This window comes from Cutibacterium avidum ATCC 25577 (genome assembly GCF_000227295.1).
GTDB classification, from domain to species: domain Bacteria; phylum Actinomycetota; class Actinomycetes; order Propionibacteriales; family Propionibacteriaceae; genus Cutibacterium; species Cutibacterium avidum.
The window spans coordinates 330,598-388,268 of record NZ_JH165054.1 but is presented as its reverse complement, the minus strand read 5'-3'; the positions used below and the strand labels follow the sequence as shown (position 1 = coordinate 388,268).

At 64.6% G+C, this 57,671-nt stretch carries 47 protein-coding genes and 1 pseudogene (1 of these 48 running past the window's edge); 28 read left to right on the top strand and 20 right to left on the bottom strand.

The window, feature by feature from the left end:
* Positions 1-929 carry the beginning of an alkaline phosphatase family protein gene (locus HMPREF9153_RS01705; protein WP_004808918.1) on the bottom strand. The gene continues 1,513 nt to the left of window position 1, outside the view, so 929 of the gene's 2,442 nt are visible here — the first part of the coding sequence; the start codon lies at positions 927-929; the stop codon falls past the left edge of the window.
* An 85-nt stretch (positions 930-1,014) separates the two neighbouring features.
* Here HMPREF9153_RS01705 and HMPREF9153_RS01700 point away from each other — a divergent pair.
* From HMPREF9153_RS01700 to HMPREF9153_RS01690, 3 genes and pseudogenes are all read left to right on the top strand, one after another.
* Positions 1,015-2,021, top strand: a pseudogene (locus tag HMPREF9153_RS01700) (hypothetical protein).
* A 14-nt stretch (positions 2,022-2,035) separates the two neighbouring features.
* Positions 2,036-2,899, top strand: a complete 864-nt coding sequence (locus HMPREF9153_RS01695; RefSeq protein ID WP_004808916.1) for a bifunctional methylenetetrahydrofolate dehydrogenase/methenyltetrahydrofolate cyclohydrolase — start codon at positions 2,036-2,038, stop codon at positions 2,897-2,899.
* Positions 2,896-3,228, top strand: coding sequence for a DUF3017 domain-containing protein (locus HMPREF9153_RS01690; RefSeq protein WP_004808915.1), 333 nt, complete (start codon positions 2,896-2,898; stop codon positions 3,226-3,228). The genes HMPREF9153_RS01695 and HMPREF9153_RS01690 overlap by 4 nt, the downstream gene beginning before the upstream one ends.
* A gap of 95 nt (positions 3,229-3,323) precedes the next feature.
* Here HMPREF9153_RS01690 and HMPREF9153_RS01685 read toward each other — a convergent pair whose 3' ends face one another.
* From HMPREF9153_RS01685 to HMPREF9153_RS01675, 3 genes are all read right to left on the bottom strand, one after another.
* Positions 3,324-4,679 carry an aldehyde dehydrogenase family protein gene (locus HMPREF9153_RS01685; RefSeq protein ID WP_004808914.1) on the bottom strand — a complete coding sequence of 452 codons (1,356 nt, stop codon included), beginning with the start codon at positions 4,677-4,679 and terminating at the stop codon, positions 3,324-3,326.
* Between the two features lie 429 nt (positions 4,680-5,108).
* Positions 5,109-6,092: a malate dehydrogenase gene (locus HMPREF9153_RS01680; RefSeq protein WP_004808913.1), complete on the bottom strand. Its 984-nt coding sequence runs from the start codon at positions 6,090-6,092 to the stop codon at positions 5,109-5,111.
* Between the two features lie 152 nt (positions 6,093-6,244).
* On the bottom strand, positions 6,245-7,096 hold the full coding sequence (locus HMPREF9153_RS01675; protein ID WP_004808912.1) for a formyltetrahydrofolate deformylase: 852 nt from the start codon (positions 7,094-7,096) through the stop codon (positions 6,245-6,247).
* Positions 7,097-7,303: 207 nt separating this feature from the next.
* On the opposite strand from HMPREF9153_RS01675, the gene HMPREF9153_RS01670 reads away from it, so the two are divergent.
* The 12 genes from HMPREF9153_RS01670 to metG all read left to right on the top strand — a co-directional run bounded on the left by HMPREF9153_RS01670 (position 7,304) and on the right by metG (position 23,594).
* Positions 7,304-9,514 (top strand): NADP-dependent isocitrate dehydrogenase, encoded by a 2,211-nt coding sequence (locus HMPREF9153_RS01670; protein WP_004808911.1) that lies wholly within the window; start codon positions 7,304-7,306, stop codon positions 9,512-9,514.
* Positions 9,511-10,659, top strand: coding sequence for a hypothetical protein (locus tag HMPREF9153_RS01665; protein ID WP_004808910.1), 1,149 nt, complete (start codon positions 9,511-9,513; stop codon positions 10,657-10,659). Before HMPREF9153_RS01670 ends, HMPREF9153_RS01665 begins: the two co-directional genes overlap by 4 nt.
* Positions 10,660-10,787: 128 nt before the next feature.
* Positions 10,788-12,194, top strand: coding sequence for a hemolysin family protein (locus HMPREF9153_RS01660; RefSeq protein ID WP_004808909.1), 1,407 nt, complete (start codon positions 10,788-10,790; stop codon positions 12,192-12,194).
* On the top strand, positions 12,191-13,429 hold the full coding sequence (locus HMPREF9153_RS01655; protein WP_004808908.1) for an aminoglycoside phosphotransferase family protein: 1,239 nt from the start codon (positions 12,191-12,193) through the stop codon (positions 13,427-13,429). The genes HMPREF9153_RS01660 and HMPREF9153_RS01655 overlap by 4 nt, the downstream gene beginning before the upstream one ends.
* 191 nt (positions 13,430-13,620) lie before the next feature.
* A complete protein-coding gene (locus tag HMPREF9153_RS01645; RefSeq protein ID WP_004808907.1) occupies positions 13,621-14,742 on the top strand; it encodes a BMP family lipoprotein in 1,122 nt (373 codons plus the stop codon).
* Positions 14,743-14,881: 139 nt separating this feature from the next.
* Positions 14,882-16,471, top strand: coding sequence for an ABC transporter ATP-binding protein (locus tag HMPREF9153_RS01640; RefSeq protein ID WP_004808906.1), 1,590 nt, complete (start codon positions 14,882-14,884; stop codon positions 16,469-16,471).
* Entirely contained in the window at positions 16,468-17,730 is a 1,263-nt protein-coding gene (locus tag HMPREF9153_RS01635) for an ABC transporter permease (protein ID WP_004808905.1), read from the top strand. The genes HMPREF9153_RS01640 and HMPREF9153_RS01635 overlap by 4 nt, the downstream gene beginning before the upstream one ends.
* Positions 17,727-19,085 (top strand): ABC transporter permease, encoded by a 1,359-nt coding sequence (locus tag HMPREF9153_RS01630; protein WP_004808904.1) that lies wholly within the window; start codon positions 17,727-17,729, stop codon positions 19,083-19,085. Before HMPREF9153_RS01635 ends, HMPREF9153_RS01630 begins: the two co-directional genes overlap by 4 nt.
* 1 nt (position 19,086) lies before the next feature.
* Positions 19,087-19,500, top strand: a complete 414-nt coding sequence (locus tag HMPREF9153_RS01625; protein ID WP_004808903.1) for a cytidine deaminase — start codon at positions 19,087-19,089, stop codon at positions 19,498-19,500.
* Complete coding sequence (locus HMPREF9153_RS01620; protein WP_004808902.1) at positions 19,497-20,417, top strand: RNase H family protein; 921 nt, start codon at positions 19,497-19,499, stop codon at positions 20,415-20,417. The genes HMPREF9153_RS01625 and HMPREF9153_RS01620 overlap by 4 nt, the downstream gene beginning before the upstream one ends.
* Positions 20,418-20,473: 56 nt before the next feature.
* Positions 20,474-21,724 (top strand): polysaccharide deacetylase family protein, encoded by a 1,251-nt coding sequence (locus HMPREF9153_RS01615; RefSeq protein WP_004808901.1) that lies wholly within the window; start codon positions 20,474-20,476, stop codon positions 21,722-21,724.
* An 85-nt stretch (positions 21,725-21,809) separates the two neighbouring features.
* Positions 21,810-23,594 carry a methionine--tRNA ligase gene (gene metG, locus HMPREF9153_RS01610; RefSeq protein WP_004808900.1) on the top strand — a complete coding sequence of 595 codons (1,785 nt, stop codon included), beginning with the start codon at positions 21,810-21,812 and terminating at the stop codon, positions 23,592-23,594.
* A gap of 108 nt (positions 23,595-23,702) precedes the next feature.
* Here the strand turns inward: metG and HMPREF9153_RS12545 are convergent, their stop codons facing one another.
* From HMPREF9153_RS12545 to HMPREF9153_RS01580, 6 genes are all read right to left on the bottom strand, one after another.
* A complete protein-coding gene (locus HMPREF9153_RS12545; protein WP_237726264.1) occupies positions 23,703-24,224 on the bottom strand; it encodes a 3'-5' exonuclease in 522 nt (173 codons plus the stop codon).
* 729 nt (positions 24,225-24,953) lie between these two features.
* Entirely contained in the window at positions 24,954-26,606 is a 1,653-nt protein-coding gene (locus tag HMPREF9153_RS01600; RefSeq protein ID WP_174266628.1) for an MFS transporter, read from the bottom strand.
* Between the two features lie 101 nt (positions 26,607-26,707).
* Positions 26,708-27,226, bottom strand: a complete 519-nt coding sequence (locus tag HMPREF9153_RS01595; RefSeq protein ID WP_015582253.1) for a uridine kinase — start codon at positions 27,224-27,226, stop codon at positions 26,708-26,710.
* Positions 27,227-27,491: 265 nt separating this feature from the next.
* On the bottom strand, positions 27,492-29,345 hold the full coding sequence (locus HMPREF9153_RS01590; RefSeq protein WP_004808895.1) for a DUF2207 domain-containing protein: 1,854 nt from the start codon (positions 29,343-29,345) through the stop codon (positions 27,492-27,494).
* A 795-nt stretch (positions 29,346-30,140) separates the two neighbouring features.
* Entirely contained in the window at positions 30,141-31,817 is a 1,677-nt protein-coding gene (locus tag HMPREF9153_RS01585; RefSeq protein WP_004808893.1) for a phospho-sugar mutase, read from the bottom strand.
* Positions 31,818-31,843: 26 nt separating this feature from the next.
* Entirely contained in the window at positions 31,844-32,656 is an 813-nt protein-coding gene (locus HMPREF9153_RS01580) for a purine-nucleoside phosphorylase (protein WP_004808892.1), read from the bottom strand.
* 177 nt (positions 32,657-32,833) lie between these two features.
* Between HMPREF9153_RS01580 and HMPREF9153_RS01575 the strand changes: the two genes are divergently transcribed.
* Positions 32,834-34,213, top strand: a complete 1,380-nt coding sequence (locus HMPREF9153_RS01575) for an NAD(P)H-quinone dehydrogenase (RefSeq protein WP_004808891.1) — start codon at positions 32,834-32,836, stop codon at positions 34,211-34,213.
* A gap of 88 nt (positions 34,214-34,301) precedes the next feature.
* Here the strand turns inward: HMPREF9153_RS01575 and HMPREF9153_RS01570 are convergent, their stop codons facing one another.
* Together HMPREF9153_RS01570 and HMPREF9153_RS01565 are read right to left on the bottom strand one after the other, a co-directional pair.
* Positions 34,302-35,024 (bottom strand): hypothetical protein, encoded by a 723-nt coding sequence (locus HMPREF9153_RS01570; protein WP_174266627.1) that lies wholly within the window; start codon positions 35,022-35,024, stop codon positions 34,302-34,304.
* 56 nt (positions 35,025-35,080) lie between these two features.
* Positions 35,081-36,850 (bottom strand): acetyl/propionyl/methylcrotonyl-CoA carboxylase subunit alpha, encoded by a 1,770-nt coding sequence (locus tag HMPREF9153_RS01565; RefSeq protein ID WP_004808889.1) that lies wholly within the window; start codon positions 36,848-36,850, stop codon positions 35,081-35,083.
* 258 nt (positions 36,851-37,108) lie between these two features.
* Here HMPREF9153_RS01565 and HMPREF9153_RS01560 point away from each other — a divergent pair, with 258 nt between their 5' ends.
* From HMPREF9153_RS01560 to HMPREF9153_RS01550, 3 genes are all read left to right on the top strand, one after another.
* Positions 37,109-37,627 carry an NUDIX hydrolase gene (locus HMPREF9153_RS01560; protein ID WP_036902000.1) on the top strand — a complete coding sequence of 173 codons (519 nt, stop codon included), beginning with the start codon at positions 37,109-37,111 and terminating at the stop codon, positions 37,625-37,627.
* Positions 37,624-38,622 (top strand): magnesium transporter CorA family protein, encoded by a 999-nt coding sequence (locus HMPREF9153_RS01555; RefSeq protein ID WP_004808887.1) that lies wholly within the window; start codon positions 37,624-37,626, stop codon positions 38,620-38,622. The genes HMPREF9153_RS01560 and HMPREF9153_RS01555 overlap by 4 nt, the downstream gene beginning before the upstream one ends.
* 330 nt (positions 38,623-38,952) lie before the next feature.
* Positions 38,953-39,756, top strand: coding sequence for a hydroxymethylpyrimidine/phosphomethylpyrimidine kinase (locus HMPREF9153_RS01550; RefSeq protein WP_036979534.1), 804 nt, complete (start codon positions 38,953-38,955; stop codon positions 39,754-39,756).
* A gap of 42 nt (positions 39,757-39,798) precedes the next feature.
* On the opposite strand, the gene HMPREF9153_RS01545 is transcribed toward HMPREF9153_RS01550, so the two are convergent.
* Entirely contained in the window at positions 39,799-40,533 is a 735-nt protein-coding gene (locus HMPREF9153_RS01545) for an SDR family oxidoreductase (RefSeq protein WP_004808885.1), read from the bottom strand.
* A gap of 57 nt (positions 40,534-40,590) precedes the next feature.
* On the opposite strand from HMPREF9153_RS01545, the gene HMPREF9153_RS01540 reads away from it, so the two are divergent.
* The gene (locus HMPREF9153_RS01540; protein WP_004808884.1) at positions 40,591-41,802 is read left to right on the top strand and encodes an arginine deiminase; all 1,212 of its coding nucleotides are present in this window, start codon (positions 40,591-40,593) and stop codon (positions 41,800-41,802) included.
* A gap of 26 nt (positions 41,803-41,828) precedes the next feature.
* On the top strand, positions 41,829-42,248 hold the full coding sequence (locus tag HMPREF9153_RS01535) for a hypothetical protein (RefSeq protein ID WP_004808883.1): 420 nt from the start codon (positions 41,829-41,831) through the stop codon (positions 42,246-42,248).
* A 40-nt stretch (positions 42,249-42,288) separates the two neighbouring features.
* On the opposite strand, the gene HMPREF9153_RS01530 is transcribed toward HMPREF9153_RS01535, so the two are convergent.
* Genes HMPREF9153_RS01530 through HMPREF9153_RS01520 form a run of 3 tightly spaced genes read right to left on the bottom strand, consistent with a single transcriptional unit; the run spans position 42,289 to position 44,736 of the window.
* Complete coding sequence (locus HMPREF9153_RS01530) at positions 42,289-42,930, bottom strand: Maf family protein (protein ID WP_015582264.1); 642 nt, start codon at positions 42,928-42,930, stop codon at positions 42,289-42,291.
* Between the two features lies 1 nt (position 42,931).
* Entirely contained in the window at positions 42,932-43,150 is a 219-nt protein-coding gene (locus HMPREF9153_RS01525) for an acyl-CoA carboxylase subunit epsilon (RefSeq protein ID WP_015582265.1), read from the bottom strand.
* Between the two features lie 11 nt (positions 43,151-43,161).
* Positions 43,162-44,736 (bottom strand): acyl-CoA carboxylase subunit beta, encoded by a 1,575-nt coding sequence (locus HMPREF9153_RS01520; protein WP_004808880.1) that lies wholly within the window; start codon positions 44,734-44,736, stop codon positions 43,162-43,164.
* Between the two features lie 192 nt (positions 44,737-44,928).
* Here HMPREF9153_RS01520 and HMPREF9153_RS01515 point away from each other — a divergent pair, with 192 nt between their 5' ends.
* Positions 44,929-45,768: a biotin--[acetyl-CoA-carboxylase] ligase gene (locus HMPREF9153_RS01515; protein ID WP_004808878.1), complete on the top strand. Its 840-nt coding sequence runs from the start codon at positions 44,929-44,931 to the stop codon at positions 45,766-45,768.
* A gap of 47 nt (positions 45,769-45,815) precedes the next feature.
* On the top strand, positions 45,816-46,532 hold the full coding sequence (locus HMPREF9153_RS01510) for a Type 1 glutamine amidotransferase-like domain-containing protein (protein WP_004808877.1): 717 nt from the start codon (positions 45,816-45,818) through the stop codon (positions 46,530-46,532).
* Here the strand turns inward: HMPREF9153_RS01510 and HMPREF9153_RS01505 are convergent.
* Positions 46,519-47,058, bottom strand: a complete 540-nt coding sequence (locus tag HMPREF9153_RS01505) for a PH domain-containing protein (RefSeq protein ID WP_004808876.1) — start codon at positions 47,056-47,058, stop codon at positions 46,519-46,521. The two genes, HMPREF9153_RS01510 and HMPREF9153_RS01505, sit on opposite strands and share 14 nt — an antisense overlap.
* A gap of 435 nt (positions 47,059-47,493) precedes the next feature.
* On the opposite strand from HMPREF9153_RS01505, the gene HMPREF9153_RS01500 reads away from it, so the two are divergent.
* Together HMPREF9153_RS01500 and purE are read left to right on the top strand one after the other, a co-directional pair.
* On the top strand, positions 47,494-48,666 hold the full coding sequence (locus HMPREF9153_RS01500; RefSeq protein WP_004808875.1) for a 5-(carboxyamino)imidazole ribonucleotide synthase: 1,173 nt from the start codon (positions 47,494-47,496) through the stop codon (positions 48,664-48,666).
* Positions 48,659-49,249: a 5-(carboxyamino)imidazole ribonucleotide mutase gene (gene purE / locus HMPREF9153_RS01495; RefSeq protein ID WP_004808874.1), complete on the top strand. Its 591-nt coding sequence runs from the start codon at positions 48,659-48,661 to the stop codon at positions 49,247-49,249. Before HMPREF9153_RS01500 ends, purE begins: the two co-directional genes overlap by 8 nt.
* 72 nt (positions 49,250-49,321) lie before the next feature.
* Here the strand turns inward: purE and HMPREF9153_RS01490 are convergent, their stop codons facing one another.
* Positions 49,322-52,282, bottom strand: coding sequence for a glycoside hydrolase family 2 TIM barrel-domain containing protein (locus HMPREF9153_RS01490; RefSeq protein WP_036901998.1), 2,961 nt, complete (start codon positions 52,280-52,282; stop codon positions 49,322-49,324).
* 284 nt (positions 52,283-52,566) lie between these two features.
* Complete coding sequence (locus HMPREF9153_RS01485) at positions 52,567-53,871, bottom strand: LCP family protein (RefSeq protein ID WP_442486006.1); 1,305 nt, start codon at positions 53,869-53,871, stop codon at positions 52,567-52,569.
* 105 nt (positions 53,872-53,976) lie between these two features.
* Between HMPREF9153_RS01485 and HMPREF9153_RS01475 the strand changes: the two genes are divergently transcribed.
* Entirely contained in the window at positions 53,977-55,002 is a 1,026-nt protein-coding gene (locus HMPREF9153_RS01475; protein ID WP_023031823.1) for a glycosyltransferase family 2 protein, read from the top strand.
* Positions 55,003-55,004: 2 nt separating this feature from the next.
* Here HMPREF9153_RS01475 and HMPREF9153_RS01470 read toward each other — a convergent pair whose 3' ends face one another.
* Positions 55,005-55,736 carry a TIGR03089 family protein gene (locus tag HMPREF9153_RS01470; protein ID WP_023031822.1) on the bottom strand — a complete coding sequence of 244 codons (732 nt, stop codon included), beginning with the start codon at positions 55,734-55,736 and terminating at the stop codon, positions 55,005-55,007.
* A gap of 67 nt (positions 55,737-55,803) precedes the next feature.
* Here HMPREF9153_RS01470 and HMPREF9153_RS01465 point away from each other — a divergent pair, with 67 nt between their 5' ends.
* Positions 55,804-56,880, top strand: coding sequence for a mannose-1-phosphate guanylyltransferase (locus HMPREF9153_RS01465; protein WP_036979926.1), 1,077 nt, complete (start codon positions 55,804-55,806; stop codon positions 56,878-56,880).
* Positions 56,877-57,611: a hypothetical protein gene (locus tag HMPREF9153_RS01460; protein ID WP_004808867.1), complete on the top strand. Its 735-nt coding sequence runs from the start codon at positions 56,877-56,879 to the stop codon at positions 57,609-57,611. The genes HMPREF9153_RS01465 and HMPREF9153_RS01460 overlap by 4 nt, the downstream gene beginning before the upstream one ends.
* Positions 57,612-57,671 lie beyond the last annotated feature (60 nt).

Here is a 57,671-nt window from a genome sequence, read left to right as displayed (position 1 = left end):
TTGGCCAGATCGGCGAGAAGTCCGTTGGACGGGTCGTCGGCGTTGGCAATGTGCTTGGAGTCCGACGGAATGCCACCGTCGGCCGGCCTGGTCAAGGAGTCCTTGCCAGTGCCGTCATTGCCAATGATGGAGTGGAACCACGGGAAGGGGAAGTGTTTGGCGACGTATTGGTCGTCAGGCTGAGCGCCGGTGAAGGAGGTGATGCCCTTGGCCTTGTCCTCCTCGGTCGGCTTCATGGCCTTGGGGTTCTTGTCCGGGGTGTTCTCCAGGGTGCCGGGGGAGCCAGCCAGGCCGTCCTCGCGTCCGGAGTGGTTGCGCAGGTCCTGGGCGTATCCCTTCCACGTGACGCCGGCGGCATCGAACTGGTTGAAGAGGGTGGGGACGTCCTTGGGGTAGGTGCAACCGTTCTTGCCGTCGGCTGCGTTCGGACCGGCCAACGAGAGAACCTGACCGTAGTTGTCGTCGCGCCCGAACTCCTTGCCGGTGTGACGGTCGATGATCGACGCGTTCGAGCCGAAACTGGTGTTGGCGACGTCGCAGTCGGACTGGAGGTCCATCTCGGCGGACTGTCCGGAGACCATCGAGGTGTAGTTGTCCTGCGAGTAGTGGCCGGTGCCGAAGTAGTGGGGGAGCAGAGCGCCCTGCTTCGGCAGCTCCTTCCACAGGTAGGAGTTCTGGTTGAGCCCGGAGAAGGTGGCGTCGTAGGACTTGTTCTCCAGGATGATGAGCCAGACGTGCTTGATCTTGCCGCTGGCAACGTTCGTCGAGGTGATGGTGGTGTGTTTCTTGGCGCTGCTGGATGCGCCAGGTGTGGGCTTGTTGTCGGGCTGGGCATGGCTTGCGATCGGCGCGACGAACCCGAAGGCAGCCATGCCGGCAGCAACTGAGGCGCTCACCAATCGGGTGAGGCGAGAATGCGATGTGTGCATGGCACCGGTCTACCTGCAGGAGTCGGAGGATGAGAGAGTAGCCGGTGAACAGCGAGGGAAGTGCTGGTGAATGTGTGGTGATGACATGCCGGTGACGACGTGGGTGGCACTGGGGCGTCAAGCCTCTGCCGTGGCCGCCAGATGGCTTCGTGACGGTTACTGTCTCGGTGGCGCACCGTTCCGCTGGATTCCTGCGGACACCCTCGTCGTGCCATGGTTCTGCTGTCAGACGATGGTCACTCCGTGGCAATTGGAGGGGTACCGGGTGCGACGGGTGGAGATCGGGGACGATTTCCTGGCCGACGCTGACTCCGTCGCCGCAACCATCGCGTCATGTCGACAACGACGTGAACACCCGGTGGTGCTGAGCTGCGAGACCTTTGGCATCCAGCCCGGTTCGGCCTTGACTGACGTCCTCGAAGAAACCCGACGGAACCGCATTCCCGTGGTCGTCGATCGCACCCACTCCTTCCTGGGGCCATCGTCGTCACCGGCTGACGTCGACGTCGTCAGCATCCGGAAGCTCCTGCCCCTGCCCGAGACGGCGTGGGTCACAGCCGATCACGACCTGTCGGGTCTGGTGGGAGCACGCGATGAGGGGGATGAGCTTCTCACGGCCGCACGACGACAGTTCCTGGCCCGACGGGGACTGGTCACCTTTGAGGCGGCGGAGGACCTGGCTGACGAGCGCTGGGCCCCAGTACCACCCAATGACGACGCACGTCGAGAGTTCGAGGCGTGTGATCTGACTGGGTACGCCCGGCTCGTCGAAAGAACCAGGGACGACGTGGTGGCCGGGCTGTCCAGGACGGGGGCGATCCGCGTGGTCAATCCGGGAGCTTCATGTTCAGTCGTCCTTCAGCATCCGGATGCCGGGGAAATCGCTGACAGATTGCGAGGTGTCGGTGTCGTCGGCCCGTTGCACTGGGATCGCCCGCGTCACCTGGACGTCGAGTGGCCGGACGATCTCGTCAGCCTGCCGCCGGTCATGGACGTGAACACCATTGATCGGGTCATTGACGTTGTCACCGCGGTCGTCGATCGGTGAGGGACCGTGTCTCGTGGAAAGATGGTGGCCTGTTGAGGCCGTGACACAAGGAGGATCCATGACCGCTCAGAAACTCGACGGCAAGGCCACCGCCGCCGCCATCAAGTCCGAGCTTGCCGAAACTGTGGCAGTCCTACGCGACAAGGGAGTTGTCCCGGGGCTGGGAACGGTGCTCGTCGGGGACGATCCGGCGTCGCACCAATACGTTGCCGGCAAGCATCGTGACTGTGCCCAGGTGGGCATTGAGTCGATTCGGGTCGACCTACCGGGAGATGTCACGGCGGAGGATCTTGCTCAGGAGATTCGTGGGCTCAACGCCAATCCGCGCTGCACCGGGTACATCGTCCAGCTGCCGCTGCCTCGCCACATTGACACCAACTGGGCCCTAAACCTCATTGATCCCGACAAGGACGCCGACGGTCTGACCCCCGCCTCCCTGGGGCGTCTGGTACTCAACGAGCCGGCTCCGTTGCCGTGCACCCCGCGTGGGATCGTCGAGCTGTTGACCCGGCACGGGATCGAGCTGCCGGGAGCCAACGTCTGCGTGGTGGGCCGCGGCACGACGGTTGGTCGGCCGCTGGGACTGCTGTTGACCCGGCGTACCGAGAACTGCACCGTCACCCTGTGCCACACCGGTACCCGCAACCTCGCTGACCACACCCGGCAGGCCGACATCATCGTCGGCGCGGCCGGGTCTCCGGGACTCATTGATGCGAGCATGATCCGCGAAGGAGCTGTGCTCGTCGACGTCGGTGTGTCGCGGTCGGCGGAGGGAAAGATCCAGGGAGACTTCGCCCCTGACGTGTGGGAAAAGGCCGCGTGGGTTTCCCCAAACCCGGGCGGAGTCGGTCCGATGACCCGCGCCATGCTGCTGTCCAACGTCATCGACAGGGCTGAGCGGCTCGCTACGGATCCTTCATGAGCCGACAGACGGCTGATGTGCCCACCGGAGGTGCCACCCGACGACCGCGACGCAGTGACCGTCGTGCCGCGTCGAAGGGGCACCTGGAGTCCTGGTGGGCGTTGACCGTGTGTCTGCTGGGGGTCGCCGCGTCCGCAATTGTCATGGGGACGGGGCACTGGAGGCGCGGGGCGGTGGTCTTCGCTGCCTCGGTGCTGCTGGGAGGTGTGCTGAGGGCTGTGTTGCCTGACAACCTCGCCGGACTGTTGGCAGTACGGGCACGGTGGGTGGATTCGGTGCTCCTGCTGGGGCTGGGAGCCCTCATGGTCGTCGTCATCCTGACGAGGTGACAGTTCCGGCAACGCACGTGCCACCAGAAACGCACCTGCGCTGGGAGTAGTGGCGCAGGTGACTGTTGGCTCGATGTGCGTCCAGGACACTCAGCTCAATGTGCGTCCAGGACGCAACGACGCCGACGGGCGAAACTGCGGGCCGACGTCAATCCCTCACCGGTCGGTCCGGCGATGGTGAAGGTGGCGAACCCCTCGCCGTTGATGCCGATTCCGGCGTAGGACGGCCCGTTCTTGACGAAGATCGTCGTCTGGATGCGGCGGGCCATGAGGTCGAGCCGCGACACGTCCTTGGAGTGCATGATCGCGGTGTGGCGGTTGCCGTGCTCCAGTTCCACGGCCAGGTCGATGGCGGCGAGATAATCGGTGGCGGGCACCACCGGGACGACCGGCATGAGCATCTCGACCTGGACGAAGGGGTCCAGCGGGTCGGTGATCATGGTGATGAGTCGGGTGTCCTGCTCGGGCTCGATGCCTGCTGCGCGCAGGATCTTCTGAGCATCCTGGCCCACCCACGTGGTGTTGGGCTTGGTGCCTGAGGGATCGAGCAGCAAGGACCGCAGCTTGACGAGATCCTCGCGATCGCTGATGATCTGGGCGCCATTGGCCTGCAGCGCGGCCATGAACTCTGGCAGCACCGAGGCGACGACGATCATCTCCTTCTCAGCAGTGCACGGCAGGTTGTTGTCGAAGCTGGCCCCCTGGACGATGTCAGCGGCGGCCTTGGCAATATTGGCGGTCTCGTCGACGACGACGGGCGGGTTGCCCGACCCGGCACCGATGGCCTTCTTGCCGCTCGAGAGCACCATATTGACGATCTGCGGCCCACCGGTCGCCACCAACATCGTGATGTCCGGGTGGCTGATGAGCTTCTTGGTGGTCTCCGGGGTCGGGTTCGCGATGAGGGTGATGAGGTTGGCGGGGGCGCCGGCTGCCATCATCGCGCGGTTGAGGACGTCGACCAGCCAGGCACTGAGATGACGGGCCCTCGGGTGGGGGCTGAAGACGACGGTGTTACCTGCCGAGAGCATGCCGATGGTGTTGCAGATGATGGTTTCGGTGGGGTTGGTCGTCGGAGTGATGGCGCCGATGACCCCGTAGGGGCTGTACTCGAGGGTGGTGAGTCCGTCATCACCCTGATGGGCCTCCATGACGAGGTCCTCCACACCAGGAGTGCGAGTCGCAGCGTAGCGGTTCTTGAGCACCTTGTGATGGGCGTTGCCCATCCTGGTCTCCTGGACGGCTGCGCTGGCCATGTACTCCAGGCGGTCCTGCTGGGTCGCGGCCTCACGGACGGCGTCGACGAAGGCGCGGCGCTGGGCCAGGGAGCACTCCGAGAAGGCGACGAAGGCCCTGCGGGCGGCGCCCACTGCAGAATTGACATCGTTGAAGACTCCGGCGAGGTCCTCGACGCTGGGTTCAGTGACGGGACGTTCGGCTGTGATGGTCATGGCTGCTGGCTCCTTCGGGTGTGGAGTCCTGGGGAGATCCGCCTCCTTGCGGTGGACACCAGGACATCTGATGCCTCGACCATAAGAATGGCCAATCTCGTTCGTCCAGAGCTAAACCAAGAACGGGTCCGAGGTGCAGCGGAGGCAAACCTGTGTGTGCACTGATGTGCATTTCAAAGGAAGAATCAGTTGTGGCCTTTGCCACTGTTCTCCGAAGGCGGTAGAACCTCGTCAAATCCTGTTGTAACAGGATGACAAGCATCATTGCGAGCAGTCTCGGTGGTTTGAATCACTGCACGTTCGTGCAGGGGTGTGGTGCATCTCCCCAGACGGACGACAACCTGCTCATAATGCCGAAAAATGGCGTCACAACGCGCAGAACGGGCCCGGAACCGAAGTTCCCGGGCCCGTTCGTCAGTGATCAGTCGATCAGATGAGGCCGAGCTCCTTGACGGCGTCGCGCTCGTCGGAGAGCTCCTTGACGGAGGCGTCGATCTTGGCGCGCGAGAAGTCGTCGATCTCGAGGCCCTGGACGATCTCGACCTTGCCGTCCTTGACGGTCACGGGGAAGGAGGAGATGAGGCCCTCGGGCACTCCGTAGGAGCCGTCGGACGGAATGGCCATGGAGACCCAGTCACCCTCGGGGGTGGAGCCCATCCAGTCGCGCATGCACTCGACGGTGGCGTTGGCAGCTGAAGCAGCCGAGGAGGCGCCACGTGCGTCGATGATGGCAGCGCCGCGCTTGGCGACGGTCGGGATGAACTCGTTCTCGATCCAGGCCTCGTCCACCAGCTCGGTGGCCTTCTGGCCGGCGACCTCGGCGTGGAAGACGTCGGGGTACTGGGTGGAGGAGTGGTTGCCCCAAATGGTCATGTGACGCACGTCGTTGACGGTCTTGCCGGTCTTACGGGCCAGCTGCGTCTTGGCGCGGTTGTGATCCAGACGGGTCAGGGCGGCGAAGTGATCGTTCGGGATGTCGGCCGCGTTGGTGGCGGCGATGAGGGCGTTGGTGTTGGCGGGGTTGCCGGTGACGAGAACGCGAACGTCATCGGCGGCGACCTCGTTCAGGGCCTTGCCCTGGGCTGTGAAGATGGCACCGTTCTTGGTGAGCAGATCGGAACGCTCCATACCGGCCTTACGGGGCATGGCGCCGACGAGGAAGGCGGCGTTGACTCCGTCGAAGATCTTCTTCGGGTCGTCGCCGATCTCGATGTTCACGAGGTTGCCGAAGGCGCAGTCGTCAAGCTCCATGACGACACCCTCGAGGGCCTTGAGGGCCGGGGTGATCTCGAGAAGACGAAGTTCGATGGGAGTGTCCCCGAGCAGTGAACCGGAGGCGATGCGGAACAGCAGGCTGTAGCAAATCTGGCCGGCAGCACCGGTGACGGCAATCTTGACTGGGGTCTGGGTCATGGATCTCTCCTTGAAAGTCCTCGATGACACTTGGCTGTTTCAAAGCCTACTCGTGGCGGCAACGCGAGGTTGGTCGGGGGAGCCATTCGCATCAGGGACAGGTCGCTGTGGTGAGAATTCTCCCGTCGTGCGCCCAGCGGTTGCGCGGGACCTCAGCTGAGGATGACGGTACGCATGCCGTCCAGGAAGGTGCGATGTTCGGCGAAGAGGCGCACGGCCTCGTTGAGGGTCGCCGACTCGGTGTCCTGTCCGACGGCCGTCAGTTGGACGACGGTCTGGGAATGATCGACTCGCTGGACCCGCTGCTCGATGATGGGCCCCTCGTCGAGGTCGACGGTGACGAAATGGGCTGTGGCACCGATGAGTTTGACCCCGCGGGAATGGGCCTGGCGGTAGGGGCTGGCCCCCTTGAAGCCGGGCAGGAACGAGTGGTGGATGTTGATGCATCGGCCCGACAGTTGCTCGCAGAGCTCGGGCGAGAGGATTTGCATGTAGCGGGCCAGGACCACCAACTCGACGTCGAGATCGTCGACGGTGCGCAGTACCTCCTCCTCGAAGGCTGTTTTGGACTCCTTGTCGATCTTCTGCCACCGGAACGGCACCTTGTGGAACTCCGCCAGGTTCGTGAGATCAGGATGGTTGGCCATCACCTGCACGACGTCGATGGGCAGCCGGCCGGTATCTCGGTTGAACAACAGGTGCGACAGACAGTGGGGTGCCTTGGACGCGAGGATGAGGGTGCGGACCGGACGTCCCAGTTCGTCGATGTGGAATGTCGCGTGGTAGCGCTGAGCCAGTTCTGCCACAGCGGATTCCAGGTCAGCTCGGCTGCTCACCGACTCGACCTGCAACCGGATGAAGAAGTTTCCGGTGTCGGCGCTGGTGAATTGCTGACATTCGGTGAGGTTTCCGCCAACCTGAGCGCATGCCCCGGTGACGGCATGGACGAGTCCTGGCTGATCGGGGCTGGTCCAGGTGACGACGAGCTCGTGGGGTTCCGACATGACCGGTACGGTAGTCGGCCCAACCTCAAGGCGAGGGTAGTTTCGAGGAGCGGATTGAGGGGACGACTGCGGCTTTCGGGGTGTTCCGCAATGTTCCATCGCTGCTCGGGCTGTTTTGCCCATTTCCTCCACTATTGTGAAGAACAGTGTCGCACCAGGCCTTCGACGGCCGCATCGCGGCGTTCCCTCGACCACAGGAGTTCGTGCATGCCCACCATCGTCTGGACCAAGATCGACGAGGCCCCCGCCCTCGCGTCGTATTCCTTGCTGCCCATCGTGGAGGGATTCCTCGACGAATCGGGTATCGACATCACGACCTCGGACATCTCCCTGGCCGGGCGAATCCTGGCTCAGTTCCCGGATCGTCTGGCCGAGGGCCAGAAGGTGGCCGACCATCTGGCCGAGCTCGGCGAGCTCACTGGCTCCCCGGACGCCAACATCATCAAGTTGCCGAACATCTCCGCCTCCGTCCCACAGCTCAAGGCCGCGATCGCTGAGCTGCAGTCCCAGGGATACGACCTGCCGAATTTCCCGGACAAGCCCTCCACCGACGAGGAGAAGGAGACAGCAGCCCGCTACGCCGCCGTGCTCGGCTCGGCCGTCAACCCGGTGCTGCGTCAGGGCAACTCTGACCGTCGCGCCCCCGCCGCCGTCAAGGCATATGCCAAGGCCCATCCGCACCGCATGGGCAAGTGGTCCGATCAGGTCAAGGCTCGCGTCGCCCACATGGATCATGGGGACTTCTTCGACCATGAGGAGTCCTTCGTCTCCAAGGGCCAGGACCTCGACATCGTTCTCGTCGGGGCCGACGGCTCCGAGACCACCCTCGCCAGTGGCATCAAGACCCTCGAGGGAGAGGTCGTCGACGCCACCTACATGTCGGTCGATGCCCTCGATGAGTTCTATGCCTCCTCCTTGGCCCTGGCCAAGGAGGAGGACCTGCTGTGGTCGGTCCACCTCAAGGCGACGATGATGAAGGTCTCCGACCCGGTCCTCTTCGGACACGCGGTGCGTACCTTCCTGGTCAACGTCTTCGACAGGTACGGCGATGACCTCGACTCCGTCGGGGTCGACCCGGATCTCGGCCTGGGCGATCTCTACGCCCGTCTGGAGAAGCTCCCGGCCGACCGCGCTACCGAGGTCAGGGCTGCCATTGATTCCGCCTTCCAGGCCCGTCCGGCACTGGCCATGGTCGATTCCGACCACGGCATCACCAACCTGCACGCCGGCAACCTCGTCATCATCGACGCCTCGATGCCGGTCGTCGTCCGCGACTCCGGCTGCATGTGGAATGCCGAGGGTGAGCGTCAGGAGACCCTCGCCTGCATCCCCGACCGCAGCTACGCGACGATGTACGCCGCGATCATGGACGACTGCCGTCAGAACGGCGCCCTCGACCCCGCCACCATGGGCGATGTCCCGAACGTCGGCCTGATGGCCCAGAAGGCCGAGGAGTACGGCTCCCACCCGACCACCTTCACGGTCGTCCACGACGGCCGCGTCGAGGTGCGGTCCGGAGACGAGGTGCTGACGAGCCAGCAGGTCGAGACGGGCGACATCTGGCGCATGAGCCGGGTGCGCGACATCCCGGTGCGCGACTGGGTGCGTCTGGCCGTCGAGCGAGCCCGCATCACCAACACCCCAGCCGTCTTCTGGCTCGACGAGAATCGTGCCCACGATGCCCGGGTCATCGAGAAGGTCAAGGCATACCTGCCCGAGCACGATACCGAGGGTCTGGACATTCGAATCCTTGCCCCGGCCGAGGCGATGAAGTTCACCCTGGAACGCATCCGTCGCGGAGAGGACACCATCTCGGTCACCGGCAACGTGCTGCGTGACTACCTCACGGACCTCTTCCCGATCCTTGAGATCGGCACCAGCGCCAAGATGCTCTCGGTCGTCCCGCTGCTGGCCGGTGGCGGCCTGTTCGAGACCGGTGCTGGCGGTTCGGCTCCCAAGCACGTCGCCCAGTTCGTCGCTGAGGACTACCTGCGCTGGGATTCCCTGGGCGAGTTCTGTGCCCTGGGCGCCTGCCTCGAACATATCGACCAGACCACCGATGGCACCAAGGCCGGAGTTCTCGCCGCCACCCTGGACAAGGCCATCGGTGCCTTTCTCGAGAACGACCGTTCTCCCGCACGCAAACTCGGTCAGATCGACAACCGTGGCTCGCACTACTGGCTGGCCCGATACTGGGCTGGAGAGTTGGCTACTCAGAAGGATGACCCCGAGCTCGCCGACCGGTTCTCCGACGTGGCCACCGAGCTGGCCGCCCGCGAGGCCCAGATCCTTGAAGAGCTCAACGGTGTCCAGGGCAATCCGGTGGACATGGGCGGTTACTATCACCCCGACGAGGAACTCGTGGAGGATGCCATGCGCCCCAGCACCACCCTCAACGCCATCATTGACTCCCTGTGAGCACTGGCCGGACTCCGGCCGTGCCTGACGACGTCGACCGATGTCGGTGGTTCACCACCATCGGCGTCGGTCTTCTCGTGTGGGTGGCCCAACGCCTCGTCCTCGTTGCGGCCCTGGTGCCGGACGGTGAGGTCATTTCGCACCTGACCCGATGGGACGGGAAATGGTACTCGATCATTGCTGCGGGCGGATACCACTGGCCACACACCGTCTTCGGTCACACTGACCTGTGGTCGTCCGATCTCGCCTTCCTGCCAGGCCTGCCAGCACTGGGCCGAGTCGTCATGCTGACGACGGGTCTGTCCGCTCGACCGGCCGTCTTCGTCGCCGGACAGATGGGGTTCTTGCTGGCCGCCGGGGTCATCACCGCCATCGGTCTACGGATCGCAGGGCCGACGGCGGCCGTCATGCTGGTGGTGTGTTGGGGAGCCGCCCCTCGCGCTGTTGTTGAGTCGATGGGGTACACCGAGGGGTGGTTCATCGCTCTCGTCGGGCTGGGATTGCTGGTCATCCTGTCGGAACGGTGGATCCTTGCCGGGGCCTGCGTCGGAGCCGCAGGGCTTTTTCGGGCATCCGTGGCCCCGGTGTGCATCGTCTTCGGACTGGCATGGTTGACGAGCGTGTTCTCCACGGTGCAGCGCGACCAGCGGTGGCGTCGCTTCGTGGGAATGACGCTCAGCCCACTCGGATTGCTGACGTGGTTCCTCATCGTCGCCTGTCGAACTGGCAAGTGGAATGGCTACCTACTGGTCCAGAAGGCCTGGGGGAGCGAGATGGGTACCCCAGCCGATACCTGGACATTCATTCAGGGGAAGCTGTCACAACCGCCATGTGACTGGCGGTATTTTGGTCTCATCGCACTGTCATGGTGTCTGTACCTCCTCCTTGGCCTCGTCACGGCGGTTCGCCAGGAGAATGTCTGGCTGACGGTTTACGTTCTCGTCACCGTGGTCTTCGTGGGGCTCATGCAAGGATTCTTCAATGCGAAGGCTCGGTTTCTCCTGCCCGCGTTTCCGGCATTTCTGCCGGTGGCGAGACTGTTGGCCAGCTGTCCGCGATGGGTCCAGGTGGTTTTCGTCTTTGCTGTGACGGGGATCTCGACGTGGTGGAGCTTGGACGTTCTGAGCGGCAATATTTCGCCCTGACCGCTTCTTCCTTGGAGTTTTGCCACACAGAACCTTTATTCTTGGTCCTATGCACAACGATGACCGGGAGGGCGATAGTCCCGACACCTTCATTCTTGCCTCCATGACGAGAGGAATGGTGAAGGTCCGTGGCTGACGTCCTTGAGAACGCCGCCATCATTCTTCTGTTCATCCTCCTGGGAGGAGTGTTCTCGGCTGCTGAGATGGCGCTGGTGAGCCTCCGCGATTCCCAGGTCAAGCAGTTGGCGGCCACCCGTGGATCACGCGGTCGCTCGATCCAGCAGCTGCAATCAGATCCCAACCGCTTCCTGTCTGCTGTCCAGATTGGCGTCACCCTGTCGGGCTTCCTGGCCTCGGCATTCGGTGGTGCCACACTGGCGAATCAGCTCGCGCCGGTTTTTGAGTCCTGGGGAATGTCGGCCTCCGTTGCCGGCACCGTCGCCCTCGTCATCATCACGATCATCATTTCCTATTTCTCGATCGTGCTGGGGGAGCTGGTAGCCAAGCGGCTGGCCATGCAACGAGCCGAGGGTTTCTCCCTGGTGCTGGGCCCGATGGTCAACGGCATTGCGACCCTGTTCCGCCCGATCATCTGGTTCCTGGGTGTCTCGACCGATTTCGTCGTCAAGATCCTTGGTGGTGACCCCGCAGCTGCCCGCGAGGAGGTCACCGACGAGGAGATCCGCTCGATGGTCGTCTCGTCGGCCACCTTGGGTGACGAGGAGCGTACCATCCTCGACGAGGTCTTTGCCGTGGGGGAGAAGTCCCTGCGTGAGGTCATGGTGCCCCGAACCGAGGTGGACTTCCTGCAGGGGTCGATGAAGGCCGTTCAGGGGGCCCAGGTGGTCCGGGACGGATCCCACTCCCGCTACCCGGTCATCGACGGCTCGGCGGACCGAGTGCTCGGATTCGTCCACGTACGTGACCTGCTCGAGCTCGATCCCCAGCTCCGTAACAGCCGGGTGTCCCAGCTCGTGCGCACCGTCGTCTCCCTGCCCGACACCGTAAAGGTGCTCAAGGCCCTCACGGAGATGCGTCGCACCCATGCCCACCTGGCGATCGTCCTGGACGAGTACGGGGGCACTGCCGGCATCGTCACCCTGGAGGACCTCGTCGAGGAGATCGTCGGCGACATCACTGACGAGTACGACACTGTCGAGCCCTCCGATCTGGCCCACGTCCGACAGCGTGACATCGACGGCCTGACGACCATCGAGGAGTTCGCGGAGAAGGTTGGTCTGGTGCTGCCCGAGGGTCCCTACGACACCGTCGCCGGGTACTTCATGGCTCAGACCGGCCAGGTCCCTGTCAAAGGAGCCCAGGTGGACGTCCACCTCTACCCGGTCGGTTTCGTTGCTGAGGAGGACGATGAGGACGAGGAGCCCGCTCCCAACATCGAGTTGACGGTGACCGAGGTCGATGGGTTGCGTGCCGCATGGCTGAGGATCCGTAGGCTCGACGCGCCGGCGGTGCCGATCGTGACGGCCGGGGCGTCTGCTGCCCCGCGTCCCGAGCGGGAGGCGGCAAGCGCGTGAGACGACCCGCGTGGCTCGGCGGCGCCGGGAAGGACGCCGACGGGGCGGTCCTGCTCACCGGCCCGGAAGCCGGAGAACTGCTGACGGCCGCCGTCGAGCACGCCGGTGGGGTCCTGCTGGAGTGGCGTCTGGACCACGTCGACGCCAATCCCGGGCAATCCACCACCGCGACGTATCAGGCGCGGGTGCAATGGCAGACGGGGAAGCGGCAGGAGCTGTTCGGCATGAGCGCTCGTGCCAACGGCCCAGCGATGACCGATTCGCGCGCCGACATCTACGTCGACGGCTCTCGCGAGGTCGCCGTGTGGCGATACCCCGACGACCCTGACCTGCCCGGGCTGTCGCGAGCCGCCTACCCCGAACAGATGGCGACCATCATGTCGGATCTGGGTTTGGTTGACGGTGGCGTCAGTGCCGATCAGATCAACCTGCGGATGATCGGGTATCGGCCCAGACGTCGCGCGGTGTTGTGTGTCGAAGTCCCCAATCGGCGCTTCTACGTCAAGGTGCTGCGCGACGGCATCTTCCAGGCGACCCTTGCTCGTCACGATCTGCTCACCCGCGCGTCCGTACCGAGCCCGCGCGTGGCAGGGGTCACTGACGACAACTTGTTGTTCCTGACCGAACTGCCAGGGCGTCCTCTCAGCAAGGCCCTTTTCGAGCCTGGGAACCCCTGCACCGCAGAGAGCCTCGTCGGGCTGCTCGATCAACTGCCTCCGCAGGTTTGTGAGTTGCCCCGACGCTCGCCGTGGAGTGAGTCGGTGGATCATTACTGTCGCATGGTTGCTGCCGCCATGCCTGATCAGCAGGACCGCCTCGACCGGATGGCGCGCATCATTTCCCAGGGGCTCTCGGGTCTGCCCCAGGGCAACGAGCCCACCCATGGTGACTTCCACGAAGGCCAGATCCACGTCTGGAATGGTCAGGTGTGCGGCATCCTCGACGTCGACACCATTGGCCCGGGCCGTCGTGCCGACGATCTCGCCTGCTTGGTTGCCCATCTGTCAACGGTGCAGCACATGAATTCCTCGCAGGCTGATCGGATGCGACAGATCCTGGCGGGATGGGTGCCGGTCTTTGACACCCGAGTCGATCCGGTGGAGCTGAGATTGCGCTCTGCGGCGGTCGCGATATCCCTTGCGACTGGGCCGTATCGCAGCCAGGAAGCCAACTGGGGTGCTGAGACGCTGTCGCTCATCGACGCGGCGGAAGCCTTGATCAATCAGGTGGCATGAACCCTCATTCGTCTCATGAATTGGGCGTAGTCACAAGAACCGCCACGGCATCCTGCCACTTCCTGGGCTCAGTTTGACCATAGTGGTGTCGATTCCGCCACGAAAGGGTTACAGTTTGATGGCCCGGCCGGTGAAACTTGCCACACGGGCTTCCCATTCATTGGATCATCGTCTGCTCCAGGAGGCAGTCCGTGAAGAAGTCACACCTCGCCATTCCCGCTGTTTTTGCAGCCGCAGCCCTGTCGCTGTCGGCATGTGCACAGGCTCCGGATGCGTCCTCGGGCTCCTCGTCGAGCTCCACCGGCACCTCGTCCGCCGCCAAGGACAACTCGAACTCCGGTGAGTTCAAGGCCTGCATGGTCTCGGACTCCGCTGGCTTCAACGACAAGTCTTTCAACGAGACCTCTCTGCAGGGCCTCAACAAGGCCGCCAGCGACCTCGGCGTCAAGACTGCCAAGGTCGAGTCGAAGGACGACAAGGACTACGCGACCAACTTGCAGTCCATGGTCGACGCCAAGTGCTCGATCGTCGTCTCCGTCGGCTTCCTGCTCGAGAAGCCCACCATGGCCGCTGCCAAGGCGAACCCGAACGTCAAGTTCGCCATCGTCGACGACAACCCGGAGGGTGCCCCGTCGAACCTCAAGCCGCTGATCTTCAACACCGCGCAGTCCTCCTTCGAGGCCGGCTACCTGGCTGCCTCGCTGACCAAGACCGGTAAGGTCGCCACCTTCGGCGGCATGAAGATCCCGACCGTGACCATCTTCATGGACGGCTTCGCCCAGGGCGTTGACTACTACAACAAGCAGAAGAACAAGTCGGTGCAGGTCATCGGCTGGAACGCCGAGAAGCAGGACGGCCAGTTCGTCCCGCAGCCCAACCCGTTCCAGAACGTCTCCGGTGGTAAGACGACTGCCCAGGCCCTCCTCAATCAGGGCGCGGACATCATCCTCCCGGTCGCCGGTAATGCCGGCAACGGCGCTCTCCAGGCCGTGAAGTCCTCCGGCGGCAAGGCCAATGCCATCTGGGTTGACGGCGACGGTTGCAAGACCCAGCCTTCGTACTGCCCGAACATCATCACCTCGGTCTACAAGGGCATGGATGTCGCCGTCTTCGACGCCATCAAGGCTGCCAAGGACGGAAACTTCGACAACAAGCCGTACATCGGCTCCCTCGAGGATGACGGCACCGGCCTGTCTCCGTTCCACATGTTCGACTCCAAGGTCCCCGCTGACGTCAAGGACGAGCTGAAGACGATCAAGGCCGACATCACCTCCGGCAAGATCAAGATCACCTCGAAGGCTCAGCCCAAGTGAGCGTGAAGCGTGAACTCGGTTTGCGCAGCTGCTGAGCTGCCAGCCACGTGAGCCGACGACGCGCCGATCTCCCCGGGAGGTCGGCGCGTCGTCGTCGGTTCACACGACATCAGGGAACAGACGTGGAAGGATCTGCCCCGTGACAACGAACACCACCGCTGCCCCACCCGGCGACCGCGCTCCAGTCAAGGAAGGACTGAGTCTGCGCGGAGTCACGAAGAGATTCGGGACGCTTACGGCCAACGACCACATCGACCTCGACATCGTCCCCGGGCGCATCCATTGCCTGCTCGGTGAGAACGGTGCCGGCAAGTCGACCCTCATGAACATCCTGTACGGGCTGCTGCCCTCGGACGAGGGATCGGTCTACATCGATGGTGTGGAGCAGCACTTCGACAATCCCAAGCAGGCCATGGCGGCCGGTATCGGGATGGTCCACCAGCACTTCATGCTCGTCAACGTGTTCACGGTGGCCGAGAACATCGTGCTCGGACGAGAGGAATCGACTGCCGGTGTGCTGTCGATGGGACGAGCTCGCGCGAAGGTGCGCGAGCTGTCTGATCGCTATCACTTCGACGTCAACCCGGACTCGGTGATCGAGAACTTGCCGGTCGGCGTCCAGCAGCGCGTCGAGATCCTCAAGTCCCTGGCCAATGACGCCAAGTACCTCATCTTGGACGAGCCCACCGCCGTGCTCACTCCGCAGGAGATCGACGAGCTCATGGCCGTCATGAAGACCCTGCGCGACGAGGGTCGAGCCATCGTCTTCATCACCCACAAGCTGCGCGAGGTCCGTGCCATTGCTGACGACATCACGGTGGTTCGTCGCGGCAAGATCGTCGGCGAGGCCTCTGCCGATCAGTCCGAGGCCGAGCTCGCTGAGATGATGGTGGGTCGAGCCGTCAAGCTGGTCGTCGACAAGGACGAGGCCAAGCCGACCGGGCCGCGTCTCGAGGTCGAGAACCTCACGGTGGCCGATGACCTCGGATCTGTCGTCGTCGACAATGTCTCTCTCACCGTCGAGGGCGGGGAGATCCTTGGCGTCGCCGGTGTGCAGGGCAACGGCCAGACCGAACTTGCGTCGTCCCTGCTCGGTCTCATCAAGCCGACCTCAGGGTCCATCCGCATCGACGGCAAGGACACCACCGGCGCGGCCCCGATCAAGACCATCGGAGCTGGCCTGGGATTCGTGCCCGAGGACCGTCAGCGTGACGGTTTCGTCGGGGAGTTCTCCATCGCGGAGAACCTCATCCTGAACCAGGTGGGTGCCTACTCCAAGCACGGCAACCTTCAGCTCAGGCGTATCGCTGACAACGCCCGCGACCGCGTCGAGGAGTTCGACATCCGTACTCCCTCGGCATCGCTTCCGGTGTCTTCCCTGTCCGGTGGTAACCAGCAGAAGGTCGTCCTGGCTCGCGAGCTGTCGCGTCCGCTGAGTGTGCTCGTGGCATCACAGCCGACCCGTGGTGTGGACGTCGGCGCCATCGAGTTCCTGCACCAGCGGATCGTCGAGGAACGGGACAACGGCACCGCCGTGCTCATCGTTTCCACCGAGCTCGACGAGATCGAGGCGTTGTCGGACCGCATCGCGGTGATGTACCGCGGTCGTATCGTCGGCATCGCCCCGACGGGAACTCCCCGCGACGTCCTCGGTCTCATGATGGCCGGATTCAGTTATGACGAGGCGTGTGACAGCGTCGCCAAGGGGCACAAGGAGGTCTCGGAATGAGTACCGAATCCCCGAAGCCCACCCCGTCGAAGGAGACGACGGCGCCTGCCGCGACCAAGGTGGAGCCTAAGCCGCCTCGCTCCTTCCGGTGGAATGACCTGTGGGTGACGATTGCCGCGTTCGTGCTGGCCTTCATCGTCTCGGCCATCGTCATGGTCGCTGCGGATCCGAAGATCAACAAGGAGTGGAGCTATCTCTTCTCCCGTCCTGACGCCCTGACCGATTCCTGGGCTCAGGTCTCCTCGGCCTATGCCGCCCTGTTCCAGGGAGCCTTCGGGTCCTGGCAGGCCCTCACCGCGACGACGGCCCAGTCCGCGCCGCTCATCTGTGGTGGTCTTGCCATCGGTCTGGGCTTTAAGGCTGGCCTATTTAACATCGGTGGTCAGGGCCAGGCCATTGCCGGAGCGACGCTGGCTGCCTGGGTGGGATTCAACTTCCACTCCCTGCCGCTGCCCATCCACCTGCTGTTCGCCGTGATCGCCGGTTTCGTGGGCGGAGCCATCTGGGGTGCCATCGCCGGCGTCCTCAAGGCCCACGCTGGCGCCAACGAGGTCATCGTGACGATCATGCTCAACTACATCGCCAGTGGTCTGTTGGCGTGGTTGTTGACGACGAAGGCCTTCCAGATGCCTGGTCGTACCGACCCGATCGCCCCGATCGTCGACTGGAACGCCACCTTCCCACGGCTGGCCGGGTCCCAGTTGCACCTGGGATTCTTCCTGGCCCTGCTGCTGGCCGTGGGCACATGGTGGCTGTTGGATCGCACCCATCTGGGCTTCCAGATCCGCGCGGTCGGGGCCAACCCGAATGCCTCGGCCACTGCCGGTATGAACACCAACTCGATCATCGCCTGGACCATGGTCGTCTCCGGTGGTCTGGCAGGTATGGCCGGTGTCGAGGTCGCCCTGGGGCCGATCTCGGGAGCCACCCCGACCCAGCTGTCCATCGGCCTGGTCGGAACCATCGGCTTCGACGCCATCACGGTGGCCCTGCTGGGCCGCTCCAAGCCGTTCGGTATCGTGCTGGCCGGTCTGTTCTGGGGGGCCATGAATCAGGGTGGTCTGCGCATGCAGGCCATGACCCAGACCTCTCTGGACCTCGTCCGAGTGATCCAGGCCGTCATCGTCATGTTCGTGGCAGCGCCGATGCTGGTCAAGACGATCCTGCCCTTCCTCAAGACGCGCAAGGAAAAGCGAGGCAGGAAGCGTGACCGCGGTCCGGTCTCGGCCGACACCACCACGAAGGGGGCCCTGGCATGAGCCCGGCATCGCGTTTTCCTCGTCCCACCACATCCGACATCACCAAGACAGGTGTGGAGCTGCCCCCCGAGGCTAGCGAGAGCCTCGACAAGGAGCTGGAGTTCGAGCGGGTGGAGTCCCGCGAGGGCCGTACCCACCGTCTGTCGACGGGCGTGCTCATCGCCATCATGGCGGTGATCCTGTTCTTCCTGCTGAGCAAGACCTCCGGCAAGGCCCACTTCGCCTTCACGGATGCCCTGGCCGGCAAGGAACTGGGAACCCTGACCGTCTCCGGTTTCCCGATCGTCCTCGTGAGTGCCATCGCGTGTCTGTTGGCATCCGCTGCCTTCTTCATGGGCCGTAGCCGTCACACCCTCACCGTCACCGCCGGTGTGGTGGCCGGTGTCGCGATCATCATCGGATTCCTGAGTTGGGCGGCCGCCGGCCGTGAACTGCCCTTCCAGGTGGCAGGTCAGTTGCAGGGCACCTTGTCGGTGGCCACCCCGCTGGTCCTCGGCGCCCTCTGCGGTGTCATGTGCGAGCGTGCCGGTGTCGTCAATGTTGCCATCGAGGGTCAGATGCTCACTGCAGCCTTCGCTGCAGCCCTGGTCGGATCGATGACCCACTCGGTCTTCGCAGCCATCGTCGCGGCGATCATCGCTTCGGTGCTGACTGCCGCCCTGCTCGCCGTCTTCACCATCAAGTACGTCGTCGACCAGGTCGTCATGGGCGTGGTGGTGAACCTCTTCGCATCCGGCCTAACAGGTTTCCTCTACACTCAGCTGCTCTCGCCCGAGGCCGAGAAGTACAACACCGCGCCGATCATGGAGGCGGTGCCGATTCCGGTGCTGTCCAAGATCCCGTTCTTCGGCCCCATCTTCTTCGACCAGACGATCTTGGTGTACATCGGCTTCCTCTGCATCCCGCTGGTGTGGTTCCTGCTGTGGCGCACCAAATGGGGTCTGCGGGTGCGTTCCGTGGGTGAGCATCCCGAGGCTGCCGACACCGTCGGTATCTCCGTCGCCGGTGTTCGTTGGTCGGCCGTGCTCGTCGGTGGCATCTTCGCCGGTTTGGGCGGTGCCTACTTCACCATCGGTACCGTCGGATCCTTCTCGAAGGACATCACGGTGGGTAATGGCTTCATCGCCCTGGCGGCCCTCATCATGGGCCGCTGGCGTCCGGGCCTGGCTGCCGTCATGGCACTGTTCTTCAGCTTCGTGACACAGCTGTCCACTGAGCTGTCGACGATCAGCGCCCCGATGCCCTCGCAGTTCCTGCTCATCCTGCCGTACATCGCGACGATCGTCGCCGTCGCCGGGCTGGTGGGCAAGGTGAGGTCGCCAGCAGCCGACGGCACCCCGTACATCAAGGAGTGACGTGGACGTCAACTGGGAGGCGCTGCGCCGTCGCGCCCGTGAACTGACCAAGCGTGCCTATGCGCCGTACTCCCACTTCCCGGTGGGCGCGGCCGGACTTGCCGAGGATGGTCGCGTCGTCGTCGGGTGCAATGTCGAGAACGCTGGCTACGGTGTCACCCTGTGTGCCGAGTGCGGGTTGATCAGCGACCTGGTGGCCGGGGGAGGGGGACATCTCCTCGCCTTCTGTTGCGTCGATGCGATGGGGACGACGATCATGCCGTGCGGACGGTGTCGTCAGCTGCTGTGGGAACATGGCGGTCCGACGATGCTCATCGACACCCCGGCAGGGGTGCAGACGATGGCCGAGGTGCTCCCGCAGGCATTCGGCATCGACGACCTGGACCGAGTAACCAACCAACAGGAGAAGTCATGATCGTGGCCGCCGCCGACGGGTCTTCCCTCGACAACCCGGGACCAGCCGGCTGGGCCTGGTACATCGACGACGACACCTGGGCTGCGGGCGGTTGGCCGCGCGGCACGAACAACATGGGCGAGCTCATGGCCGTCCTCGACCTGCTGCGTTCCACCGGCGGCCTCAGTGAGCCGTTGACAATCCTGTGTGACTCCCAGTACGCCATCAATTGCTGCACCAAGTGGATGCCAGGATGGAAGCGCAAGGGGTGGCGCAAGGCCGACGGAAAACCCGTCCTCAACCGTGACCTGCTCGAGCAGATCGACGTCCAGCTGCGTGGGCGTGACGTCACCTTCGAGTGGGTCAAGGGGCATGCGGGCCATGCCCTCAACGAGGCCGCGGACGTGCGAGCTCGGGCCGCTGCCACCGCTTTCCGGGACGGCACCCCGGTCGACCACGGACCGGGGATGACAGTTGCCGACGATTCCCTCTCGGCCGGATCGGACCGGTCTCAGGAGGCCGTCGAGGCCCAGTCGGAGCTGTTCGACCTTCCGCCTGCCCCCGCCAATCCCGACCAGGTGCTCACTGCCGAACTCGTCGCCTTGGAGCGCCGACTCGTCGACCCCGACCCCTACCGGCGTCAGAAGGCGTTGACCGAGCTGCTCGACGAGGACTTCGTCGAACACGGGGTGAGCGGGAGGATCTGGACGAGGGGCCGTGTGCTGGCCGAGGCCCGAAGCCAGACACTCGGAAGCCGTGTCGGCATCGAGGCGCTGGGCGTGGTGAGGCTGTCCGAGCAGACCGTCCTGCTGCGCTGGCGCCACAGGTCCGGGGCGCGGGAGTCGTTACGCGCGTCGCTGTGGCGGCGCGGTCCCCATGGGTGGAAGCTGATTTTCCATCAGGGTACGGTCGTACGCGATGGTGGGGGATATCGGTAATACACATATCTGACACCATGAGGTGACCGTCCTATCTTTGATCGGGGAGCGTGGGCATGGTGCACAAGCGGTTCTCGAGGCGTGACTGGTTCATGGGGGCCACCCTCATGGCTCTCACCGGATGCGCGGAGAAATCCGGCGAGAGGGTCTCGAGCGGCTCGTCCGGCGAGGAGTCCGGGGCGTCGACCGCCCCGAGTGGGACGCCGACCCGCCGAGGGGCGGCTCCCGGGTCACCGACTCCCACGACCTCGCCGACCTCCGTGACCTCTCCCACCCGTGTCGACGACTGGCAACCGGTGCGCGAGCACTGGGCCGAGCCCGATCTGGAACCCTTCCACGGCACCGTCCAGCATCTGTTCATCCACCAGATCATCCCCTTCCCCCGCATGGCGTTCGCCAGCGAGGAGGGGCAGGACTTCGACGACTGGTACATCACCCGGTCGGAGGCCATCGCCCTGATCGACGAGCTGCGCGCCCGTCACTACGTCCTCGTCTCGCTGGCCGACTGCTTCGTGCGTCGCGGTCACGCCGTGGTGCCCAACCCCGAGCTGCGCGTGCCTCGCGGTCACAAGCCCCTCGTCCTGTCGATCGACGACCTCAGCTTCAACCGTTTCCTCCTGGGCAAGGGGTTCATGGACCGGATCATCATCGACTCGACCGGGCACCTGTCGAGTATCGGCAAGGACCCGTCGACCGGCAGGCAGTTCGAGGAGCCCACGAACTGCATCGTCGGACTGCTCGACGGGTACCTGCGTGCCCATCCTGAATTCAGCCTCAACGGGGCGGCCGCGACCCTGGGGCTCACTGGGTACGAAGGCATCCTGGGTTACCGGACTGACCGTCACGAGCGCAACCGGGCCGCCCAACAGGAGGCCGTCAAGCCCATCATCGCCCTCATGAGGAAACGGGGGTGGACCTTCGCCAGTCACTCCTACGGACACATTGACCTGGGTTCGAAACGGATGACCCGGGAGTGGGTTGCCGATGACACCGCCAAATGGAAGCGGGAGGTCGGCGAACTCCTGGGCCCCACGTCCCTGTACATCACCCCGTTCGGTTCTCTGGCCGCCTTGGACGGCCCCCTCATGAAGGTCATCCGCGAGGCTGGTTTCGACGTCATCTGCGACGTGTCCGACGGCACGACGGTGAACCAGCGGCCCGACCTCGGCCTCGTCGTGCAGAGCAGACTGCACGTCGACGGATACGGGATGCGTCACACCCCCCACATCTACCGGGACTTCTTCGACGTCGACAAGGTCTTCGACCACCATCACCGGCTGGCCAAGTGGGGCCACCACCACTTGTGACGGCCTACCGACGCCTGTGACGTCGCGGTGACGCTGGCCGCGGGACGATGCGGCCGCGAGGGTGCGTTCCGATAGACTTCGCACCATGTGTGCCAACATTCTTGCCGCCGTCGCGTGGCCCTACGCCAATGGGCCTCGACATATCGGCCATGTGTCCGGATTCGGTGTCCCCTCTGACGTCTTTGCCCGGTACATGCGAATGTCGGGCCACCGAGTTCTCATGGTCTCCGGCTCGGACTGCCACGGCACCGCCATCTCGGTCAAGGCTGATCAGGAGGGTCTCACGGCCCAGGAGTGCGCCGAGAAGTATCACCGCATCATCGCCTCTGACCTGCAGGGCCTTGGCCTGTCCTACGACCTGTACACCTCGACGATGACGGACAACCACGCTCACGTCACCCAGGAGATCTTCACCCGCCTCCACGAGAACGGCTACGTCGTCAAGAAGGCCGAGATGGGTGCTTTCGAGCCGTCCACCGGTCGCACCCTGCCGGACCGTTACATCGAGGGCACCTGCCCGATCTGCGGGTACGACGACGCCCGCGGTGACCAGTGTGACGACTGTGGTCGTCAGCTCGACCCGGCCGATCTGCTGAATCCGCGTTCCAAGACCACCGGGGCCACTCCCGAGTTCCGCGAGACCGAGCACTTCTTCCTCGATCTCCCCGCCCTCGCCGAGTCCTTGACGGCTTGGATCGACACCCGCACCGATTGGCGTCCCAACGTTCTCAAGTTCTCCCACAACCTCCTCGAGGAGCTGCGTCCACGCGCCATCACCCGTGATCTCGACTGGGGCGTCAAGGTGCCGGTCGAGGGCTGGGAGAACGAGCCCATGAAGCGCATTTACGTGTGGTTTGACGCCGTCATCGGCTACCTGTCGTCCTCCATCGAGTGGGCCCGGCGCATCGGCAAGCCAGATGCCTGGCGCGAGTTCTGGAACGACGATGACGCCCGCTCTTACTACTTCATGGGCAAAGACAACATCGTCTTTCACTCCGTCATCTGGCCCGGCATCCTGCTGGGCACCAACGGACGTGGTGACAAGGGAGGCGAGCCCTCCGCGGAGCTCGGCATCCTCGACCTGCCGACCGAGATCGTCTCCAGTGAGTTCCTCACCATGAGTGGTTCGAAGGTCTCGAACTCGCGTGGTGCCACCATCTTCGTCGGGGACTTCCTGCGTGAGTTCGGACCAGACGCCCTGCGTTACTTCATCGCGGTGGCCGGCCCGGAGAATCAGGACACCGACTTCACCTGGGAGGAGTTCGTCCGACGGGTGAACTTCGAGCTGGCCAATGAGTGGGGCAACCTCGTCAACCGGTCCATCTCGATGGCCTTCAAGAACTGTGGCGAGATCCCGGCTGCCGGCGAGCTGACCGACGCCGATCGCGAACTGCTGGACGCCTCGGCTGGCGGATTCGACACCGTCGGGGACCTGCTGGCCCACGCCAAGTTCAAGGCCGCCATCACCGAGGCTATGAGGATTGTCGGACTGGCCAACGCCTACATCTCCGCCCAAGAGCCCTGGAAGCTCAAGGACAACCCGGAGCGCCGCGACACCGTGCTGCACGTGGCTCTTCAGGTCGTCAGTGACGTCAACACCATGCTCACCCCGTTCATGCCGCACTCGGCCCAGAAGATATACGAGGCGCTGGGGGGCGAAGGCGTGTGGGCGGCCCAGCCCGAGCTCGTCGAGACCGACGGTGCTGCCCCCATCCTCATGGGTGACTACGCTTCGGAGAAGGCTTCGTGGGGGCGTCGCGAGATCGCGGTCGGAACCCTGCTGGCCAAGCCCAGCCCGATCTTCCGCAAGCTGGACGCCAAGCTTGCCGAGACTGGTCCGGAATGGGCCCCGGTCAACCCGCAGTCCTGATACACGGATCTGCCAAAAACCGACAATGGCAACGTCACCATCGTCGGTTCCGGGCAGTTTCTGGCAGCTCCGTGTAGTACCCGGCGGGTACCGGCTGGGGGCGAGAGGTCAGAGTTGGCTGGCCAGTCGCTGCAATTGGCAGACGATGAGGGCGCACGCCTCGGCGTCGGAGTCCGCCCGGTGGTGATTCAGGTGGTAATTCGGTTCACAGGCCTGAAGCACCGTCGGAAGCTTGTAATTGGGCAGACCACGGATGAGGCGTTGGGCCGTCCGGTAGGAGCAGAAGAACGGGGACGGCAGGGTGACAGTGCCGAAGTACTCGTCGAGCTGGCGCCACACCCGGGAGTCGAACAGGGCATTGTGGGCGTAGACGGGGGAGCCGGCGACAAATTCCGAGATCTCGTCGGCTACCTCAGGCCACATCGGGGAGTGCTGGACATCTGCCGCGGAGATGCCGTGCAGGTAGGTGAACTGGAAAGCGTCCCATCCGGGAGGAGGACGCAGCAGGGAGTTGAATCGGTCGACGATTCGGCCTTCACTCACCCTGACCATGGCGAGCTGACATGCGGACACCCCGCCCTGCCGGTTGGCCGTCTCGAAGTCCACGGCGACGAAGGTGTCGCAGGCCATCTGTTCCGGTGAGGGAATCAGTTTGGAATGTCGGGGCGTCCGTGTCGCGCGGCCCTTCCGGATGGGGGCCACGGCGTGCGGCGCCGGGGGTTGACTGACGACGGTCCAGTCCAAGGACATGGTGTCCTTCGTCCGTCTGCCGGCTTCCACCAGACGTCTCCATTCCTCGTGATATTCCGTGGCGTCGCGGCCCTCCACCTTGGCCCACAGTTCCTGGGCCCTGGCCCGACGTTTCCACAGGTCTAGGTGTTCGTCGATCCGGGAGGACTCGATACCCAGGTTGAGCCAGAACTCGATCGTCCGCGCCTCCTCGGGGTAGTACCTCATCCGGCGGAGGATCTTCGCCACCTCGATGACCCAGGACTCGTCGGCGGTGTCAGGGGCCTCCTGCGCCATCGAGAACATCGAGAACATGCATCCGGATGCCAGGACCAACGCCTGCTCGTAGTCACCCTCACGCTTGAGGGCCGCGATCTCCTGACGCCACCGGCCATTGTCTCGGCCTCGGTACATCGGGACAATTCGGTCGGAGTCGTCCACCATCGCGGAGAGATCGCGAAGGTCTTTCGGTGTCGCACGCTCGGGATGACGCAACAGCCTGCGCAGCCACTGCGGCACTGTCATGCTCGATGCCATGCTGAACGCCCTTCCAGAAACCATCACCGGTCAGGTGCGACCAAGGATTCCGCTCAGGGTATTCCTCGGGGCCGACAGCGTCCCCGTGAGTTGTCACGCCTCCTGCTTGTGAGCCTGACGCATGACCATGAAGGAACCGAGCAGCCCGAGCACCAGGAAGAGGGCCGAGAACCCGATCGACCATGCCGCTGCGTGAGCAAACCCGGTCTCCAGGCCGTGAATGACGGCGTCCCGGGAGTCGCCCAGTGGACGGACGGACGGGCTGCCGGGAGGGGCATTGCGCAGCCCGGTGATGGCGGATCCAGCCGAGTCCTGGGTGGCCCGGACCAGCTTGTCGAGCACCTTGGTCGGCACACCGCTGATCGAGGACACCTCGTCAGGGATGGTGTGGCTCATCGCAGAGCCAAGGGCGGACCCGGCGATCGCGGCACCGAAGGCCGAGCCGAGCTGACGCACCGTCGATTGGGTGGCCGAGCCCGCTCCCGAGTGCTCCTGGGGAATGTCATGCAACACCGTCGAGGTGAGCTGAGCCGATGCCAGGCCGAGGCCAATGCCGTAGACCACCAGGGTCAGCATGACGAACCACGTCGATGCCTGGGCGCCGACCGTCCAGGCCAGCAGTCCGACGCCGACGACCTCCAGGGTCAGTCCGAGGACGACGACGCCAGGAGCTCCCACACGGGCTGCCAGGTGACGGGCCGAGGCCCCGGAGAAGAAGGCACCCAGGGCCATCGCGGCCAGCACGACACCAGTGCGCACCGTCGACAGACCGACCGAGTTCACCAGGAACAGGGGCAGTACGAACATCAGCGAGAACTCACCAATGGCCACCGTCGCGGCGGTCAGGTTGCCCCAGGAGAAGGTGCCGACACGGAACAGGGTGAGGTCGATCAGGGCGTCGCGGCCGACCTTGGCGCGGTGGTTCTCCCACCCGATAAACAGTGCGATGAAGACCAGACCGATGGCGATCGCCCACGGCACCGGGGACATCGACCAGCTCTCCGGCCACGACCAGCCGAAGACCTTGAGGGTCTCCTTCTTGGTCCACCAGCCGAGCGAGGTGGCCTCGATGAGGCCGAAGACGAGCAGGCCGAAGCCGAGGGCCGAGGTGAGCAGACCGTCGACGTCAACGCCCTTCCCGGCCTGCTTGCCACGAGTCTGTGGCACCCATGCGGCGATTCCCGCCAGCACGAGCAGACCCAAGGGCAGGTTGACCCAGAAGATCCAGCGCCAGGAGGCGTACTCGGTCAGGACTCCACCGAGCAGCGGGCCGAGAGCGGCCATACCGCTCATGACGGCGCCCCAGATGCCGAAAGCCGCGGCGCGGTCCTTGCCCTGGAACAGCGAGTTCACCGAGGACAGGGTGGACGGCAGCACCAGCGCACCACCAACACCCTGGACGGCGCGCGAGGCGATGAGTGAACCAGAACCGGACGCCATCGCGGCGAGCAAGGAGCCTCCGATGAAGAGCACGACACCGGCGGCGAAGGTGGTACGACGGCCAACCCGGTCACCGAGACGCCCGGCGCCAAGCAGCAGAGCGGCGAAGATGACGTTGTAGATGGCGCTGACCCACTGTGCATCAGTGAGGTTCAGGTTGAGGGCCGAGATCATCGTCGGCAGGGCGACACCGACAATCGTCCCGTCCAGGATGATGAGTGAGAGCCCGGCGGCGAGGACGGCGAGGGCCTTCCAGCGTCCGGGGACGGGTTGGGCCGCGGTGGCGGCGGAGGTGCTGTCTGTCACGGCATTCCTTTCGACCCCACCGACACTACGGAGCACAAGGCTCCTCGGCATCGATCAAAAGGTTGAAAAACCCTCCGGCACTCAGTCCATGGTGACTGTGACTAGTCCATGAGGGCCGCGACGGTGGCACTCGCCCGTCTCATACTCATCGGCTGGAACCCCATGACAATGGCCCGTGATCGCAGCGCAGGCTCTGCCTGGCACAGGGCCAGACCGCGACGAATTAGCACGGGTGGGGACTTGCGGTGCTGTCGCAGATCGCGGATGAGACGACGGGCGAAGTTGAACCAGCGGGGACGATCCAACCAGATGGGCAGGACCTCCATGCCGGCTCGCAGGCACGGATCGAGCAGGTCGAGGGCGAAGATCCCCTCGGCGACGACGGCTGTCGCATCTCCCACATCGACGACGTGGGTGCCATCGGCCCGAGACCTCGAGATGTCGTAGCGGGGAACGACGGTCTGCCCGTCGGCCGCGAGCTCACCGAGGGCTTCCACAGCCGCTGGAAGGTTCCAGGAGGCGACGTCGTCCCAGTCGACCATGCCGCGTACCCGGGGGAGGCCGGGCTCGTCATGATCGTGGTAGAAGTCGTCAAGGCGCAGTTCAGGCAGCTCAGCCATATGGGTCAGACGGGATTTCCCGGCCCCTGAGGGTCCTGCCAACAGGATGATTGTGCGCGCCACGGCTGATCAGTCTATCGGCAGGCCCATCATGACCATGGAGCGCCCACGAATTTGCCGACGATGGAAGGGGCAGCACCGCCTCAGGGATTGGTCTCGCAGGGCTCTTGCCGCCAACCGCATGGCGTGGCTCAGTTTCCTGGTGAATTCGCTGATCCCGGTGGCACGGTGTCGTCGCCCTCGACCACCATGGGAGTCCAGGGTGTCACCAGCTTCCACCGCCCCCACCGCCGAAGCCGCCGGAGGATCCCGAGGAGAATCCGGAGCTGGAGCTCGAGGTGCTGGACGACGCTGCTGCCGTCATGGACGACGACATCGCTTCGGTCATGTCGTTGAAGGCCGAGGCGAAGGACTGGTTGTGGTGATATCCGTAGCCGTACAGCGGGTACCACATCGGGTCGGGGGACCAGCGTCCCTCAGCCTCGAGCTGTTCGAACAGGGTGACCCAGCGGTCGACGATGCCGAAGGCCGCGGCCCAAGAAAGGTAGGCCGAGAAGATGTCGAGGTCCTCCTCGATCTGGATCTGCTCCGCCTCGATGGTGGCCAAGTAGTCGCGGAATCCCCGCACCTGATCGGTCATCGCGGTGCCCAGAGCGCTGCGAGGTGGTCGGACTTTCCGGGACAGGCCGAGGAAGAGGATGCCGGCCACGAACGTGACGAAGGTCAGGACGAAGTAGACAATGGCGCTTCCGCCTCCGAGCAGGAAGGGGAATCCGGAGACGAACCCGAGTATGCCGAGGATGATCAGGGCGACCCCGATGGCGACGATCCCGAGCCGTGCCTGGCGATGGGACTTCGTGAAGTAGCCGGCCTGGTCGTTGAGCTCGTCGAGGTCCTTCTTGGCATTCGGCAGCGCAATGTTGCCATTCTGGCGACGCAGTTCTCTGGTGGTGATGCTGTTGCCGCTGCCGATGAGGGAACCGAGGAGACGAGCTTCCCAAGGCGCCAACGAGTCCTCCCCGCGCAGCCAGTTGAACCGCCACTCGGGCTTCTTGAACACCAGGCCGGAAGGCTCTTCCTGGTTAATTGACAGATGGTGCCGAGCGACAAGGTCGAGCATGCCGGCGGTGACGGTATTGGTGTCGGCATTGCCGTCGAGGAGGGCTCCTGCTTGTGCCGGGGTGATGCCAGCCGGCGGATGGACGAGGATGGGCCCCTCGACCTTTCCGCGTCGACGCCGGACCTGCTGCAAATCAGGTGCCGGAATGAACCCAGGGGCTTCGTCGGCAAACTCCATGTCGCGCTTGCGGAACAGGGACGCCCCGAGGCCGATGAGGCCTAGTGCAACGACGGCGACAATGTAGGGGATGACGGTGAGGTACTGCGGGAGGTCGGCCCGAGAGCCCGATGTGACCTCGCTCTCCTCGGTCACCGTGGCGTCAGCAGCGGAGGTGAAGGTACCGGCAGGGACACCGGCCACCACCCGCCAGGTCGTGTTGGCATCAATCTTGCGGGCCGAGAAGGTAACGGTTTTCGTGCCCGTTGAGGAGGTGTCGCACTCGCCGTCCTCGACCTCACAATAGACCCTCGTCACATTGGCGGGTGCCGTGATGGTCACCTTGGAGTTGTCGACGGGAACGTCCACATTGGTGAAGATGCGCCAGTTGATCTCGTCGAGGTGAGATTCCTTGTTGTCCCGACCGATGAGACCGTGAACCATGTAGGTGATCCGGTATTTCTGCGTACCGGTGACGGTCCGGTCCTTAGACCCAATGCGCAGCTGTAGTGCGCCGCCATTCTCCTCGTGGAGGTTGGCCGGAGCTCCCGACGGGCTCGAGGCATGAATGTCACTGTAGGTGACATGGCGGACGTGGCCGGGATTATCGGTGAGTGACTGTCTCGTGACGAAGGTCAGGTAAGGCCCGTGTCTGTCCGCGTCGGCGAAGTCGTAGGTGAGGTCAAGGGTGACTCGAGCGTCGCCGTCTCGATCAAGGGTGGCGTTGACGTTGTAAGCCGTGATGCGTTCGTCGCCCTGGGCCTGGGCCGGAACGGCCGGTACCACGGCGACAAAAAGCGTCAGCAGGAATGCTGTTAATACGGCGAATGGGGTACGTCGCATGGAATCAGTGTAAGGCACCCCAATTCGACCGACACCCTTTCTGAAGAGGAGTGGTGGTCAGTGAGTGGACTTGGGGATCGCTATCCGAGATGTTTTTCGTCTCCCAGGTGACGGTGGTGCCGCTGACCTGATGACCATTTCCCGTGGTCCCCCGGAAGCATCCTCGTCGAGATTGACCTGGGCATCCCCACCAGCGTCGAGAACGGTACCGGCGTCATATTCGGTGATGCGTGACAGCTCGACGGAATGGGTCATCGGGGGCAGACGGTCGGTAGGAAGGAGAGCTATCACGGCACACCGGGGATGTCGCATGATCGACGATGTAGGAGCAAAGGGTTCATTCGCCGCGTACAAGTGACCTCACACGGTGAGAAAGGGGAATCTACCGGTGGCTATTACGGCTTACGTGGAAGGATCCTTTTCATGGGTTCTGATCCGGAGCCACTGCGCTCATACGTCGAGCATCCCCAATGGTTACGGTACCGCTGAATACCTTCTGGGATACCGGCCTGTGCCCCTTCGACCGCCCGGCGATGGCTGATTCGGACGGGGAGGCCGCCCCAGGACGGCACCCGGATCGGCGAGGCCGCCATGGCTAGCCGGACACAAGGACGAGATGATCATCAGCGTCGGCGAGAACCTCGTTCCCCGGCCCAGGTGGAATCCCCCTCTCATGTTGCCGAGTCCATCGTCGTCGACCAGCTGCCCATGACCCCGACCGGTGAGAAGGAACACGCCGACCCGGATCGAGTCCGGGGCGGCGACATTGTGTCGGAATTCCTTGTCAGAATCGCGTCAGATCCCGAGCGCCTTGGCCATCTCCTCGCGCAGAGTGATCATCTCGGCGTCCAGCGTGGACTTGGCAGCCGGCAGGTCGGCCGACGACTCCTCAGGAGTTGCCCGCACCTCGAGGTAACACTTGAGCTTGGGCTCGGTGCCGGAGGGACGAGCAACGACGTGGACGCGAGGTCCAGCCAGCTCGATGGCGTTCTGCTGGGGCAGCCCGGACCCATTGCTGGGGTCGTCGAGGTCGCAGACGTCGACGGGGTCGCCCAGCAGGGTGGCCGGAGGCTGGCTGCGCAGACGGTCCATGGCGTCGGAGATGATCGACATGTCGGTGACGCGCACGGCCAGCTGGCTGGTGCGGTGCAGACCATGGGTGGCCCAGATCTCGTCGAGTCGCTCCGAGATCGTGGTGCCGGAGGCCTTGAGCTCACCCACCAGACGCATGATCGTCGCCAGGGCCGTGATGCCGTCCTTGTCCGGCACATGGGAGGGGTCGCAACAGTAGCCGATGGCCTCCTCATAACCGAAGACGAGGCCGGGAACGCGGCCAATCCACTTGAAACCGGTCAGGGTCATCCGGTGCTCGCGTCCTGCTGCCTTGGCCATGCGTCCCAGACAGGTCGACGAGACCACCGAATTGGCGTAGACCCCGTCCAGACCACGACGCAGGGCGTCGTCACCCAGCAGGGTTCCGAGCTCGTCACCGGTGAGCATCCGCCAGTCACCGTCGATGACGGCGGCAACGGCACAACGGTCGGCGTCAGGGTCAGAGGCGATGACGACGTCAGCGTCATGCCTGCGAGCCTGGGCGATGGCCAGGTCGATGGCGCCCGGCTCCTCGGGGTTCGGGAAGGCCACGGTGGGGAAGTCCGGGTCCGGGTCGAGCTGCTCAGCGACACCGACGAACTCCGGCAGACCGGCCGTCTCGACGAGGTGACGCACGACGCGGGTTCCGACACCGTGCATGGCGGTGTAGACCCAGGTGACGTCCGGGTTGGCCGTGGTCAGTTCGGCAGCACGGGCGACGTAGGCGTCGATGAGTTCGTCGCCGATGAGCTCGATGTCGTCACCACGCGGGATCGCCCCGACAGGATCGGCCGACACGACCTCGATCTCGTGGGCGATCTCGGTGTCGGTCGGAGGCACGATCTGGGAGCCGTCACCCAGGTACACCTTGTAGCCGTTGTCGGCCGGCGGGTTGTGGGAGGCGGTCACCATGACGCCGGCAACTGCGCCGTAATGCTTGATGGCGAAAGCGGTCACCGGGGTCGGGATGGGGGAGTCGGCCAGCAAGGCGTGGAACCCGGCCCCCGCCATGATCTCGGCGGTGTCCCGGGCGAAGACGTCAGAGTTGTGCCGGGCATCGAAACCGATGACCACCGACCCCTCCTTCTCGCCGTGGGCACGCAGCCAGGCCGCGAATCCGGCAGCCGCACGCTGGACGACGACTCTGTTCATCCGGGACGGTCCGGGTCCGAGAGCGGCACGCAGGCCAGCGGTACCGAAGGTCAACGGGCCGGAGAAGGCCGACTCAACGGCCGCGACGGCCTCGGAGTCACCGCGCTGGGCACGGGTGAGCAGGTCGGACAGTTCGGTGCGGGTGGCCTCATCAGGGTCCTGGTCGAGCCAGGACTGAACCTGGGTGACGAGTTCGGGGGACAGCCTCTCGGGTTGTGTGGTGGTCATGGTTCCTCGATGGGTGTGGGAGTGGATCAGATGGCAGCCGTGATGTCAGCGAGCAGACCCGCCAGCCGGGGAGCGGCCTCCTTGCCAGCGGCAATGACCTCGGCGTGGTCCAGCGGGGCGTCGGTGACACCAGCGGCGTGATTGGTGACCAGGGACAGGCCGAGCAGGTCGAGTCCGGCTTCCCGGGCGGCGATGGCCTCAAGCGCGGTCGACATGCCGACGAGGTCGGCGCCGATGGTGCGAGCCATGCGGACCTCGGCAGGGGTCTCATACTGGGGGCCGCGGAACTGGGCGTAGACGCCGGTCGGGGTGCCCGGGGAGACCTTCTCGACGACCTCGAGCAGTGCCGGGGTCCATGCCCTCGACATGTCGATGAAGGTGGCGCCACGCAGCGGGGTGGCACCTGTGAGGTTGATGTGGTCGCGAATGGCGACGACGGTTCCCGGACCCCAGGACGGGTCGAGGCCTCCGCAGCCATTGGTGAGGATCATCGTGCTGGCGCCAAGAGCCGCGGCGGTGCGCACTCCATGGACAACCGGTTCGACTCCACGTCCCTCGTAGAAGTGGGTGCGTCCGGTCAGAACGACGGCGGTCCTGCCGGTGGGCAGCTTGACAGCAACCAGGTCGCCGCCGTGCCCGGCAACGACCGGTGTCGAGAATCCAGGCAGTTCGCCGAGCGGGATCCGTCCAATCGTCTCGCCAAGGTGATCAACCCCGGCGGACCAGCCCGAGCCGAGCACGAGGCCCACATCGACGCTGGTGAGCGAGAGGCGGGAACGGATGGCATCGGCAGCATCGCGGGCGATGGCCTGGGGATCGGTGAAATCCGGTGTCGTCATGGGGTCAACCCTAGAGGTTTTCGCCGATCCGGGCGCGCGAACCCCCGGCCCATTCGCAGCCGTCTTCCGAGTCCGGAGGAGCAGCGTCGATACGTGTGTTGGAGCAACCTCATTGTCGGGGTAAGCAATTTCTCTCGATGTCAACAGAAATCTCGCCATGGCTGAAAGAATGCGGTCATGACGTCCATGGTGATCATTGGAGCTGGGCCCGGGGGCTATGAGGCCGCCAACGTCGCGGCGGCAGGTGGCGTTGACGTCACCGTCGTGGAAGAAACCGGCATCGGAGGAGCTGCCGTCCTCACCGACTGTGTTCCCTCGAAAACCCTCATTGCCACTGCCGAGGTCACCGCGACCCTGCGGCGCGCACCCGAGCTCGGCCTTCGCCAGACCCACAAGTTCGAGGTCGATCTCGACGCCGTCAATTCCCGTGTACGCCGTCTGGCCCAGGCCCAGTCCGACGACATTGGCCGCGGCCTGGAGCGCAAGGGGGTGCGCCTCGTCAGTGGTCGTGCCCGTCTGGCCGCGGGCGCTCCGGGCCACCTGCACCGGGTCATCATCAATGATGACGAGATCATCGACGCCGACATCGTTCTGCTCGCCACCGGCACGACCCCGCGTGAGCTCCCGGAGGCTCGCTGCGACGGGGACCGCATCCTCACCTGGAAGCAGGTGTACTCGATGACGGAGATCCCCGAACACCTCGTCGTGGTGGGATCGGGTGTGACAGGTGCTGAGTTCGCGTCGGCCTACGACTCACTGGGATGTCGGGTGACCCTGGTGTCCTCGCGTGAGCAAGTGCTCCCCGGCGAGGACCCCGATGCAGCTCGTGTGCTGCAGCAGGTCTTCGAATCTCGCGGCATGCAGATCCTGTCCCGCTCTCGCGCGGTCTCTGCGGTGCGTGACGGTGATGGCGTCGTCGTCGGTCTCGAGGACGGCCGGACCGTGCGCGGATCCCACGTCCTGATGGCCGTCGGATCAACGCCGAACAGCTCGGACCTCGGCTTGGAGGAGGTCGGTGTTGCCGTCGGTCCGCGTGGCCACATCACCGTTGACAAGGTCTCGCGCACCAGCGTGCCGGGCATCTATGCTGCCGGAGACTGCACCGGCGTCTTCGCCCTGGCATCCGTGGCAGCCATGCAGGGGCGCATCGCCGTGTGGCACGCCCTGGGCCAGGCCCTCCAACCCCTCGACCTGTCCTTGGTGTGCTCGAATGTCTTCACCTCTCCCGAGATCGCCACGGTGGGTGTGACGCAGACCGACGTCGACTCCGGAAAGGTCCAGGCCCGATCCACCCGACTCGACCTATCGACCAACCCGAGGGCCAAGATGCAGGGAATCCAAGACGGTTTCGTCAAACTCTTCTGCCGTCCTGCCACCGGCAACATCATTGGTGGCGTCGTCGTCTCCCCGCGGGCCAGCGAACTCATCCATCCGATCTCGGTCGCGGTGGCCGAGCGGATCCCCGTCGACGCCTTCCAGCACGACTTCACCGTCTACCCATCCCTGTCGGGATCGGTGTCAGAGGCTGCCCGACGGTTGCAGAACTTTGTGGAGTGACGTCGTGGTGTGAACCTGCCACGAGACACACCGTGAGAAGGACCCTTCGACGAATCGCCGAGGGGTCCTTCTGAGGATCGACAAAGGATCAGAAGTCGTCAAATAGGGCTGAGAAGAGCCCCAGACCAACAAGGCCGAGACCACCGACGGCCAGTCCGCTGATGACTGGGTCGGACTCATACCGGCGGTAGTAGCCCTGCACCCACGGCGCGTAGTCCGGGCCAGCCTGCCAGTAGGGCAGCTGGGCGCCATTGACGTCGACGGTGCGGATCCACGGGGAGCGCCCCTGTTGGATGCGCTGGGCGTCGGCGGCGCAGGCCGGAACCTTGCGCGCGACTCCGCCGTCGGGGGAGTACATGACGTCAGTGGTCGACGGGCCATGAGCCGGGTCGAAGAAGCACGGCGGACGCACCTTAGGAATCGGCTCGCCATTGGCGCGGGCCTGCACGCAGGCGATGGAGTGACGGCCCTCCTCGAGGGTCTCGGTGACGAGCGGGATCGAGCGGGTGCCCTTGTCCTGGGCCATGAGTGTCTTGGCGCGGTCGTAGCAGTCCAAGGCCATGTTCCAGTCCTTGCGGCCCTCGGCCGACACCTCCTTGCCGATCATCTCCATGTCGAGATCGCGCAGGGCCTCGCCAAAGGTGGTGACGTCCTCCTCGGTCTCCTGGCGCATCTGCGAGACCTTGGCCTCGATGGCTTTGGCGCGTCGGGCCTCCACCTCGCGGGACTGACGCTGGGCACGCATCAGTGATGCCGTCGTTGCCACAAGTCCCACGAAGAACAGCAGGAAGAGCAGGAGGTCACCGGACATGATCACCAGAATGCTCTCTGAAATGGACACTCACAAGAAAAATCACGCTGCAAACCTCACTCATCGACGATCTCACAGATGGCCTCGCCCGAGGCGACCGTCGAGCCGACCGTGGCATTGAGGTCACGGATGACGCCCGAGCGGTGGGCGGCCAGAGGCTGCTCCATCTTCATGGCCTCCATGACGACGATCTGGTCGCCCTCGTTGACCTGCTCGCCCTCGACGACATTGACCTTGACGATGGTTCCCTGCATCGGGGATGCCACCGATGTGCCGGTCGCCGCGGTGTGACGTCCCGCGCGGTTGCGACGGGTGGGGCGACGAGACTTCGTGCTGGGGGCCTGACGGGCGCCGTGCAGGGATGCCGGGATGCGCACCTCGACCCGCTTGCCGTTGACCTCCACGACAACCTCGCGAGGGGGCTCGGTGTCGGCGGACTCGCCCAAGGAACCGGTGTAGGGCTCAATCTTGTTGTCGAACTCGGTCTCGATCCAGTCGGTGAAGACGCTGAAGTGACCGTCGGTTGCGGTGAAGGCAGGGTCCTTGACGACCGCACGGTGGAAGGGGACGACAGTCGGCATACCGTCGATGACGATCTCGTCGAGGGCCCGGGCGGCGCGGGCCAGAGCCTGCTCTCGGGAGTCCCCCGTGACGATGAGCTTTCCGACGAGGGAGTCGAAGGCTCCCGGAACAGTCATGCCGGAGTGGTAGCCCTCGTCAACGCGGATACCGGGGCCACACGGCGGCTGCCACGAGGTCAGGGTGCCAGGCGCAGGCATGAACCCCATGCCGGGATCCTCGGCGTTGATGCGGAACTCGAAGGAGTGGCCGCGCAGTTTCGGATCCTCGGGCTCGAGGTGGCCGCCCTGGGCCACGTGGAACATCATCTGCACCAGGTCGACCCCGGCAACCTCCTCGGAGACCGGGTGCTCCACCTGCAGACGGGTGTTGACCTCGAGGAAGCTGATGGTCCCGTCCAGGCCGACGAGGAACTCGCAGGTTCCGGCACCGACATATCCGGCCTCCTTGAGGATGGCTCGGGAGGACTCGTAGAGACGGGTCAGCTGCTCGTCACTGAGGAACGGCGCCGGGGCCTCCTCGACGAGCTTCTGGTGACGACGCTGCAGGGAGCAGTCACGGGTCGAGATGATCTGCACGGTGCCGTACTGGTCGGCGACGCACTGGGTCTCGACGTGACGCGGCTTGTCGAGGTAGCGCTCCACGAAACACTCGCCGCGTCCGAAAGCAGTGACGGCCTCGCGCACCGCAGACTCGTAGAGATGGATGACCTCGTCCATCGAGCGAGCGACCTTGAGGCCGCGACCGCCGCCTCCGAAGGCGGCCTTGATAGCGATCGGCAGGCCGTGTTCCTTGGCGAACTCGACGACCTCCTCCGGGCCGTTGACCGGGTCGGCGGTGCCGGGAACGAGCGGGGCGCCGACCTTCTGGGCGATGTGACGGGCCTGAACCTTGTCGCCGAGAGCTCGAATGGCCTCCGGCGGCGGGCCGATCCAGATGAACCCGGCGTCGATGACAGCCTGGGCGAAGTCGGCGTTCTCGGAGAGGAACCCGTACCCGGGGTGGATCGCGTCGACCTCGGCCCGACGGGCAATGTCGAGGATCTTGTCCACGTCAAGGTAGGTCTGAGCAGGGGTCACGCCGTTGAGGGCGAAGGCCTCGTCGGCAAGCTTGACGAACAAACCCTCGGAGTCCGAATCCGCATAGACAGCCACGCTCGTAATACCGGCGTCCTCGGCGGCACGGATGACGCGCACCGCGATCTCGCCACGGTTTGCGACGAGTACCCGTTTGATGGTCCTGTCCACGGTTCCTCCGATCGGCTCTCGGGGCGGGTGCCCCTCACGGCGAGTCTAAAGGGTCAGCGTTCGTCCATGGTCACTGTCCACGTCTTCTGGTTCCGAAAGTGCCGTATCGACGTCGCGTGGTACACCCGGAAGATCCGATGGCAACTGCCCGGTGTGGTGGCAGCTCCTGCTCGGATTACCGGGATTGCCATCGCGAATGCGCCGCGAGGCCGCCGTGGATCTGCGACCACGGCTCACTCGGCCGCTAGCCTGACGGTCATGGCGACACCGCAGTTCATCGTGGACCTCAGACGTCACATCGGTCATGACCCGTTGTGGCTGTCCGGTAGTAGCGCGGTCGTGCTGCGCCAGGGGCCACGCGGACCCCAGGTTCTGCTCGTCAAACGTGCCGACACCGGAGCATGGACACCGGTCTGCGGAATCATCGAGCCGGGGGAGAGACCTGACGAGGCCATCCTTCGAGAGATTCGGGAAGAGACCGGGGTGACGGCGGAGATCGTCCGCCTGGTCCGTGTCAATGTCGCGGCCCCCATCACCTACCCCAATGGCGACCGCTGCCAGTTCCTCGATCACGACTTCCTGTGCCGATGGATCAGCGGGCAGCCGCGAGTGGGTGACGACGAGTCCAGCCAGACCGGTTTCTTCGACGTCGACGACCTGCCCGAGATGGCCCCGCGTCATCGCCGTCGCATCGAGACCGCGCTGCACTCGTCTGACCACGTCATCTTCAGCTCGGATGGGGATGACGACGGCGCTCTACGTGAGGAGACCCCATGAGTCTTTCCCACCTCTCCTCCCGGGTGTGGCAGCACGGGAAGGTCGTTGCCGAATCAGTCCCCCTGGAAACTCTGAGCGACGAACTCGCCGATGATCAGACACTGAGCTGGTATGACCTCACCGCTCCCGATCGCGAGGCCATCGACACCCTTGCCGACGAACTCGATCTGGAGTTCCACACCGTCGAGGATGCCGAGGCCCCCGGCGAGCGTCCGAAGGTCACCCGCTATCCCGACCATCTCTTCCTGACGACCTATGCCGCGACGATCGGCGAGACGAATGACCCCAACAGTCGCCTCATCGTGTCACGGGTCTCGGTGTGGGTGTTCGAACATGGCGTCGTCAGTGTCCATCGCGACGACCTGCCCGAGGTCAAGGAGATGCTCAACCGCCTCGACGCCAACCCCGATCTGGTCTCGAACGGCCCGATGGGCATCGTCCATGCCATTCTCGACGTCCTCGTCGACGGTCATTTCGACGTCGTCCAGCACCTGGACGACGTCGTGGAGCTCGTCGAGGATCAACTCTTCGACGACTCGATTGACACCCAGAAAGTGCAGTTGCGGGTGTATCGGCTGCGCAAGGAGTTGGTGCAGTTTCGTCGAGTCGTGCTCCCGATGCGCGAGATCGTCTCGACAATCAGCCGTCCGAGCAGGGAAGCCATGGCTGTTCCCCGGGTCCTCGAGCCGTACTTCAACGATCTGTACGACCACTCCATGCGCGTCTCGGAATGGTCCGATTCCCTGCGGGACCTCGTCGCGACGATCTTCGAGACGAATCTGTCCATCCAGGACGCCAAACTCAACACCGTCATGAAGAAGTTGGCCGGGTGGGCTGCCATCATCGCCGTCCCAACCCTCATCACGGGGTGGTTCGGACAGAACGTTCCCTTCCTGGGTGATGGCCGACCGTTGGGGTTGTGGATCTCCGTCGGGCTCATCATCGTGTCGAGCCTCGTGCTGTACCTGGTTTTCCGTAAGGAAGACTGGATCTGAGGAGACCAATAGGCGTCTGACAGTGCAGAACTCTCGTCCTCAGATTGCATCAATTAGGTAAGACTGCATGCCGTACCGGCACATGTGAGACACCCCGCGGCTGGACAGATCGTGCTGCGCCAGATTGACCTCGGGTCGTCTCTGTCCATCGTCATCGAATTGTGCAGCGGGGTGCTTTCCTGGCCCTGCCGCTTACCGGAAAGGACCGCGGACGGCCCAAGAAGGGACCTCCTGACGCCGCCATGGGCGGTTCCGTCAATTTCAGACGGTGTCGTGGTCACTCCCCGGCAACTCCCGACATCACCGGGCAAGACTCCTAAACTGGCCGACGTGACGAAGATTGCACTAGCCATTGCCGGGTCCGAGGCCTCCGGTGGCGCCGGAGCCCAGACCGACCTCAAGACCTTCCACCAGCTCGGGGTGTTCGGATGCACGTCCCTGACCTGCATCGTCTCCTTCGACCCCGACAACGACTGGGGACACCGATTCGTGCCGGTCGATCCTCAGGTCATTCATGATCAGATCGAGGCCGCCGCCGCCGTCCACGGCCAGATCGACGCCGTCAAGATCGGCATGCTCGGTACCCCGACGACCATCGGCGTCGTCGCCGAGGCCTTGGAGGCCTACAAGTTCCCCAAGGTCATCCTCGACCCCGTCCTCATCTGCAAGGGCCAGGAGACGGGTGCCGCCCTCGACACCGACAACGCCCTGCGTGAGCAGATCCTGCCGCATGCCGACGTCATCACGCCGAACCTCTTCGAGACGCAGACCCTCGCCGGCGTGGACGAGATCACCTCGGTCGAGGCCCTCAAGGATGCTGCCAAGAAGATCGGTGACCAGGGAGTTCCGGTCGTCATCGCCAAGGCCGGCACCCTGTTGAACACCGGCACCGCCCTGGACGTCTACTACGACGGCCACGACTGCGAGGTCCTCGAGGTTCCCGCCGTCGGTCAGGAGCGCGTCTCCGGTGCTGGCTGCACGCTGGCTGCCGCGATCACCGCGGAGATCGCCAAGGGGGCCAGTCCGCTGGACGCCGCCCGCGCCGCCAAGCAGGTCGTCGTCTCGGCCATCGAGAACCGGATGCACGGCAACGCCCCGTTCGACTGCGTCTACCAAGGTAATTACCGGGCCTGATCATTCATGACTTGACCCGTCATGATCACAGAAGTTGGGGGGTCAGCGTCGGAAGACCGGACGCACCGACAGCTCCTCGATCATGGCCTCGGGGCTGGCCTCCAGGGCCGCGCGAACGGTGACGGCGACGGACTGTGGCCGCAGGTGCTCGGAGGCGTCGTAGGGACGTCCGGCTTGGGCCTGCAGTTCCACCTGCATGTCGGTGTCGACACGACCGGGGTGGATTGACGTCACCCGTACGACACCACGCTCCTCCTCGCGCAGGGCATGTGTGAGGGCACGCAGGGCGTACTTCGAGGCCGCGTAAACCCCACCGCCAGCCGGGGTCCGCAAGAAACCAGATCCGGAATTGATCATGACGATGTCGCCATGGCTGGTCCTCAGCAGGGGCAGCACGAGGCGAGTGAGGTCGGCGGCGGCGACGACATTGATCTCCAGCACTCGACGCCACTCCTCGCGGGTCTGGGCTGCGATCTCGCCGGGTGACGCGGCGCTCACCCCGGCGCTGTTGACGAGAACATCGAGACTGTCCAGCTGAGACACGGCCGCCGCGGTGGCCTCCTCGTCAGTCAGATCGACGACGAAGGGGGAGGCGTCAGGCAGTTCAGAGACCACCTTCTCGACGGCCTCGCGGCGGCGTCCTCCCACGATGATGTGGTGGTCTCGCCCCAGTTCCTCGGCGATCGCCCGTCCGATGCCGCGCGTCGCCCCGGTCACGAGGACTTTCTTGGTGTGCTGGTCGTTGTGTGAAGTTTCCGACGTCGTGGGGGTTTCCATGACGCAACCGTACTCGTCTTGCCAGCGAGCAATCCCGGGTTGTGGTTGGCTACCGTCATGGCAGAAAGCACGTGCGATGTCAGATCCGAAGTCGGGCGGTTGCGGACAGTCATCCTGCATCGCCCCGGCGACGAATTGCGCAGACTGACCCCTCGCAACAACGACAAGCTCCTCTTCGATGCAATGCCGTGGGTCGACCAGGCCCAGCGTGACCACGACATTTTCGCCTCGATCCTTGAGGACCGCGGCGTCGAGGTCCTCCTGCTCGGAGAGCTCCTGTGCGAAACCCTTGACGACGAGGTTGCTCGGCAGCAGGCCCTTGACGATCTGCTCACCGATTTGAGATATGGCGACGGGCTGCGCAGATACCTGCGTCAGCGTCTGTCAGAGCTGTCCAGCGAGATGTTGACGAAGGTGCTCATGGCTGGTCTGTCCAATGGTGAACTGGCCACCGTCGAACCCGCTGCACCCCGCAGCCTGGTGACGAGCCTGCTGGCTCCCGAGGACTTCATCATCGACCCGCTTCCGAACCTGCTTTTCACCCGCGACTCCAGCGTCTGGGTGGGTAACCACCCGGCCGTGACATCCCTGACGATGCCAGCACGGCGCCGCGAAACCCAACTGACTGACCTCATCTATCGTCACCATCCGAGGTTCCGGGGGCACGGTGACTGTTACGGCTGGCGGCTGGAGAACCTGGAAGGTGGGGACGTCATGCATCTGGGTGAGCAGGTCATGGCGATCGGTGTAGGGGAGCGCACCACTCCGTCGGGGGCCGAGCGTCTGGCGCGTACCGCCTTCGAGCTGGGAGTGGCGCACACCGTGCTGGCAGTGCCGATCCATCAGCAGCGCGCCACCATGCACCTGGACACCGTGTGCACCATGGTCGACGTCGACGCCGTCGTCATGTACCCGCAGATTGCCGACAGTCTGACGGCTGTTCCGCTCACTCCTGTCGGTGACGACATTCGTATCGGTGAGCCCACACCGTTCCTGACGGCCGCCGCCGACGCTCTGGGGATCGAGCGAATGCGCGTCATCGACACTGGCCTCGACCCCGTGACCGCCGAGCGTGAGCAGTGGGATGACGGCAACAACACCCTCGCCCTGGCGCCACGCGTGGTGGTGGCCTATGAGCGCAACACGAACACCAATGCTCGTCTGGAGGCCGCCGGCATCGAGGTACTGACGATTCCGAGCTCGGAGCTGGGGTCAGGACGTGGTGGCCCACGGTGCATGTCGTGCCCGGTGCTGCGCGACGAGCTGTGAGGTGACATCGCGATAGCATCACCGGCATGAGGTCCAGAGCAGCGGTCGTAGCGACGGCACTGCTCGTCGTGGCAGGGTGCGCTCCCTCGCACGAGGGAGCCGTGCCCACCCCGGCCATCGGTTCACCGACCCCGGCACCGGCTGGGGAGGAGACCCTGGCGAGCCTGGGGTTCGAATATGGTCCGCGGAACTTCCGTCTACCCCAGGGGCTTGACGTCACGATGCGGGTCGATCACGTCAACAACATCACCCTGCTCACCCAGCCCGACACTTCCGGAAAGATGCATGACTTCCTGGCACAGAACCTGCCTGCGTCGGGGTTCACGGTGACCGGGGATGGCAATGGGTCATTGACATTCACCTCGAACAGCCCCGACACCACGGGCTGGACCGGGGCGTTCACGAGCTCCGATGAGGCTGCTGGGCTGACCCTCCGGCACCGCTGAGCGTCGGTCCCGCGCGGGTCAGTGCCGCGCATACCCTGGCTCAGGACAGGTGCCCGCCCCTGGGCCCGTTCCACAGCGAGGACCATTCGACGTCAAGGTCCATGAGCATCTGACGCACCAATGGCAGGGAGATGCCGGTGACGTTGTGGGGGTCGCCATTGATACGGGTGATGAAGGCGCCGCCCAGGCCGTCGATGGTGAAGGCACCAGCCACCTTGGCCGGCTCGCCGCTGCTGACGTAGGCATCGATCTCGGCGTCAGTGAGATCTGCGAAGGTGACGACGGTTTGGCCGACGCGGGTCTGCTCGCGGATCTGACCGTTCTCGATGACGGCGATGTGGTGTCCGCTGACGAGGACGCCCTGGTGACCTCTCATCCGGCGCCACCACTGCCGGGCACGGTCAGCGGTGTGGGGCTTGCCAAGGACACGTCCGTCGAGATTGAGTACGGAGTCGCAGGCCACCACGATCGTCCGGTCGGCGGGGTGCTCGTCAAGGGCACCGGAGCCGATGACCGAGTGGGCCTTGAGGCGGCACAGCCGGGCCGTCATGGTGGCAGCGTCCTCCCCAGGAAGGCGGCTCTCGTCAGCTCCCGAGGCGATGACGACGGGTTCGATGCCGGCTGAGCGCAACATACGCAGTCGGGCGGGCGATTTCGATGCGAGAACGAAACGGGTCGTCATGTCAGTAGCGCCGCAGAGATCCCCGCCAGGCCGCCTGGCCGGGCATGAAGGGTTCACGGATGGTGCGCCAGTAGGACTTCCAGCCGAAGGCGATCGGTCGGTCGTCCGGCACGTAGGCGTCCGGGCCCGGACGGGTGAGCTCGGTCAGCACCGCGACGAGGGCACCAAGCTCCTCGTCGGTGAGATTTCCCCTGGTGACCTTGATCGGATCGTCGTCCATGGTGTGCTCACTCACAGCGGGATGTTCCCGTGCTTCTTGGGAGGCAGCGCCTCGCGCTTGGTGCGCAACAGACGCAGGGTACGGATGACCGAGGCGCGGGTCTCGTGCGGGTGGATGACCTGGTCGATCCATCCTCGCTCAGCTGCCTGGTACGGGTTCGACAGGGTCGTCTCGTACTCGTCGATGAGCTCCCTGCGCTTGACCTCCGGATCGGGATCGGTGGCCAAGGTGCGGCGGTGCAGGATGCTGACGGCTCCTTCAGCACCCATGACGGCGATCTGGGCTGTGGGCCAGGCGAGGTTGACGTCGGCTCCGAGGGTCTTGGACCCCATGACGATGTAGGCGCCGCCGTAGGCCTTGCGGGTGACGACGGTCAGCAGCGGCACGGTGGCCTCGGCGTAGGCGTAGATGAGCTTGGCGCCACGACGGATGATGCCCTCGTGCTCCTGCTCGACGCCGGGCAGGAATCCAGGGGTGTCGACGAAGGTGAGTACCGGGATGTTGAAGGAGTCGCAGGTTCGGACGAACCGGGCAGCCTTCTCGGAGGCATTGATGTCGAGGGTGCCGGCGTTGACCATTGGCTGGTTGGCGACGATGCCGATGACGCGGCCCTCGATGCGTCCGAATCCGCAGATGACGTTCGGGGCGAAGAGCTCGTGGATCTCCAGGAAGGTGTCCTCGTCGAGCACGGTCGTGATGATCTCGTGCATGTCGTACGGATGGTTCGCGGAGTCCGGAATGAGGACGTCGAGCTTGCGGTCGTGATCGGTGATCGTCAGGTCGGCCTCACCGTCGTCGTAGAACGGCGGATCCTCCAAGTTGTTTTGTGGCAGGTAGCTGACCAGGTCGCGGACGAACTCCAGGGCGTCGTCCTCGTCATTGGCCAGGTAGTGGGAGTTGCCCGACTTCGTGGAATGGGTACGAGCGCCGCCCAACTCCTCGAGGGAGACGTCCTCGCCGGTGACCTGCTTGACGACGGCCGGGCCGGTGATGAACATCTGGGAGGTCTGGTCGACCATGACGATGAAGTCGGTGAGGGCGGGGGAATAGACGTGACCGCCAGCTGCGGCGCCCATGATGATGGAGATCTGGGGGATGACGCCGGAAGCCCTGGTGTTGCGGCGGAAGATGTCACCGAACCGGGCCAGGGAGGCCACGCCTTCCTGAATACGAGCGCCGCCGCCCTCGTTGATGCCGATGAGGGGGCAGCCTGTCTTGACGGCGAAGTCAATGATCTTGCAGATCTTCTCGCCGTAGACCTCACCCAAGGACCCACCGAAGATCGTGACGTCCTGGCTGAACACACAGACCGGACGACCATGGATCGCACCGACACCGGTGATGACGCCGTCGGTGTAGGGACGCTTGCGTTCCATGCCGAAGTTCGTCGAGCGGTGACGAGAGAACTCATCGAGCTCGGTGAAGGAATCCTCGTCCAGCAGCCGCAGGATGCGCTCCCTGGCGGTCATCTTTCCGGCGGCGTGCTGCTTTTCGATGGCCGAGGGGGATGCGGCATTGACGGCCTCGTCGATCCTCCGACCGAGGTCGGCGATCTTTCCTGCCGTGGTGTGGATGTCGATCTCCATGAGTTGAGACTATCCGTCACAGGCGACAAGCGTGGCGTCGGGCCGCTTTCCGGGATGGATGGCGGCCATGCGGACCGTGGCTGTCACGAGCTTCCGGAAGTTCCACGGCATCATCGGGCCGGTGACTGGCTGGTCGTCTGGGCCAGGGATGAGCTGGCGCGCAGCACGATGGCTTACGGATAGTCTGGACGGGTGCCTTCCACGCCTGCTGCCATTGCTGATCGCGTCATCGAGCTTGCCGGGAACACGATGTTCACCGGGCCGTGCGGAGGGGGGATTGCCTGTGTCGACTCCACCGGCTCGACCAACGCTGACATGGTGTCCTTCGTCCGCGCCGGGGGAACCTCGTTCCGCCTCCTCGTTGCTGATCACCAGGAAGGCGGACGAGGACGTTTCTCACGCAGTTGGCACGACGTCCGGGGAACGAATCTGGCGATCTCTGCCCTGGTGCCCAATGATCGTCCCGCCCAGGACTGGGGCTGGCTCTCGATGGTGGCCGGACTCGCCGTCGTCGAGGCCATCGAGGAGGTTGGCGGGGCTGATCGCTCGCGGGTGACGTTGAAGTGGCCCAATGACGTCCTGGTGGATCTTGGCACCGACCATGGTGGCAAGGTGAGCGGGATCCTGTCGGAGCGCGTCGACGGACCGGCTGGTCCTCACGCCGTCATCGGGATCGGGATCAACGTGTCGATGGGGACCGACGAACTGCCCGTCCCGACGGCGACCTCCCTGGCGTTGTGCGGGTTGAACCACGACAAGAACGAGCTGTTGGCCAGCCTGCTGGTCCACCTCGACGAATTGCTGACGGTGTGGCTGGCGACCGGAACCGTGCGAGATCAGTACGTGGCGCGGTGTGACACCGTCGGTGCCCCGGTACGACTGACCTTCGACCCGGAGACCATCGGTGGCGGTGACGAGGCCGTCGACGGGGTCGGCGTCGACGTGGATGTCGACGGTGCCATCGTGGTGGAAACCTCGGAAGGACGTCGCACCTTCAACGCGGGAGACGTCAACCATCTGCGCACCAGGTGAGTTTCACCACGGCACCCTGAACGTCCCGACCACCTAGACTGCTGACCATGACGACCCACATCCTGGCCCTTGGTGGCGGCGGTTTCTCGATGTCGAACCGTGGTGAGCCCACCGCTCTCGACCGTCACATCCTTGACCTGTCCGGAAAGTCCTCACCCCTGGTGTGTTTTGCCCCCACCGCGGCAGCCGATGACCCGGTTTACGTCAATCGTTTTCTGGCCGCCTACTCGGCGCTGGGTGTGCGGACCATGGTGCTGACCCTGTGGCAGGGGGCTGCGGAGTCGGTGGAGCGTCTTTCCCAGGCTGACGTCATCGTGTCGGGTGCCGGCTCGGCGGCCAACCTCATGGCGCTGTGGCGGATGCACGGGGTTGACCACGTCATCCGGCGGATGACGTCCTCGGCGGACGACGTCGTGCTCGCCGGGGTCGCAGCCGGTGCGGCGTGCTGGTTCTCCGGCTGTCTCACGGACGCATTCGGTGACCTGCGTGCGTGGCGAGGTGGAATGGGTCTGCTCGACGGGTCGTTCTGCCCCCACTTCGACGGCGAGTCGGAGCGCGCCCCGATCTACGCACAGTCGGTTGCCAATGGGGTTCTCCCCGCTGGTTACGCAGTCGATGACGGAGCAGCAATCCACTTCGTCGACGGTGAGTTCTCCGTCGCCGTTGCTGAGCGTGAGGAGGCCACGGTCTCGAGGTTCTCCGCATCCGAGGAGCCGACCTCGTCGGGAATCCTGCGCGAGGAGCTCGACGTCACCGTGCTGTGACATTCCACGGTTGCTGATAGTCGTCGAGGTCCTCGTCGCCGTCATAACGCCCGTCGGTCAGGTCCGCGAAGAGGTCTGCCACTCGGCGGGCGCCCGGGACGTCATCGAGGACCAACTGGTCTGACGGTGTGGTGAGGATGAGCTTTCCACAGCCCATCATTCGATCGACGACGTCGGCCTGCCAGGACACGTCGACGAGGCTGTCAATCATGACGTCATGACCCCTTCTGACGATGACGCCATGACGCAGCATCACACGTCGGTCGGTGATCGTCATGGTGGTGGTGAACCACTTCATCCACGGGATGATGGTACCGACGATGATGAGCGCGACTGCGACGATCGCGACGATTGGCCAGTACTGGGCTCGTATCTCGAGCGTCATGAGTCCGAGCAGCGCGGCAGCCCCGATGACTGCGACGAACCCCATGACGACAGGCCAGAACAGTGCTTTCGCGTGACGGCGGGAGTGCACCAGCACCGTCTCGTCACGATTGCGCCGCAGTGGCTGTCCGACTCGCACCATGTTTCCAGTATGGACGACCCCGCAATGTGAACGCGTGACGTGCGGTCAGTGGCTAGGCATGAGGTACGAGTGAGTGCCATGCCCTTACGCGTGCGGTCTGTGTCCCAGACAGTCCTCCTGCGTGTCCACGTCACCTTCGAGAGTGTCCGCACCGGCCTTGACCCAGCCGTCCTGGGGCCCTCACCTGGTTGGTGAGGGCGGCTGCGGCCAGCTGTCCCTGCAACACTCGTGGAGAACCCGGAAAGACGGCTGCGCTCTGCTTGATGAGATGGCAGCAGCCCTTCATCTTTTCGGCCGTTCCACGGGCGATCGCTGATAACCCTCGGCCGGTGTCCGGATGGGAAGCCGACGTGAAGACGATTCGACAGGGAAATCCACGGGTGGAAGATCCGGGAGAACAGCTCTTCCGCGGTTCTGTGTCCGGTGGCCGTTACGATGAAGGTCGTGACCTCCTACACCATTGGAATCATTGGCGGCGGGCAGCTTGCCCGCATGATGCACCAGGCTGCGATCGGATTGGGGGTGCGCACCCGTCTGCTGGCCTCCGACCCTGACGAGTCCGCGGCCCAGGTGATGTCTGATGTCGTCGTCGGCTCCCATCTCGACCACGACGCCGTCATGGACTTCGCAGCTGGGTGTGACGTCGTGACCTTCGATCACGAGCACGTGCCGACCGTCCTCGTCGAGGAGATGGAGCAGGCAGGGTGTGCCGTCCGCCCCGGATCGGCCGCGATGGTCCATGCTCAGGACAAGGTCGTCATGCGTGAATTCATGGCGAAGGAGGGATTCCCGAACCCGGCCTGGAAGGTCTGTGACACCCCCGACGATCTCGTCGCCTTCGGTGCGGACCACGGCTGGCCCGTCATCGCCAAGACGTCTCGCGGCGGATATGACGGCAAGGGAGTCTTCAAGATCGACGGACCTGACGGTGCCGGGGAACCCTTCGAGGCTGCCGGCGGACTGGCCGACGGCAAACAACCGATTCGTATCCTCGTCGAGGAGTTCGTCGATTTCCGACGCGAGCTCTCTGCCGTTGTCGTCCGCTCCCCGTCGGGTCAGGGAGCCGCCTATCCGGTCACGGAGACCATCCAGCGTCACGGGGTCTGCGCCGAGACCATCAGCCCGGCGCCGGAGATGTCCTCGGACCGCCAGGTGGAGTTGCAGACCATGGCCCTGGACATTGCTGGGCGTCTCGACGTCGTCGGTGTCCTCGCCGTTGAGCTCATGGAGCGCGAGGACGGTTCCGTCATCGTCAATGAGCTGGCGACCCGCCCCCACAACACCGCCCATTGGACCATCGACGGTGCCGAGACGAGCCAGTTCGAGAACCACATGCGAGCCGTGCTCAACCTTCCGCTCGGCTCACCGGCCCTGACAGCCCCCGTTGTCGTCATGGCCAATGTCCTCGGCGGGTCTGAGGAAGACCTGACCGGGGCTCTGCAACACTGTTTCGCTCGTGACCCAGAACTGCGCGTCGAGTTGTACGGGAAGTCCGTGCGACCCGGCCGCAAGGTCGGTCACGTCACCTGCCTCGGTGACGACGTCGAGACGACTCGCCGCCGGGCGCGCCACGCCGCCGCCTACCTCATGGGAGAACACGATGCCTGAGACCACCGCCAACAGCCGCAAGCCGCGTCGCGGCAAGAAGGTCGAGACAGCGGCCGGAGCCGCATGCCGGTTGGCTGGTGACGCCACGGGCCCGCAGGTGTCGATCATCATGGGTTCGGACTCCGACTGGCCGACGATGGAGCCCGCCGCCCAGGTGCTCACCGACTTCAACGTGGGATTCGAGGCGGAGGTCGTCTCGGCTCACCGGATGCCCGAGGACATGGTCGAGTTCGGCCGTGGCGCCCACGAGCGCGGTATCAAGATCATCATCGCCGGTGCCGGTGGTGCTGCCCATCTGCCCGGCATGGTCGCCGCGTTGACCCCGCTGCCGGTCATCGGAGTGCCGGTTCCGCTGGCCCATCTCGACGGCATGGACTCCCTGCTGTCTATCGTCCAGATGCCTGGTGGTGTACCGGTGGCGACGGTCGGCGTCGGTAATGCCAAGAACGCCGGTCTGCTGGCCGTGAGGATTCTTGCCGCATCGAATCCCGAGCTGTGCGACGCCATGGTTAAGTACCAGACCGAGCTGCACGACATGGCGGCCGCCAAGGGGGAGAAGGTGCGCACCCACTCGCGCCCCTGAGCGAGTCATCGATACGCGGATGGCCCCGAACCGTTGCGGCCCGGGGCCAGTTCGCTGCCTCCAGACCCTTGGTCAGATCAGGGACAGGGTCAGCGACAGATCAACCGGGCGGGCGTACAACCGGTGGGACATGATCGGCATCGGACCGCAGGAGGTCGATCCCAGTGGGGCCGAGAGGGCGTCCAAGGTCAGCCAGGTGTGCCCGTCGGGCTCCAGATCCCAGGTATGGTCGGCGCTGAACAGGGCCTTGGACGTCCACGGGCGAACCGCGAATGCCGGCCAGCCGCCATCAGCGGCGACGTGCAGACCACCGTCGGGGCCGGTGATCGTAAGCTCGTGGACGCCCTGACGAAGACCGTTCTCCTGAGGCATGACGTAAGGCGTCTGGAGGCTGGCGACGTCGGAGTTCCAGCGTCCCCAGGTGGCGGCGTGCTGGGAATCCGGGTAGTTCTCCGTCGGGCCGAGTCCGAACCAGGACACGGTGCTCCACTCATCCGGCAGCCCCATGGTCACGCCGATGCGCCCCAGCATTGCTGGCCAGTGCCCGTGCGGTTCGACGTGGAGGTCGAGATGGATCCCTTCGGATCCCTCGTCGACCTGGACGGCTTGCCAACTCCACGTCGTCGTCATGGAATCTCGAGCAGCTGCCGCGGCACTACGAGTGACGACGACCAGGTCATCTCCCTCCTCGCGCACCGAGACCGTGGTGTGGACGAGCCGGTCGAGACCGGCAGCCAATGCGGAGCCACCAATGTTGTTACGAGCCAGGCTGCTGGCCCGGTCGTTGTCGATCAGGGCGCGGAAGAGATCGAGAACCGGTGTGACGATGCCGTTCCCGCCCAACTCCACGAGACGACCACGACGGTCGAAGCGAGCAGGTCCGAGAACCCAGCCGCTACCGTCGCGACGCGGATGGGACGATGCCGGAGGACACGGACGGGGGAGAGGCTCGGGGATCAGCAGGCCCGACGCCCGTGTCACCACGTGGCCCGCCTGAGCCCAGATGGTGTCCTCGACTAACCTGGCCTCGACGACGACGACCATCCGGTCGGAGATCTCGTCGGGAACCGGCACGGATCCGGTCCAGGACTGATGAGCGGGCAGTGCTCCGATGTCCAGAACACCTTCGTCGGTGACCTTGCCGTCGTCGACGAGTTGCCAGACGAATTCGAGATCGGACAGATCGGCGAAGTCGAGGCGGTTGATGACGGTGATGCCGTCGCCGGCGCGCAAACGTGACCCGTCGACCTCGATGCGCACCGCACCCATCGTTGCCGTGAACTCCAGCAGGCCAGGCGAGGGGGTGCGATCGGGCATGACGAGCCCGTCGCAGACGAAGTTTCGATCGTGCAGCACCTCGCCGAAGTCGCCGCCATAGGCATATCCGCGTCCGGTGTCGATGCCGTGGTCGATCCACTCCCAGATGAATCCGCCGTGCATACGATCGCGGTGGAAATGCGGGTCGAAACAACGTTCCTCGTAGTCAGCGAGCTCACCAGGGCCATTGCCCATGGCGTGGGCGAACTCGCACATGAAGAAGGGCAGCCCGAGCTCGCGGCCGGTCTGCGGAACAGGCTCGGCGCCCGGCATGACAGTACGGTCGCGGACGGCCTCGACCCACTCCATCCTCGGGTACATGACGGTCCACACGTCGGAGATGGTGTGGGCATGGTCGCCCTCGTAATGGGTGAACCGGGACGGGTCGCGATGCTTGACCCAGTCGTTCATGAGGCGGATGCCCTCACCGCAGTGGGACTCGTTGCCCATCGACCATCCGATGATCGAGGGGTGATTCTTGTCCCGTTCCACGGTGCGCTGGACGCGGTTGAGCAGGCAGTCGTACCAGCGGTCGTCGCCAGTGGGGTTTCCGTCCCAGCCGCCCCACTCGAAGCCGTGGGTCTCCAGGTCGCACTCCAGAAGCACCCAGACGCCGTACTCGTCGCACAGGTCGAGGAAGCGGGCGTCCGGTGGGTAGTGTGAGGTGCGGATGGCATTGACGCCGTGACGCTTCATGAGTTCGAGGTCGGCGCGCATGGTCTCCTCGTCGAGGGTGCGTCCGGTGTGCGGATCCCACTCGTGGCGGTTTACGCCGCGGAAGACGACCTTGTGTCCGTTGACGATGATGACGTCCCCGTCGATGGCGACGGTGCGGAATCCGATCCGCAGGGAGACGGTCTCGGAGCCCGTTGAGACGGTGGTGTCGTAGAGCCTGGGGGTCTCAGCTGTCCAGGGCTGCGCGTCGGGGACGGTCACCTCGGTGTTGCAGGTGGTGGTGACGCCGAGTTCCGGGATGGCGACGGTGGCGCCGTCGGGTCCGTCAATGGTGATCTTGGCGGCGCCGTCCTCCCAGGATGCATGGACGAAGAGGTCGTCGATGCCGCCCTGCGGGCGTGCCAGCAGCGTGACCTTGCGGAAGATCCCCGACATCCGCCACATGTCCTGGTCCTCCAGGAAGGTGCCGTCGGACCATTGACTGACGGCTACTGCCAGCACATTGCGGCCGGGGCGCAGTTGCGCAGTGACGTCGAACTCACTGGTGAGACGCGAACCCTTGGTCCAACCCAGTTCGACTCCGTTGAGCCAGACGCGGGCGAAGGAGTCGACTCCCTCGAAACGCAGCAGCACCCGGTCAGCATTGGTGAACGTCTCACTGACCTGGAAGGTGTGGCGGTAGCACCCGGTCGGGTTCTCATTGGGAACGACGATGTCTTCGTCGGAAGCCGGAACCGGAATCGGGTAGTTGACGTTGAGATAGGCGGGGCGCCCGAACGGTGCTTCGCCCGCCGGGTCGGTCATCTGCCACATCGAGGGAACGGCGAGGTTGACGAAGTCGGTGTCGTCGAATCCAGGGTCGAAGAAACCTTCCGGTGCGTCAAAGGGGGAGTCGACGAGCTGGAAACGCCACGTTCCAGACAGGTCGAGGGTCGGGGCATCGGTGTGCAGGTGAGCCCGTGGGGCCACAGGCCCCTGCCACGGGACGAGGTTCGTCAGGGCGGCGTCGATCCCCGGAGCGGTGTCGGCATTGGCAACCATGGACACCACCATAGAACCTGATGATGAAAACGTGTACACCGCGATGTCAGAGGGTGAGCGCTGAGGTGATTCGAGGTGTGGTCTCGCTCGGCAGGCTGATGATGCCGTGGTGGTCCCGGAAGATGCGTGTCGCACAAGCAGGTGGGATGGCAGTACCGCCACGGTTTTCCGGAGCTACCACGGCCTGTCCGCGTGATCAGGGCTGTGACGGGCGAGCCAGGCCGTGGTAGTGCGACCGAGAGGAGAGTTGATGGAGACACCGACCTCGGCGTTTCAACGTCAGATCAGGACAGCTCGGTCACCCTTGAGGCGTCACCGCTCCTCAGCTCGTCCCACAGCTGGGCAGCCTTCCTGTCATTCCACAGCACCGAGGAACCGGCCGAGGTGTTGGCCGAGACCGTCGACACCGGGACCGTCATCTTGATGCCGTCGTTGCCGGAAACCTTCATGAGACCGCGAGCGGTCTTGAGTGCGATCAAGGTCGAGGTGTCGGTGCCGAGCTTCACCGCATCCGAGGCCGCCATGTTGAGGTTCCAATATCGCACCGGATTGATGAAGGTCCACGGGCTGAGAGCCTTCGTCGCGACCTGGGAAGCCACCTTCTGCTGCCTCTTGACGCGCCCCAGGTCACCCTCGGGATCGGCCTTTCGCATGCGGACATATCCCAGGGCCTGAACCCCGTCGAGGGTCTGGGTGCCGGCAGGAAGGTTGGTGTGGGAATCCTTGTCGACCATCGGATTGTCGAGGGTCACCTTGACTCCGCCGACCGCATCGACCATTTCCACGAAGCCACCGAACCCGATCTCGACGTAGCCGTTGACACGCAGGTCAGTGGCCTTTTCGATCGTTTGGACCAGTAGCTTGGCGCCACCAATCGAGTATGCGGCGTTGAGCTTGTTGTGATGGTGCCCCGGGATGGGCAGGTACGAGTCGCGCGGCAGGGAGATCAGGACGTTCTTTCCCTCCGGCGGCATGTAGAGCAGCAGCATGGTGTCGGTGCGAAGACCGCTCTCGGTGCCGGTACCCAACTCCTTCTGCTGTTTCGTCGTGAGGTTTTGCCTCTCGTCGGTGCCGACGAGGAGCACGAGGGTACCGGGATGGCTTGCACCCCGCGGACCGTCGGGGGTGGCATCGACGGTTCCGGTCCGACTCAACGCATAGGACGGTACGGCGACAAGCCACACCAACCACGCCAACAACAGCACCATGATGACCTTGAAAGGGTGCCGACGCTTGCGAGGGCGCGGTGCGGGACGACTCGCAGGCTGCCGCGGACGAGGAGGAGGGGCTTGACGCGGGGGGCGACGGGCCGGTTGGGCACCCAGCCGGTACGGATCACCAGTGGGCCGTGGGGATGACGTCGACCGTGGGCGCGGTCGGGCGGATCGGTCGGCACCCTGTCGGGATTGCGGACGTCGACCACCTTGCGATCGACCCGCCCCACTGTGGGGTCGGCCCGATTCGCTGTGCGGTGCATTTATCGGATCGATACGGGTGGCGTCATTGGCGTCAACTCCGTATAGCCAGTCCAGGTCGGACTGACGAGATCGCTTGTCGCGGGGACCGCGCCCAGTGTCCCGATTAGGCATGGATTCCACGGTAGTCGCAGGGCAATGCAGATTGGTGAAGCTTATTGGGCGAGTCCCGTGTGCCTCAGGATTCACAGTTTCTCCCGAACTGGCACAATGTCGTTCATGTCGTCATACCTCGCGCCCCCGGTCAGTGTTGTCATACCGGTGAGGAACGAGGAACGGTATCTCGAGGAATCGGTGGCCGGTGTCCTCAATCAGGGCTACCCGGGACAGATGGAGGTCATCCTCGCCATCGCTCCCAGCGCTGACCGCACCGCTGAGATCGCTCAGGAGCTGGCTGCCCGGGACGATCGCATTCGGGTCATCGACAATCCCGGCGGCACCACCCCCAAGGCCCTTAACCTCGGTGTGGCCGCTTCTCAGTACGAGATCATCGTGCGCGTCGACGCTCACGGTGAGCTCGGCCCGGAGTACATCGCGACGGCTGTCGAGTTGTTGGAGCGAACCGGGGCGGCCAATGTCGGTGGAGTCATGGACGCCAAGGGTCGTACCCCCTTCGAGCAGGCCGTCGCCGTCGCCTACACCTCGAAGCTCGGCCTGGGTAGCAGCGCCTTCCACCAGGGAAATGCCCCTGAAGGGCCAGCGGAAACGGTCTTCCTCGGGGTGTTCCGCAAGGCGGATCTTGAGGCCGTCGGCGGCTTCTGCCCCGAATTCGATCGGGCTCAGGACTGGGAGCTCAACTACCGTCTGCGGCAGTCCGGACGAGAAGTGTGGTTCAGCCCCGATCTCCGGGTGACCTACCGACCCCGTTCCACCGTCAAGGCGTTGGCCCGGCAGTTCTTCCGCACCGGCCAGTGGCGTCGTGAGGTCATGCGTCGCCATCGCGACTCGGTGAGCCTGCGCTATCTGGCCGCTCCCATTGCGGTCACCGGAGTGGTGACGGGAACGGCCCTCGGAATCGTCGGAATCGTCGAGGCAGCCAGGGGCAAGCCGTGGCTGAAGCGTTGGCCGCTCATCGGATGGGCGGCCCCGCTGGGCTATGGAAGCATCATCGGGATTGGATCGGCCGCGATGAAACGCGACATGGATCCGGGCGTCCGGGCTCGACTGCCCGTGGTGTTGGCGATCATGCACATGAGTTGGGGAGTCGGATTCCTCGTCGGTCTCGGCGAGCGTTCCGAGGACTGATCTCACACCTCGACGGCGCCCTCTTGAGTGGTGATGGCAGCGACATCGTCGCTCGACTCGACCAGGACGAGTGACCCGCCGCCGAGCAGGCAGCTGACGAGGGTCGTGGCGACGAGTTCCCCGCCACCGACCCGAATCCGTTCCGGGGAGAGCAGCACCGGTCGGTCCAACGGCACGACGCCGCACAGCTGCTCGCCGGTCCATTCCTGGCATCCCTTGAGCCACACTGACCCGGACGTGGCGGGTCGTGCAGTGACGAGGTCGTCGGGGCCAGCCAGCACGTCAGCGTTGTCGATGGCCCCCGGAACGAGGTTCTGGCACGGGGTTGCCAGTGGCGTGAGGCTGCACTGGACGAGGACCTCGGGGGAGTCAACAGGGTCGGTGTCCGGGCCGATCACTTCCACCGTGGCTTCGTCCAGCCCGGTGAGGTCAGCCCGCAGACCGGCCCACCAGGAGGACAGCAGCCACACACAACTGGTCCAGTGGCCAGGGCGCTGCCCGAAGACCGACAACCTCGCGACGTCTCCTGCCGCGATTCCCTCGGAGTCGAGCAGGTGAACCGATTTGGTCACCCAGGTCAGCAGGGTGCGGGCGGATAATTCGCCGCGATCCGCGCCGTCGTACCAGGTCAGGATTGGCAGCGCACCGGCCTCCTTGCTGCGACGCCACAGGGCGGTCAGCGGGTCAGAACTGCGGGAGATGGTTGGTCGGGCCAGGGAAACCATGACAACCATTGTGAAGGATGAAACGCTGTGGTGCGTCCAACACGGTTGCGTCGGTGTGGCCAGATACTCTGTCGACATGCAACATGTACTCATCCTGGCCGGCGGGTCTGGCACGCGCCTGTGGCCGCTGTCTCATCAAGGAGAGCCCAAACAGCTGTTGGAACTCATCGACGGGATGAGCCTGCTGCGGATGGCATACGAGCGGGTGGCCGGTCTGGTCCCGGACACCAACATCGTGGTGTGCACCGGAGCCTCGTATGCCGACACGGTGGCCAAGTTGTTGCCGGAGATTCCGGCCGAGAACATCCTCGGTGAACCGGTGGGGCGTGACTCCCTCAATGCCGTGGCATGGCCGGCCGGCATCATCGCTGACCGCGATCCTGATGGCGTCATGGCTGTCGTCACGGCTGACCACATCATCCGTCCCGCTGACGACTTCCGTGCCGCTCTGCAGCACGGATTCGATCTCGCCACGGGAGACCCTGCCGCACTGGTGACCTTCGGAGTTGTTCCCACCGAGCCGAACACCGGTTTCGGTTACCTCCACCGGGGCGGCCCGCTGGAGTCGTATCCGCGTGCTCACAAGGTTCTCGAGTTCGTCGAGAAGCCCAGCCCGGAGCTTGCCCGCGAATACCTCGATTCAGGCGAGTACTGGTGGAACTCCGGCATGTTTGTCTGGCGGGCCTCGACCCTGTTGGACTGCTTGTCCCATCTCAAGCCGCAGACCCGGCGCCAGGTCGACGAGCTCGTCGCCGATCCCTCCCGGATCGCAGAGGTCTACCCACTCATGGAGAAGATCTCCGTCGACGTCGCGGTGATGGAACCGGCTTCCCGCGGTGGATGCGGAGTACGTGTCGCTGCGATTCCGCTGGAGATCCAGTGGTACGACGTCGGCTCCTACGAGGCGTTGGCCCCCCACCTGCCTGATGACGGCGAGGGCAACCACGTGACGGGTCTGATCGTCACCGTCGACTCGGACGGGAACCTGCTCATCAACGACCGCCCTGACGCCGTCCTCGCAGTGGCAGGTCTGCACAACATGGCCGTGGTGAGCACCGATCGCGCCACTCTGGTGGTGCCGTTGTCCCAGTCCCAGCAGGTCAAGGCTCTGGTGGCCGAGGTGGCCGCCCAGGCGGGAGGGCGATTCGCGTGAAGAACGCCCGGGAAATTCGCGAGCCCATCGCATGGACTGTCATCGTCGTCAGTATCGGATTCCTCGTAGCCGTTCTGGTGCGGGCTGTCACGATGATGACCCACGAGCACAGTGGGCTTTTCGGAATGGCTCGTAGCTTGTCGGGAAGCTCGCTGGGCATCGGCATGATCCTGCTGCTGGTGGCCGCAGTCTTGGTGTGCCGGTTCATTCGTCCGGCGACTCCTCATGCCGAATTGCTCGGCAAGGTGTCTGCTCTCATCGTGGCCATCGCGGCCGGATTCGACCTCATCCTTGCCCTGCTCGCTCCCATTCATGGTCCTGGGGGATTCCTGGGAGCGTCCCTGGGACTCTTCGGTGACCTTCTGGCCATTGCCATTAAGGTTCTGGCCGCGTGGGTACTGCTGGTCTTGACGCGGCCGGAGGCATCCACCTCCGACGGTGTCGAGAATTCCGACGAGGAGCCCGAGCCGAAGGATTCGGAGCCGGAACCCGCAAGTCAGCTTGTGGCCACCCAGGAAGCTGACACTCCCGCTCAGGAGGAGTTCAGCTGGCCCGAGGGGGTCGGTGCGGTCTGGACGAGGGCCGGTGATGCCGCGAGTGGAGCAGGCGCATCCGCATGGGATCCGGCGCAGACCAGAAACGCTCAGAATTGGGCGAGCGATTCGACATCTCAGCAGACCGGAGGAAACTCGGAAGACCACCAATGGTCGAACGACTGCGAACGGCGCTGAGAATCAACCACAGGTCTGCCTTGATCCCCGGCGCGACACGCCAGTAGTTGTGGGGTTTTC

Bases quoted from the DNA above. Each gene is read 5' to 3' on its own strand.
- HMPREF9153_RS01510 (WP_004808877.1), top strand. From the start codon at position 45,816: ATGACGACCCACATCCTGGCCCTTGGTGGCGGCGGTTTCTCGATGTCG.
- HMPREF9153_RS01570 (WP_174266627.1), bottom strand. From the start codon at position 35,024: ATGTCCGGTGACCTCCTGCTCTTCCTGCTGTTCTTCGTGGGACTTGTG.
- HMPREF9153_RS01505 (WP_004808876.1), bottom strand. From the start codon at position 47,058: ATGGTGCGAGTCGGACAGCCACTGCGGCGCAATCGTGACGAGACGGTG.
- HMPREF9153_RS12545 (WP_237726264.1), bottom strand. From the start codon at position 24,224: ATGGCCTGCGACACCTTCGTCGCCGTGGACTTCGAGACGGCCAACCGG.
- HMPREF9153_RS01525 (WP_015582265.1), bottom strand. From the start codon at position 43,150: ATGGACGACGATCCGATCAAGGTCACCAGGGGAAATCTCACCGACGAG.
- HMPREF9153_RS01635 (WP_004808905.1), top strand. From the start codon at position 16,468: ATGAGTACCGAATCCCCGAAGCCCACCCCGTCGAAGGAGACGACGGCG.
- HMPREF9153_RS01465 (WP_036979926.1), top strand. From the start codon at position 55,804: ATGCAACATGTACTCATCCTGGCCGGCGGGTCTGGCACGCGCCTGTGG.
- HMPREF9153_RS01535 (WP_004808883.1), top strand. From the start codon at position 41,829: ATGAGGTCCAGAGCAGCGGTCGTAGCGACGGCACTGCTCGTCGTGGCA.
- HMPREF9153_RS01630 (WP_004808904.1), top strand. From the start codon at position 17,727: ATGAGCCCGGCATCGCGTTTTCCTCGTCCCACCACATCCGACATCACC.
- HMPREF9153_RS01590 (WP_004808895.1), bottom strand. From the start codon at position 29,345: ATGCGACGTACCCCATTCGCCGTATTAACAGCATTCCTGCTGACGCTT.
- HMPREF9153_RS01620 (WP_004808902.1), top strand. From the start codon at position 19,497: ATGATCGTGGCCGCCGCCGACGGGTCTTCCCTCGACAACCCGGGACCA.
- HMPREF9153_RS01530 (WP_015582264.1), bottom strand. From the start codon at position 42,930: ATGACGACCCGTTTCGTTCTCGCATCGAAATCGCCCGCCCGACTGCGT.
- HMPREF9153_RS01470 (WP_023031822.1), bottom strand. From the start codon at position 55,736: ATGGTTGTCATGGTTTCCCTGGCCCGACCAACCATCTCCCGCAGTTCT.
- HMPREF9153_RS01555 (WP_004808887.1), top strand. From the start codon at position 37,624: ATGAGTCTTTCCCACCTCTCCTCCCGGGTGTGGCAGCACGGGAAGGTC.
- HMPREF9153_RS01500 (WP_004808875.1), top strand. From the start codon at position 47,494: ATGAAGGTCGTGACCTCCTACACCATTGGAATCATTGGCGGCGGGCAG.
- HMPREF9153_RS01685 (WP_004808914.1), bottom strand. From the start codon at position 4,679: ATGACCATCACAGCCGAACGTCCCGTCACTGAACCCAGCGTCGAGGAC.
- HMPREF9153_RS01595 (WP_015582253.1), bottom strand. From the start codon at position 27,226: ATGGCTGAGCTGCCTGAACTGCGCCTTGACGACTTCTACCACGATCAT.
- HMPREF9153_RS01575 (WP_004808891.1), top strand. From the start codon at position 32,834: ATGACGTCCATGGTGATCATTGGAGCTGGGCCCGGGGGCTATGAGGCC.
- purE (WP_004808874.1), top strand. From the start codon at position 48,659: ATGCCTGAGACCACCGCCAACAGCCGCAAGCCGCGTCGCGGCAAGAAG.
- HMPREF9153_RS01520 (WP_004808880.1), bottom strand. From the start codon at position 44,736: ATGGAGATCGACATCCACACCACGGCAGGAAAGATCGCCGACCTCGGT.
- HMPREF9153_RS01675 (WP_004808912.1), bottom strand. From the start codon at position 7,096: ATGTCGGAACCCCACGAGCTCGTCGTCACCTGGACCAGCCCCGATCAG.
- metG (WP_004808900.1), top strand. From the start codon at position 21,810: ATGTGTGCCAACATTCTTGCCGCCGTCGCGTGGCCCTACGCCAATGGG.
- HMPREF9153_RS01540 (WP_004808884.1), top strand. From the start codon at position 40,591: ATGGCAGAAAGCACGTGCGATGTCAGATCCGAAGTCGGGCGGTTGCGG.
- HMPREF9153_RS01690 (WP_004808915.1), top strand. From the start codon at position 2,896: ATGAGCCGACAGACGGCTGATGTGCCCACCGGAGGTGCCACCCGACGA.
- HMPREF9153_RS01585 (WP_004808893.1), bottom strand. From the start codon at position 31,817: ATGACCACCACACAACCCGAGAGGCTGTCCCCCGAACTCGTCACCCAG.
- HMPREF9153_RS01490 (WP_036901998.1), bottom strand. From the start codon at position 52,282: ATGGTTGCCAATGCCGACACCGCTCCGGGGATCGACGCCGCCCTGACG.
- HMPREF9153_RS01545 (WP_004808885.1), bottom strand. From the start codon at position 40,533: ATGGAAACCCCCACGACGTCGGAAACTTCACACAACGACCAGCACACC.
- HMPREF9153_RS01580 (WP_004808892.1), bottom strand. From the start codon at position 32,656: ATGACGACACCGGATTTCACCGATCCCCAGGCCATCGCCCGCGATGCT.
- HMPREF9153_RS01615 (WP_004808901.1), top strand. From the start codon at position 20,474: ATGGTGCACAAGCGGTTCTCGAGGCGTGACTGGTTCATGGGGGCCACC.
- HMPREF9153_RS01475 (WP_023031823.1), top strand. From the start codon at position 53,977: ATGTCGTCATACCTCGCGCCCCCGGTCAGTGTTGTCATACCGGTGAGG.
- HMPREF9153_RS01485 (WP_442486006.1), bottom strand. From the start codon at position 53,871: ATGCCTAATCGGGACACTGGGCGCGGTCCCCGCGACAAGCGATCTCGT.
- HMPREF9153_RS01560 (WP_036902000.1), top strand. From the start codon at position 37,109: ATGGCGACACCGCAGTTCATCGTGGACCTCAGACGTCACATCGGTCAT.
- HMPREF9153_RS01695 (WP_004808916.1), top strand. From the start codon at position 2,036: ATGACCGCTCAGAAACTCGACGGCAAGGCCACCGCCGCCGCCATCAAG.
- HMPREF9153_RS01670 (WP_004808911.1), top strand. From the start codon at position 7,304: ATGCCCACCATCGTCTGGACCAAGATCGACGAGGCCCCCGCCCTCGCG.
- HMPREF9153_RS01680 (WP_004808913.1), bottom strand. From the start codon at position 6,092: ATGACCCAGACCCCAGTCAAGATTGCCGTCACCGGTGCTGCCGGCCAG.